This is a genomic window from Paeniglutamicibacter terrestris (assembly GCF_012271785.1).
Lineage (GTDB): Bacteria > Actinomycetota > Actinomycetes > Actinomycetales > Micrococcaceae > Paeniglutamicibacter > Paeniglutamicibacter terrestris.
In genome coordinates this window covers 1-57,339 of record NZ_JAAWVT010000011.1, presented here as the reverse complement: position 1 = coordinate 57,339, position 57,339 = coordinate 1, and the positions used below count along the sequence as shown (strand labels likewise).

General features: G+C 62.5%; 51 protein-coding genes (1 of these 51 only partly in view). 27 read left to right on the top strand and 24 right to left on the bottom strand.

The window, feature by feature from the left end:
• Together cydB and cydC are read left to right on the top strand one after the other, a co-directional pair.
• On the top strand, positions 1-778 hold the 3' portion of the coding sequence (gene cydB, locus HED64_RS17280; protein WP_168153226.1) for a cytochrome d ubiquinol oxidase subunit II. It extends 245 nt beyond the left edge of the window; the window shows 778 of its 1,023 coding nt (coding positions 246-1,023); the start codon falls outside the window, past its left edge; the stop codon is at positions 776-778.
• Between the two features lie 24 nt (positions 779-802).
• Positions 803-4,180 carry a thiol reductant ABC exporter subunit CydC gene (cydC, locus tag HED64_RS17275; protein ID WP_168153225.1) on the top strand — a complete coding sequence of 1,126 codons (3,378 nt, stop codon included), beginning with the start codon at positions 803-805 and terminating at the stop codon, positions 4,178-4,180.
• Positions 4,181-4,249: 69 nt separating this feature from the next.
• Here the strand turns inward: cydC and HED64_RS17270 are convergent, their stop codons facing one another.
• Both HED64_RS17270 and HED64_RS17265 read right to left on the bottom strand, forming a co-directional pair.
• Positions 4,250-4,768, bottom strand: coding sequence for a hypothetical protein (locus HED64_RS17270; RefSeq protein ID WP_168153224.1), 519 nt, complete (start codon positions 4,766-4,768; stop codon positions 4,250-4,252).
• 142 nt (positions 4,769-4,910) lie between these two features.
• Complete coding sequence (locus HED64_RS17265; protein ID WP_168153223.1) at positions 4,911-7,571, bottom strand: DNA gyrase/topoisomerase IV subunit A; 2,661 nt, start codon at positions 7,569-7,571, stop codon at positions 4,911-4,913.
• A gap of 125 nt (positions 7,572-7,696) precedes the next feature.
• On the opposite strand from HED64_RS17265, the gene HED64_RS17260 reads away from it, so the two are divergent.
• Genes HED64_RS17260 through HED64_RS17250 form a run of 3 tightly spaced genes read left to right on the top strand, consistent with a single transcriptional unit; the run spans position 7,697 to position 12,319 of the window.
• Positions 7,697-10,399, top strand: coding sequence for a bifunctional acetate--CoA ligase family protein/GNAT family N-acetyltransferase (locus tag HED64_RS17260; RefSeq protein WP_168153222.1), 2,703 nt, complete (start codon positions 7,697-7,699; stop codon positions 10,397-10,399).
• A 29-nt stretch (positions 10,400-10,428) separates the two neighbouring features.
• Positions 10,429-11,106 (top strand): DUF5998 family protein, encoded by a 678-nt coding sequence (locus tag HED64_RS17255; RefSeq protein WP_168153221.1) that lies wholly within the window; start codon positions 10,429-10,431, stop codon positions 11,104-11,106.
• 22 nt (positions 11,107-11,128) lie between these two features.
• Positions 11,129-12,319: an alkaline phosphatase family protein gene (locus HED64_RS17250; protein ID WP_168153220.1), complete on the top strand. Its 1,191-nt coding sequence runs from the start codon at positions 11,129-11,131 to the stop codon at positions 12,317-12,319.
• 100 nt (positions 12,320-12,419) lie between these two features.
• Here the strand turns inward: HED64_RS17250 and sepH are convergent, their stop codons facing one another.
• Entirely contained in the window at positions 12,420-13,502 is a 1,083-nt protein-coding gene (gene sepH / locus HED64_RS17245; RefSeq protein WP_168153219.1) for a septation protein SepH, read from the bottom strand.
• Positions 13,503-13,838: 336 nt separating this feature from the next.
• Here sepH and HED64_RS17240 point away from each other — a divergent pair, with 336 nt between their 5' ends.
• Positions 13,839-14,147 (top strand): DUF4193 domain-containing protein, encoded by a 309-nt coding sequence (locus HED64_RS17240; protein WP_168153218.1) that lies wholly within the window; start codon positions 13,839-13,841, stop codon positions 14,145-14,147.
• Between the two features lie 118 nt (positions 14,148-14,265).
• Here HED64_RS17240 and HED64_RS17235 read toward each other — a convergent pair whose 3' ends face one another.
• A complete protein-coding gene (locus HED64_RS17235) occupies positions 14,266-14,829 on the bottom strand; it encodes a DUF3093 domain-containing protein (RefSeq protein ID WP_168153217.1) in 564 nt (187 codons plus the stop codon).
• A gap of 133 nt (positions 14,830-14,962) precedes the next feature.
• Here HED64_RS17235 and dut point away from each other — a divergent pair, with 133 nt between their 5' ends.
• The 4 genes from dut to HED64_RS17215 are packed head-to-tail and all read left to right on the top strand — an operon-like array spanning position 14,963 to position 17,452.
• The gene (dut, locus tag HED64_RS17230; RefSeq protein WP_168153216.1) at positions 14,963-15,433 is read left to right on the top strand and encodes a dUTP diphosphatase; all 471 of its coding nucleotides are present in this window, start codon (positions 14,963-14,965) and stop codon (positions 15,431-15,433) included.
• A 49-nt stretch (positions 15,434-15,482) separates the two neighbouring features.
• Positions 15,483-16,298 (top strand): DUF3710 domain-containing protein, encoded by an 816-nt coding sequence (locus HED64_RS17225; RefSeq protein WP_168153215.1) that lies wholly within the window; start codon positions 15,483-15,485, stop codon positions 16,296-16,298.
• A gap of 3 nt (positions 16,299-16,301) precedes the next feature.
• A complete protein-coding gene (locus HED64_RS17220; RefSeq protein ID WP_342590765.1) occupies positions 16,302-16,703 on the top strand; it encodes a hypothetical protein in 402 nt (133 codons plus the stop codon).
• A gap of 47 nt (positions 16,704-16,750) precedes the next feature.
• Positions 16,751-17,452, top strand: a complete 702-nt coding sequence (locus HED64_RS17215) for a DUF3159 domain-containing protein (protein ID WP_168153214.1) — start codon at positions 16,751-16,753, stop codon at positions 17,450-17,452.
• On the opposite strand, the gene HED64_RS17210 is transcribed toward HED64_RS17215, so the two are convergent.
• Together HED64_RS17210 and HED64_RS17205 are read right to left on the bottom strand one after the other, a co-directional pair.
• Complete coding sequence (locus HED64_RS17210) at positions 17,449-18,120, bottom strand: potassium channel family protein (RefSeq protein ID WP_132364905.1); 672 nt, start codon at positions 18,118-18,120, stop codon at positions 17,449-17,451. The two genes, HED64_RS17215 and HED64_RS17210, sit on opposite strands and share 4 nt — an antisense overlap.
• On the bottom strand, positions 18,120-18,803 hold the full coding sequence (locus HED64_RS17205) for a potassium channel family protein (RefSeq protein ID WP_168153213.1): 684 nt from the start codon (positions 18,801-18,803) through the stop codon (positions 18,120-18,122). The genes HED64_RS17210 and HED64_RS17205 overlap by 1 nt, the downstream gene beginning before the upstream one ends.
• Positions 18,804-18,962: 159 nt before the next feature.
• Here HED64_RS17205 and HED64_RS17200 point away from each other — a divergent pair, with 159 nt between their 5' ends.
• The 4 genes from HED64_RS17200 to HED64_RS17185 all read left to right on the top strand — a co-directional run bounded on the left by HED64_RS17200 (position 18,963) and on the right by HED64_RS17185 (position 26,247).
• Positions 18,963-20,972, top strand: coding sequence for an APC family permease (locus HED64_RS17200; RefSeq protein ID WP_168153212.1), 2,010 nt, complete (start codon positions 18,963-18,965; stop codon positions 20,970-20,972).
• The gene (locus HED64_RS17195; RefSeq protein ID WP_168153211.1) at positions 20,969-22,321 is read left to right on the top strand and encodes a class I SAM-dependent RNA methyltransferase; all 1,353 of its coding nucleotides are present in this window, start codon (positions 20,969-20,971) and stop codon (positions 22,319-22,321) included. Before HED64_RS17200 ends, HED64_RS17195 begins: the two co-directional genes overlap by 4 nt.
• A 179-nt stretch (positions 22,322-22,500) precedes the next feature.
• A complete protein-coding gene (gene acnA, locus HED64_RS17190; RefSeq protein ID WP_168153210.1) occupies positions 22,501-25,206 on the top strand; it encodes an aconitate hydratase AcnA in 2,706 nt (901 codons plus the stop codon).
• A gap of 135 nt (positions 25,207-25,341) precedes the next feature.
• Positions 25,342-26,247, top strand: coding sequence for a hypothetical protein (locus HED64_RS17185; protein WP_168153209.1), 906 nt, complete (start codon positions 25,342-25,344; stop codon positions 26,245-26,247).
• Here the strand turns inward: HED64_RS17185 and HED64_RS17180 are convergent.
• Positions 26,244-26,672, bottom strand: a complete 429-nt coding sequence (locus HED64_RS17180; RefSeq protein ID WP_168153208.1) for an arsenate-mycothiol transferase ArsC — start codon at positions 26,670-26,672, stop codon at positions 26,244-26,246. The two genes, HED64_RS17185 and HED64_RS17180, sit on opposite strands and share 4 nt — an antisense overlap.
• 210 nt (positions 26,673-26,882) lie before the next feature.
• Here HED64_RS17180 and dxs point away from each other — a divergent pair, with 210 nt between their 5' ends.
• The 4 genes from dxs to HED64_RS17160 all read left to right on the top strand — a co-directional run bounded on the left by dxs (position 26,883) and on the right by HED64_RS17160 (position 30,915).
• The gene (gene dxs / locus HED64_RS17175) at positions 26,883-28,850 is read left to right on the top strand and encodes a 1-deoxy-D-xylulose-5-phosphate synthase (RefSeq protein ID WP_168153207.1); all 1,968 of its coding nucleotides are present in this window, start codon (positions 26,883-26,885) and stop codon (positions 28,848-28,850) included.
• Positions 28,847-29,446, top strand: a complete 600-nt coding sequence (locus HED64_RS17170) for a DUF402 domain-containing protein (RefSeq protein WP_168153206.1) — start codon at positions 28,847-28,849, stop codon at positions 29,444-29,446. The genes dxs and HED64_RS17170 overlap by 4 nt, the downstream gene beginning before the upstream one ends.
• A gap of 13 nt (positions 29,447-29,459) precedes the next feature.
• Positions 29,460-30,032, top strand: coding sequence for a hypothetical protein (locus tag HED64_RS17165; protein ID WP_168153205.1), 573 nt, complete (start codon positions 29,460-29,462; stop codon positions 30,030-30,032).
• 205 nt (positions 30,033-30,237) lie between these two features.
• Positions 30,238-30,915, top strand: coding sequence for a lysoplasmalogenase (locus HED64_RS17160; RefSeq protein WP_168153204.1), 678 nt, complete (start codon positions 30,238-30,240; stop codon positions 30,913-30,915).
• A 113-nt stretch (positions 30,916-31,028) separates the two neighbouring features.
• On the opposite strand, the gene HED64_RS17155 is transcribed toward HED64_RS17160, so the two are convergent.
• Positions 31,029-31,694: a maleylpyruvate isomerase family mycothiol-dependent enzyme gene (locus HED64_RS17155; RefSeq protein WP_168153203.1), complete on the bottom strand. Its 666-nt coding sequence runs from the start codon at positions 31,692-31,694 to the stop codon at positions 31,029-31,031.
• 177 nt (positions 31,695-31,871) lie between these two features.
• Here HED64_RS17155 and HED64_RS17150 point away from each other — a divergent pair, with 177 nt between their 5' ends.
• Positions 31,872-32,621 (top strand): DinB family protein, encoded by a 750-nt coding sequence (locus HED64_RS17150; RefSeq protein ID WP_168153202.1) that lies wholly within the window; start codon positions 31,872-31,874, stop codon positions 32,619-32,621.
• A gap of 95 nt (positions 32,622-32,716) precedes the next feature.
• On the opposite strand, the gene argG is transcribed toward HED64_RS17150, so the two are convergent.
• Positions 32,717-34,144, bottom strand: a complete 1,428-nt coding sequence (gene argG, locus HED64_RS17145) for an argininosuccinate synthase (RefSeq protein ID WP_168153201.1) — start codon at positions 34,142-34,144, stop codon at positions 32,717-32,719.
• A gap of 182 nt (positions 34,145-34,326) precedes the next feature.
• Between argG and HED64_RS17140 the strand changes: the two genes are divergently transcribed.
• The 6 genes from HED64_RS17140 to HED64_RS17115 all read left to right on the top strand — a co-directional run bounded on the left by HED64_RS17140 (position 34,327) and on the right by HED64_RS17115 (position 40,214).
• A complete protein-coding gene (locus HED64_RS17140) occupies positions 34,327-35,310 on the top strand; it encodes an aldo/keto reductase (RefSeq protein WP_168153200.1) in 984 nt (327 codons plus the stop codon).
• 3 nt (positions 35,311-35,313) lie between these two features.
• Entirely contained in the window at positions 35,314-36,381 is a 1,068-nt protein-coding gene (locus tag HED64_RS17135) for a nucleoside hydrolase (protein ID WP_168153199.1), read from the top strand.
• A 117-nt stretch (positions 36,382-36,498) separates the two neighbouring features.
• Positions 36,499-37,305: an ECF transporter S component gene (locus tag HED64_RS17130; RefSeq protein WP_132364920.1), complete on the top strand. Its 807-nt coding sequence runs from the start codon at positions 36,499-36,501 to the stop codon at positions 37,303-37,305.
• A 10-nt stretch (positions 37,306-37,315) separates the two neighbouring features.
• Complete coding sequence (locus HED64_RS17125; RefSeq protein ID WP_168153198.1) at positions 37,316-38,074, top strand: energy-coupling factor transporter transmembrane component T family protein; 759 nt, start codon at positions 37,316-37,318, stop codon at positions 38,072-38,074.
• Positions 38,071-39,510, top strand: coding sequence for an ATP-binding cassette domain-containing protein (locus HED64_RS17120; protein WP_168153197.1), 1,440 nt, complete (start codon positions 38,071-38,073; stop codon positions 39,508-39,510). Before HED64_RS17125 ends, HED64_RS17120 begins: the two co-directional genes overlap by 4 nt.
• A gap of 47 nt (positions 39,511-39,557) precedes the next feature.
• Positions 39,558-40,214, top strand: a complete 657-nt coding sequence (locus HED64_RS17115; RefSeq protein WP_168153196.1) for a hypothetical protein — start codon at positions 39,558-39,560, stop codon at positions 40,212-40,214.
• A 2-nt stretch (positions 40,215-40,216) separates the two neighbouring features.
• On the opposite strand, the gene HED64_RS17110 is transcribed toward HED64_RS17115, so the two are convergent.
• From HED64_RS17110 to msrB, 10 genes are all read right to left on the bottom strand, one after another.
• Positions 40,217-40,696, bottom strand: coding sequence for a Rieske (2Fe-2S) protein (locus HED64_RS17110; protein ID WP_168153195.1), 480 nt, complete (start codon positions 40,694-40,696; stop codon positions 40,217-40,219).
• 51 nt (positions 40,697-40,747) lie between these two features.
• Positions 40,748-41,179: a Rieske (2Fe-2S) protein gene (locus HED64_RS17105; RefSeq protein ID WP_168153194.1), complete on the bottom strand. Its 432-nt coding sequence runs from the start codon at positions 41,177-41,179 to the stop codon at positions 40,748-40,750.
• A gap of 151 nt (positions 41,180-41,330) precedes the next feature.
• A complete protein-coding gene (locus HED64_RS17100) occupies positions 41,331-43,457 on the bottom strand; it encodes a 3-hydroxyacyl-CoA dehydrogenase NAD-binding domain-containing protein (RefSeq protein ID WP_168153193.1) in 2,127 nt (708 codons plus the stop codon).
• 4 nt (positions 43,458-43,461) lie between these two features.
• Positions 43,462-44,700, bottom strand: coding sequence for a thiolase family protein (locus HED64_RS17095; RefSeq protein WP_342590764.1), 1,239 nt, complete (start codon positions 44,698-44,700; stop codon positions 43,462-43,464).
• A 145-nt stretch (positions 44,701-44,845) separates the two neighbouring features.
• Complete coding sequence (locus tag HED64_RS17090) at positions 44,846-46,156, bottom strand: HRDC domain-containing protein (RefSeq protein WP_168153192.1); 1,311 nt, start codon at positions 46,154-46,156, stop codon at positions 44,846-44,848.
• A 53-nt stretch (positions 46,157-46,209) separates the two neighbouring features.
• Complete coding sequence (locus tag HED64_RS17085) at positions 46,210-46,824, bottom strand: DUF3000 domain-containing protein (RefSeq protein WP_342590763.1); 615 nt, start codon at positions 46,822-46,824, stop codon at positions 46,210-46,212.
• 62 nt (positions 46,825-46,886) lie between these two features.
• Entirely contained in the window at positions 46,887-47,948 is a 1,062-nt protein-coding gene (locus tag HED64_RS17080; RefSeq protein ID WP_168153191.1) for a threonine aldolase family protein, read from the bottom strand.
• A gap of 53 nt (positions 47,949-48,001) precedes the next feature.
• Positions 48,002-48,730, bottom strand: a complete 729-nt coding sequence (locus HED64_RS17075) for an SDR family NAD(P)-dependent oxidoreductase (RefSeq protein WP_168153190.1) — start codon at positions 48,728-48,730, stop codon at positions 48,002-48,004.
• Positions 48,731-48,772: 42 nt separating this feature from the next.
• Positions 48,773-50,146 (bottom strand): DUF6421 family protein, encoded by a 1,374-nt coding sequence (locus tag HED64_RS17070; RefSeq protein WP_168153189.1) that lies wholly within the window; start codon positions 50,144-50,146, stop codon positions 48,773-48,775.
• A 225-nt stretch (positions 50,147-50,371) separates the two neighbouring features.
• Positions 50,372-50,812, bottom strand: coding sequence for a peptide-methionine (R)-S-oxide reductase MsrB (gene msrB, locus HED64_RS17065; RefSeq protein WP_342590761.1), 441 nt, complete (start codon positions 50,810-50,812; stop codon positions 50,372-50,374).
• A gap of 121 nt (positions 50,813-50,933) precedes the next feature.
• Between msrB and HED64_RS17060 the strand changes: the two genes are divergently transcribed.
• On the top strand, positions 50,934-52,169 hold the full coding sequence (locus tag HED64_RS17060; RefSeq protein WP_168153187.1) for an alpha/beta hydrolase: 1,236 nt from the start codon (positions 50,934-50,936) through the stop codon (positions 52,167-52,169).
• Between the two features lie 19 nt (positions 52,170-52,188).
• Here HED64_RS17060 and ybaK read toward each other — a convergent pair whose 3' ends face one another.
• The 3 genes from ybaK to HED64_RS17045 form a co-directional block, all read right to left on the bottom strand.
• On the bottom strand, positions 52,189-52,695 hold the full coding sequence (gene ybaK, locus HED64_RS17055) for a Cys-tRNA(Pro) deacylase (RefSeq protein ID WP_168153186.1): 507 nt from the start codon (positions 52,693-52,695) through the stop codon (positions 52,189-52,191).
• A 78-nt stretch (positions 52,696-52,773) separates the two neighbouring features.
• A complete protein-coding gene (locus tag HED64_RS17050) occupies positions 52,774-53,223 on the bottom strand; it encodes a SufE family protein (protein ID WP_168153185.1) in 450 nt (149 codons plus the stop codon).
• A gap of 4 nt (positions 53,224-53,227) precedes the next feature.
• Positions 53,228-54,136: a sulfurtransferase gene (locus HED64_RS17045; protein ID WP_168153184.1), complete on the bottom strand. Its 909-nt coding sequence runs from the start codon at positions 54,134-54,136 to the stop codon at positions 53,228-53,230.
• A gap of 271 nt (positions 54,137-54,407) precedes the next feature.
• Between HED64_RS17045 and zapE the strand changes: the two genes are divergently transcribed.
• Positions 54,408-55,445, top strand: coding sequence for a cell division protein ZapE (gene zapE, locus HED64_RS17040; RefSeq protein WP_168153183.1), 1,038 nt, complete (start codon positions 54,408-54,410; stop codon positions 55,443-55,445).
• Positions 55,446-55,554: 109 nt separating this feature from the next.
• Here zapE and HED64_RS17035 read toward each other — a convergent pair whose 3' ends face one another.
• A complete protein-coding gene (locus tag HED64_RS17035; protein WP_342590760.1) occupies positions 55,555-56,694 on the bottom strand; it encodes a benzoate/H(+) symporter BenE family transporter in 1,140 nt (379 codons plus the stop codon).
• A 161-nt stretch (positions 56,695-56,855) separates the two neighbouring features.
• Positions 56,856-57,077, bottom strand: coding sequence for an antitoxin (locus HED64_RS17030; protein WP_168153181.1), 222 nt, complete (start codon positions 57,075-57,077; stop codon positions 56,856-56,858).
• Positions 57,078-57,339: the final 262 nt, after the last annotated feature.

The following is a 57,339-nucleotide window of genomic DNA, read 5'->3' as shown; positions in this document are numbered from 1 at the left end:
CCTGTACATCCCGCTGACGCTGGTGCTCATAGCGCTAATCTTCCGTGCCGTGGCATTCGAATATCGGGGCAAGGCACAAACCTCCGCAACACGAAACGCTTGGGACTGGGCTATTGCCCTGGGCTCCTTCACCGCCGCCTTCGGCGTCGGGGCGATGCTGGCACTGAGCACCACGGGACTCCCGTTGAACGCCAACGGAGACCGGGTGGGTGGGCCCTTCGCATGGTTTACCGGCTACGCGGTCCTCGGTGGGCTGGGGGTGGTGGCCTTCTGCCTCCTCCAAGCCCTGGCCTTCTTGGGTTTGAAGACCGACGGCGAGATCCGACACCGGGCCGGCAAACTGCTGGGTCGCTGGATCCCGGTAGGCCTCGCCCCACTGGCCGCCTGGGCGATTGCCGTGGCCCTGCTCAACCACAGCACCGCGGCCATCGCCCCGCTGGCCGTGGCCGTGGCAGCACTGCTCTTCGCCTGGATCCACGCCCGCAAAAACCATGAGGGCCGCGCCTTTATTGCGATGGGCATCTTCCTCCTGGCCGGAGTTGGCGCGATCTTCGTAGCCGCCTATCCCAACGTCCTACCCTCCACCATCGATCCGGCCTACAACCTGACGGTGTTCAACGCTTCCTCATCGCCCTACACGCTGCGGCTCATGAGCGTCGTGGCAGCGATCGGACTGCCGCTAGTGCTGGCCTACCAGAGCTGGACCTACTGGGTATTCCGCAAGCGCATCATTGAGGCGCACATCCCCGATGCCCACGCCGTGACCCCCATCGTCTGACCCAGGCCAGGAGAAAACCGCACCGTGAAACCCATACTTCCCGCAGGCACAGGTTCCCGCATAGTTCTGGCCCTGCTCTGCGGCCTCGCCGCACTCAAGGCAGTAGGCCTGGTGCTCATCGCCGATGCCCTAGCTACGGGCATCAGCCAACTCGCGGCCGGCGGGGAGCTGGATCTCCAGCGCCTGCTGGTGCTGGGCCTGATAGGCACCCTGCTGCGGGCCGGCGCGGTGTGGGGCACCGAATTTGCCGCGCACCGCGCCGGGCTCGGTGCCAAGGAGCAACTGCGCTCCAAACTTCTGGCCACGGGCCTGCGCGGCAGGGTTTCCGGGACGGACCCGGGCCAGGGGGCACTGGCCGCCCTGGCCAGCCGTGGGTTGGACGGGCTGGATAACTACTACACCAAGTACCTTCCGGCATTGGTCGCTACCCTCGTGATCCCGATTGTCATCGGGGTGCGGATCCTGCTGGCCGACTGGGTATCGGCGCTCATTGTGGTGCTCACGGTGCCGTTGATCCCGGTCTTCATGATCCTGATCGGACTGCACACTCAGGACCGCATCAAGGCGGCGGCCGCCGGGATGGATAGGATCTCGAACCACCTGCTGGAATTGGCGCAGGGACTGCCAGCCCTGATCGGTCTCCGCCGAGCCAAGGGAAAGGGCCGTGCCCTGGCCAAGGTCTCCGAGGACTACCGCGAATCCAGCATGAAAACGCTGCGCACCGCCTTCCTCTCTGGTCTGGCCCTGGAACTGATTGCCACGATCTCCGTGGCGGTGGTCGCGGTGTTTATCGGCGTGCGCCTGGTCTACGGGCATATGGGTCTGGAAGCAGGGCTGCTCGCGCTGATCCTCGCCCCGGAATGCTACCTGCCGCTGCGTGCCCTGGGTGCAGCATTCCATGCCTCCGAGGATGGAGTTGAGGCGCTGCAACGCACGGAGGGTTTCATCAACTCGGGCACTTTTGTGGCGCCCTGCACCACTGCTCTGGCACCGGCAGCTTCCCCCGCAGCCTTGGTTTTGGAGAATGTTTCGGTCCGGCATGCCGGACGTACCGACGCGGTTCTCAAGGACCTGAACCTAGAACTGTCAGTTGGCTCGGTGTTTGTGCTGGATGCCGCCAGCGGCAGCGGGAAAACCACCCTTTTGCATGCCGTGCTCGGGCTGCTTGAATCGGGGGCAGAAGTCGCCGGAAGTATCCAACTGGATCCGGCGCGCACCGTGTTCATCTCCCAACACCCGAGGTTCACCGAGGCCACCGTCGCAGCGGAAATCCGCCTGCATGCGGGTGCGGCACTGACCGAGGCCACCCTCCAGAAGGTGCTGAAGGATGCGAACATCACGCATCTGGCGGCCCGAAACCTGATGGACTGCAGCCCCGGGGAGCTGCGCCGCATCGCCGTGGCCCGGGCCCTGGCAGCGGTGGCCGCCAATCCACGGATCAACCTGGTGCTGGCCGATGAACCGACGGCACACCTCGATGCGAACTCCGCCCAGCGTATCCGCGTGGCCATGACAGGCCTGCGCCCACAGTGCGCGCTGCTGGTGGCCTCCCACGACCGCGACCTGGCCGCCATGCTGCGCCCAGAGCTCAGCGAGTCGCCTGCTGAGAACCTCTACCTCGCTGTTGCAGATGAGAAGAGCACGCTCCCTGATGCCGCTCACGCAGAAGCTGCGCCCGCACCACTTTCACCCGCTAAGACCCTTGCGGTGGCGGATAACCGGCGTGCTGCTCACTGGCGTTTGCTGGGTTCGATGCCGTGGTTCCGCCGCGGCATGCTGCCAGGACTACTGCTGGCGGCGGCCGCAGCGATCTTCGGCGCCGGGCTGACCGGGGTCTCCGGCTGGCTGATTGTCACCGCCAGCCACCAACCCCCGATGCTGCACCTGATGGTCGCCATAGTGGGGGTGCGCGCCTTCGGCATCGGACGCGCGGTCCTGCGTTACGCGGAGCAAGTGCGGGTGCATGACGCGGTGCTGGGCTTCGCTTCGAACCTGCGCCAGCGACTCTGGGACGCACTGGTCGCCCAACCCCACGGCTGGGGCCGGCTCACCCGCTCCGGTGCCGCTCTGGGCCACCTGATCGCCGAAGTTGATGAGGTGCGCGACGCCGTGCCCCGGGTCTTGGTTCCGCCGGTGGCAGGAATCGCCACCTGGCTGGCCGTCACCATAGGGATCGGCTTCTGGGCCCCCGATGCACTGCCGCTGGCGCTCGGGCTGGGTCTCACCGCCTTCCTGCTGTTGCCGCTGGCGGTACTTGCGGTGGAAAAGCAGAGCACCGTGGAAACCAGCAAGCACCGCATGTGGCTGGGAGCCCGGGTGCCCACGCTGCTGCGTGCGGCCGGGGACCTGCGTGCCAACGCGGCCACCGAACGCGCCTTGGCGGAGTTTTCCGCCGCCGATGCTCGGGCCACGGGATCGCTGCGGGCCGCGGCCCGCGGTGCCTCACTGGCCCAGGCATCGGCGGTGCTGCTCTCCTCGGCGGCGGCCGTGCTGGCCGTGGGGCTGGTGGGCAGCGGTGCAGAGGCAGCGGCGGTTGCCGGCCTGCTGTTGTTGGCCCTAGGCGAGCCCATCGCGAACACGGCCGCCTCGGTGCAGCAACTGCCGCAGCTAAACGACGTGCTCCGGCGCGTGTGGGGCAACCTCTCGGAACAGGCACCCGTAGCCTGCGACGATGATGCCGAAGCACCGCCCGAGGCCGCACCTGCCGGTGTCCCGGCTGCCCGGATGGGCATCCGCCTGCTCGATGCCAGTGCCGGTTGGGAACCGGGGGCGCCGGTCTTCGAGAACGCAAATGTGGAAGTAGCATCCGGAAGCTGGCTGGGACTGACCGGTCCCTCGGGTTCGGGGAAATCCACGATGCTCGCCACCTTCCTCGGGGCCCTGGCACCGTTGTCCGGCAGCCTGCAAGTCAGGCACGGCGCTGGCCAATGGGTCGATGCCACCGCGGCCGATATAGCGGCGGTGACCTGGTGCCCGCAGGAGGCCCACCTCTTTGACTCCTCGGTCCGTTCCAACCTCGGGTTGGGTCGTGAACTCGAGGACCAGCCCACCGACGGTGAACTGCAAAAGGTGCTGGAACAGATCGGTCTGGCACAGTGGCTCACGACCCTGCCCGGCGGGCTGGATGAACGCATCGGCTCGGGAGGTCACCATCTCTCGGGCGGACAGCGCCAACGCCTTGCCGTGGCTCGCGCCCTTCTCGCCCGGTCCAAGGTGCTCCTGCTCGATGAGCCGACCGCCCACCTCGGCGCCGACGAAGCCGTCGAATTGATGGCGGACCTGCGCGGGGCACTGCGCGACTGCGCGGTAGTGGTTGTCACCCACGATGCTGCCGTCGCGGCCCTGGCAGATCACGTCGTGGACCTAGACGAGCTGAAGACTCGGGTGCCGGTGGGGGTTTGATTCTCGACTCCCCTCGTGCACGGTGCCGATGACCCGGGTGAAGCCCGCGGCACCTGTCCTTTCACGCGACTACGTGCCGGCGGCGTTGCGGGCTTCGAGGGCGGCCACGATCGGAGTCACATCGAAGGTCCTGGGGTTCAGTTCGATCACCACACCGTGAATGCTCCACACCTTGAGCGAGGGCTGGATCCCTCGACGCACGTAGAGGTAGCGCTCGACGTCGTGATATCGGATCGTTCGGACATAGCGGAAGGCCGTGCGGAGTTCGACTTCATCTTCCCGAATGATGAGATACCAATTGGCGTAGATGAACACCAGGAACGATCCGACTAGGAACAAGACGAATCCGCAGATCTGCATCGGCAGGGCGTCGCCGGATTCCACCTCGCTTGACGAAGGGACGAGGACGAACAACAGTCCGAGCAACAGCACCACCCATCCGATGATCGCAACGATTTTCGGCTGTCGGATCGCCTCCTTGAGCTTCTTGTCCCTGTTCGGCCGGCGTGTTGACGACCATCCGATGAACGTGACCAGGGCCAGAACGGCTACGGCGATCCCGAGGGATAACCAGGTTCTTTCCGGCATGCCAAACCTCTTTCGTCGGGGAAGAATCATGCACTTCATGATGATATGAGCGGGACCCGGCACCCAGAACGTAAGCGCCGCCTCCGTCCCCTGAAGCAGGAACGGAGGCGGCGCTGGTGATGGCTGGTGCCCGTGGTTGGTGTTAGTCCTCCAGCAGCGAGTCCTGAATGACTACCCGGCGGGCAGGTTCAACCTCGACCACACCTGAATCGGCAAACGGTAGCGTATCGACCTCGGGGCGAACCAGCGGCGCACGAGTTGTACTGCTCGGTGCGGGCAGTTGCTCTGCCCCCGCCCCCGCCACTGCGGCCTCGGGTACGGCCCCGGTATCCGGGGAACCGCCCAAAAGGTCAATGCCCTGAGCCAACGGAACCCCCGAACCATCACGCTTGGCATACTCGGTGGGCAGCGCCCGCACCACACCGGCGGACGACGAGGCTCGCGCCGGCCCGGCACCGGCAAAGGCGAGCTCCAGGTGGTCCTCACCCTTGAGGAAGCGGTGCGCACGCACGCCTCCGGTGGCCCTACCCTTGGCAGGGTATTCCGCAAAATCTGTCACTTTGACCGAGTGTGAGGCGGTGCCCGGCAGGGTATTGGAACCCGTAGCGATCGAAACGAACACCGGTGCCTGAGCGGCCGCTTCAACCACACCGAAGAAGATGACCGAGTCATCGGCACCCAATTTGATGCCCGCCATGCCACCGGCGGTGCGTCCCTGCGGGCGGACGGCGGAGGCGGCAAATCGCAAGAGTTGTGCCCCGCGCGTGGCGAAGACCAAATCCGCATCATCCCCGGCCACCGCTGCGCCCACCACTTTGTCCTTGTCCTTGAGCGTGATGGCTTCCCACTCATCGCGGTTCAGCGGGTAGTCCGGGCTCAGCCGCTTCACCACGCCGTTGGCCGTTCCCAGGGCCACCACGGCATCCAGCGGGACGAGGGCAATCATCTTTTCGCCCTTGGCCAGTTGGGCGAATTCGTCTATTTTTACGCCGCCGGCCAGCAGCGGGAAGCCGTTGGCTGGCGGTAGGAGTGGTAGGTCAACTACCTGCAACCGCAGCATGCGTCCGCTGGAGGTAATGCCGCCAATTTCCGCGCGGGCGGTGGTGCGCAGTGTTGAGGCGAGCACGTCGTGCTTGACTCTGGCGCCGGCGGCCTCCAAAACGTCGGTGGAGGAGGAGCGGGCCACCTGCCCGGAGGCTGAGAGCAGCACGCGGCACGGCTCATCGGCGATTTCCAGACTCATCGGCGCTGCCTTACCGGTTCCCACCGCGGCGGGCATGGAAGTGCCCTTCAGGGGGGCGCCAGATTCGGATTCCAGCAAGATGGTGCGGCGCGGGGTGGCGAATTGTTCGCTCATCGCCCGCAGCTCGCCGGAGACCACTTCGCGTAGCAGGGTATCGGACTCGAGGATGGCGCGCAGCTCCTCGATCGCCCCCTGTAGTTCCGCGGCTTCCTTTTCCAATTCCAACCGGGAGAACTTAGTCAGCTGGCGCAGCCGCAGCTCAAGGATGTGGTTGGCCTGCAACTCGGAGAGGTCGTAGATGGCCATGAGTCGTTCGCGAGCCTGGGCCGTCTCCTCGGAGGAGCGGATGATGGCGATGACCTCGTCGATGTCGACGATGGCGATCAGCAGACCCTCCACCAGATGCAATCGGTCAAGCTTCTTCGCCAGCCGGTGTTCGGTCCGTCGTCGCACCACCAGCAGGCGGTGATCCACATAGACGGTGAGCAGTTCCAGCAATCCCATGGTGCGTGGTTGACCCTCGACCAAGGCCACGTTGTTGATGCCGAAGGAATCCTCCATCGGGGTGAACTTAAACAGCTGGGCCAGCACCGCGTTGGGGTTAAAGCCATTTTTCAGCTCGATCACCAGACGCAGGCCGTGGTTGCGGTCGGTTAAATCAACCACGTCGGCGATGCCGGTGAGTTTTTTGGCGTTAACCGCGTCCTTGATCTTCTCGATGACCTTTTCCGGGCCGACCATGTAGGGCAGCTCGGTGACCACCAGACCGGCGCGGCGTGCGGTGATCTGTTCCAGCTCCACCTTCGCGCGGGTCTTGAAGGTGCCGCGTCCGGTGCGGTAGGCATCGCGGATGCCGTCAAGGCCAACAATTTTGCCGCCGGTGGGCATATCGGGGCCGGGGATGAACTTCATGATGGACGCCAGATCGGCATCCGGGTCGGCAATCAGGTGCAGGGCCGCGGCAATGACCTCGCCAAGGTTGTGTGGTGCCATGTTGGTGGCCATACCCACGGCAATGCCGGTGGTGCCGTTGACCAACAGGTTCGGGAACGCCGCCGGGAGCACCGAGGGCTGCATGAATTGATTGTCGTAGTTCGGAACGAAGTCCACAACGTCTTCGTCAAGGTTCGCCGTCATGGCCACGGCGGATGCGCCAAGCCGCGCCTCGGTATAGCGCGGGGCGGCCGGTCCATCGTCCAGCGAGCCGAAGTTTCCGTGTCCATCGATCAGTGGCAGGCGCAGCGCGAAGCCCTGACTCATGCGCACCATCGCATCATAAATGGCGGTGTCGCCGTGCGGGTGCAATTTACCCATGACCTCGCCGACCACGCGCGCGCTTTTGACGTGTCCCTTCTCCGGGCGCAGACCCATCTCACTCATCATGTACAAGATGCGTCGCTGCACCGGCTTTAACCCGTCACGGGCATCGGGCAGGGCGCGGGAGTAAATCACCGAGTAGGCATACTCCAGGAAGGAGCCCTCCATTTCGGTGGTCACATCGATATCTACAATGTGCTCCACGAAATCCGCGGGTAGTGCTTCGGGCTTTTTGCGCGCCATATTGGGTGTAAATCCTCGATTTGATACTGATCTCGGTCCTTGGGTAAGAACCTTTTTCGGTAGTAGCGGCCGGTCCGGCGCGTCGATTCAAGTGCTCATGCGACGGCGACCGCTAGGCTAAGCCTATGGTGGATGGTCGTAAACCCGGTGAATATCCGTCCCATTGGGAAGCAGACGTTGTCCTGCGCAACGGTTCTACGGCACATCTACGTCCGATTCAACCCGGCGACGCCGACAATTTGCAAAAAATGCATCGAGGACAATCCGAGTCCTCGGTCTACATGCGCTATTTTACGTACAAATCCTCACTGACGGCTAAAGAGCTCAAACGCTTCACCGAGGTGAACCATGTGGACCGGGTCGCCTTTGTGGTCACCCGCGGGGATGACATCATCGGGGTAGGTCGTTATGACCGGCTTGATGACCCCACCGACGCGGAGGTTGCCTTCAACATTTCCGATGCCTACCAGGGCATGGGTGTTGGCTCAATCCTGCTCGAACATTTGGCGGCGGCGGCCCGTGAAAATGACATAGAACGCTTCTCCGCGGAAGTCCTGCCGGAGAACCGAAAGATGCTCACGGTTTTTGCCGAGGCCGGATACGCGGTTAAACGCCACTTCGACGAGGGCGTGGTGATGCTCGAATTCTCCATTGACCCGACCGAAAAGTCCCGCGCCGTGATGGAATCGCGCGAACACCGCGCCGAAGCCAAATCGTTGGCCAGTATGCTCGCTCCGGCCTCCATCGCCGTCATTGGCGCCAGCCGCGAATGGGGAGCCATCGGGCACACCCTGCTGCACAACATTATTGAGGGTGGATTTACCGGGCCGGTCTACGGCGTTAATCCGCAGGCCTTCGAATTGGGCGGGAACCCCAGTTACGCCTCGGTGAGCGAAATCCCCGGACCCATCGATTTAGCGGTGATCGCCGTGCCACAGGATCAGATCACGTCGATCATTAGCGAATGCGCGGCGGTGGGGGCCAAGGGGCTACTGATCGTCACCGGTGGTTTTGAGAAGGACGGCGAGGTTGGACTAGCGCGTCAGCGCGAACTGGTGCGACTGGCCCGGGCCAACGGCATGCGCGTGGTGGGACCGGCCTCGTTGGGCCTGGTAAATACCGATCCCAGCATCGGGCTTAACGCCTCGGTGGCACCGGGGATGCCCAAGCGCGGCACGCTGGGGATCTTCAGCCAATCGGCGGCCATCGGCGTGCTGCTGTACGCGGCATCGGTTCGCCGCGAGGTGGGTCTGTCCTCGATCGTCTCGGCGGGCAATCGCGCGGATGTCTCGGGCAATGACGCCATGCAGTTCTGGGAGGATGACCCGGCCACCAGCGCCGTCGGCCTCTACCTCGAATCCTTCGGCAACCCCCGCAAATTCTCCCGTATCGCCAGAAGACTTTCGCACTCCAAACCCGTCATTGTGGCTAAATCCGATGTCATGGGGCTGCGGCTGCCGCCGGGGCACGCGGTACGCACCACCCAGGCGCCAACAGCCGCAGTGGATGCGATGCTGCGTCAATCCGGGGTGATTCGGGTGCGCACCAATGAGGAACTCATGGAGATCGCCCAGCTGGTCACCGCCCAGCCTCTTCCGCGGGGCAACGGACTGGCGATCGTTTCCAACTCGGCCGCTCTGGCCTCGGTGCTGGCAGATGCTGCCGAGCAAAATCAGCTTGAGGTGGTGGCCGCCGAGAGCGAGCTTGAACTCGAGGGCGGCCAGATTCGGGCCCTGGAACTCTTATCCACCACGCTCTCCGGGGCACTATCTAGTGCCCTGGTGCACTGCGCCATCGTGTCCTTGATGCCCACACCCGGATTGAGCACCGGAGTGCTGGCCACATGTCTCCGCGATGTGGCAGCCGCTACGGGCAAAACCGTGGTGGCGGTCTTCCCCGGCATCATCGATCCAAGCAACCAAGTAGATGGCGTACTTGTTGCCGGCATGGATGAGATGGGCAAAGCCTATGGACTGCCCTGTTACTCCAGCCCCGGGGTGGCGGTAAATGCGCTGGCCGCCGTGGTGCGCTATGCCACCTGGCGTTCGCGGGAGCAGGGCGAGGTGATTGAACCGGGCGGCATTAACCCGGCGGCAGCCGCCGACTTCATCGAAGCCGAGCTCAGCACCCTGCGCGGTGTAGAGCTGTTGCGCCTTTCCAAGGCCAAGGCCGCTGTCTTACTGGGCCACTACGGAATTGATGTGCTTCAATCGGTGCGCTTTGATACCGCCGATGAGGCGGTGGCGGCCGCCAACCGGCTGGGATTCCCGGTTGCGCTCAAGGCCCGCGATGAACACCTGCGTCACCGCCTCGATTTAGGTGGGGTGCGGCTGAACATCACCGACGAAGCCTCGCTGCGCTCAAACATCACCCACATGCGCGAGGTCCTTGCCTCCTATGCCGCCGGTGACCTTGAGGTGCAGTCCATGGCAGCGGCCGGACAGGGCTGCGTAATCAGGGCAGTGGAGGATCCGCTGCTGGGCCCGGTGGTGTCCTTCGGGCTGGCCGGGGATGCGGTGAACTTGCTCGATGACTGGGCTCACGGGGTGCCGCCGCTGACCAACATCGACGTCGCCGACCTGGTGGCAGCCCCGCGTGCGGCGGCTAGATTACGTGGTTATCAGGGACTGCCGGGAGTGGATCTTCATGCGCTGGAAGACCTGCTCAATCGGGTAGCAACGCTGAAGGATAATCATCCGGAGCTGTCGCTACTGGAAATCAATCCGGTCATGGCCACGGCCTCGGGAACCACGGTGCTCTCGGCCGAACTTTGGCTGGGTAATCCGGAGCAACGTACCGATTCGGCTAGACGGGCAATGCGCCACTGAGCTAGGCGCCCTTGGGTAGACTAGGAGGCATGACCCCCCTATCTTCGGCCCCGGGCCGCGACCTCCAAGCCGACCTTAACCGTGCCGGGTTCTATCCAAAAATGGTGACAGACATCCTTGTTGAGGCGCTTGATGGCAGGGAACCGTCCGAGCACCTGGTCCACCTGGAAACCCACTTTGACCAGCATGAGGTCCACCGACACATCACGGTGTTGGTCCTGGCCGAGGACATCTTGGTGGTGGCCCACGTTGATGACCAGCAGCTGGATGAAAAGGGCAAGGAAGTCATGGCCCAGATCTCCACCGAACTGGTTCAGCTCTCCAAGGTCACCACGGTTGCCACCAGCTACGTGTACCACCAGCCGCAGAACTACCGCACCGGCGATGCCGTGAAGGAACTGACGGTTGGCATCGCCTGGGCTGGGGCACAACGCATCGACCTGGCTCCGGCCGGCTGCGCGGATCCGGCGTGCGACGCCGACCACGGCTATACCGGTACCTCTCAGCAGGAGGATTTGGTCCTGCGCGTCAGCGCCGAGGCAGATGGGGTCGCAGCAGTCACCGCCGCACGCAACTTTGCCAAGGCCATCCGCCGTGCCTCGGCACCACGCAGCACCGAAACTCGGCCCGCCGCACTTCCGGCACCCGCAACGGAGGTCCGCGGACGCGTCGGATCCCGCTTCGGCCGCAACACCCACCAAGGCTAAGGCCGCAGGAGAGTAGAGCCTCGTGGCTACAAACACCCGCAAGACCCCCTCGGCTCCGCTGCCAGCGGCCCCCGCCTACGGCACCAAGACCATCGCGGAGCTGTTACCCAGCGCGGCGGCGGCACTGGGAGTGCAGGGATTTGAAAACATCCTCGGGCTGCCAGTGGCCAACCGCATCTGCGTAGTGATGGTTGATGGGCTGGGCAAGGCACTGCTCAAGGCCCGCGGCGGACACGCCCCGTTCCTGCGCAAATTGATGGAAAACGCGGCAACGCTACAGTCGCCCTTCCCCTCCACCACCGCCGCGTCACTCTCATCATTGGGCACCGGGCTGGCTCCCGGGCTACACGGGGTCGTGGGCTATGACGTGGTGGATCCGGAAAAACGCCGTGTGGTCAACCAGCTCGGGGGCTGGCCCAAGGACCTCAACGCCCACACCTGGCAACCGAACCAGACGGTATTCGAACGGGTAGCCGCGGCCGGCGTACATACGGCCACGGTGTCGCTGAACAAGTTCAAGGACTCCGCGCTGACCCAGGCAGCACTGCGTGGAACGCAATTTACCGCGGCAGAATCCCCCCACGCCAGGGTGCGAACCACGTGCGAGGTGCTGGCGGCCAACCCACGATCGCTGGTCTACGCGTACTGGAATGAGCTCGATCGAGCCGGCCACCGCTTCGGGAAGGGCTCCTCGCAGTGGGGAAATGCGCTCGAAGATCTGGACCTGATGATGCGCACGCTCGCCGCGCGGGTTCCTGCCGGAACACTGTTGCTGCTCACCGCCGACCACGGGATGGTTGACGTGGAGGAGAACTGGCGGATCGATTACTCGCAATTCCCGGAACTGGTGGCCGGGGTCGAGTTGACGGCGGGGGAGCCGCGCGGGGTGCAATTGCACTTCCATGCGCAGACCTCGGATCGGGAGCGTGAGGGTGTTGCCGAGGCCTGGCGAGAACGCTTTGGGTCCAAGGCCTGGGTGCTGAGCCGGGAGGAAGCGATTACTCACGGTCTCTTTGGCGAGGTGGCAACCGCGGTGCGTGAGCGCATCGGTGATCTGCTCATCCTTGCCGCGGAGGATATCGCGTTCCTCGATGGGCGCCGAGTTAATCCTTCGGCCTTCACGATGGTGGGGCAACATGGCTCCATGACGCGGGCCGAATGCGAAATTCCCCTCTTGACCCTGGCCCGTCCAGTCACCAAGAAAAAGTCTTAGCCCTCTGAAGGGCAAAACGATGGCCCGGTGGGCTGCGGAGAATCTCCGCAGCCCACCGGGCCACCGTTGTATCGTGAGGCTACAGCGTCAGGATAGCTGCTTAGTCGTTGTTGTTATTGCGCCGGCCAAAGACGATGTCGTCCCAGCTGGGTACCGAGGAACGCTTAACCTTCTTCTTGCCGCCGGCTTCGTCCTCACCGTTTTCCTCTGATTCTTCGTCCTCGGCCGCAGGCTTGCTCGGGGTGGGGACCAGGGAGATCGAGGTGGTGCGGGAGCTGACGCCGTCATAGAGTCGCGGCAGACCATCATCGCTCGGCTCGGGGCCCGCCAACCGGGGGTCATCATCCGGGTGCGGGTTACGTGAGAGCATCGCCGCCAGGGCGTCGTCACCCTCCTCGTCCAAGCCCAAGCGCTGCCCACGGCGGGCGCTGAGGACATCTAAAAGCTGTTCGGATTCCGCGACGGTTGCCTGGGAATCGGCGTCGTCGCCGTCGGCTTCAATATCAAAGGGGGCATCTGCCACGGCCGTGAGGCGGCGGGCACCGACGGGGGCGTCAAGTGGTTCAAGTTCGCTGAGCACCTGAGCCCAGCGGTTGGCGTTCTGCAGCGACTTGCGGCTGGGGTGGAAGGTCCATTTGGCAATGGTCTCCTCGTTACCCTGATCCAGGCGAATGCTGTCATCAACACTCGGCAGCTCAAAGCGAACCACCACGTCCCAGGTGCCGTCGGCGGTGCGCCAGGCATCCCAGTTCAGTGACTCGCTGGTGATCCCCAACGAGTGGACACGGTACGCGACCATTTCGCCCAGATTCGCCGGTTCTTCACCGAAGATGCTGCGGTAGCCCTCGTGCGTCTGCGGGGCGGAAACCTCCACATTGCGGGCCTGGGAGGCGATGTACTCGCGCTCGGCCAACACCGGTCCCTCGTAGCGCATGATGCGATCGAGGTCCATGCCAGATTCCGCGGCAACTTCTTCTGCCGTGGCGCCGGAACGGATCCGAGATTGAATATCACGGGGGGAGAGCGGGGATGCCGCGGCTACCGAGCGGTCGGCCCGGGCAGCTCGAGACAGGGCACTGCGCAGCGCTTCGTCGATGGGCAACACAAAACTGTTGCCGTCCTCGCTGCTTAAGTGCAGGCTCTCACCGTTCTCGTGGATTCCCACTAGTCGGAGTTGACGCATGACTATCCTCCACAAACCGTCGTGTTGTGACTAAAACTCTGCCACCTGCTGGGGCAAATACCTAAGAAGCGCCTTGGTGTGGCGCGGACCGGCTTGATGATTATTCCCACCAAGGTGGAAGAATCGGCGAAAAGTCCGTTGGAATTTCCTTGTCTTGCGCCCGGAGATGCGATGATGAACAGTCGGAGATGACCGGGCACAAAATTCAGTGTTTCTGCGTTGAAGCATAAGCGCAAACAAACGCGCCGGTTTCACGCCCCTAGGATGCGAAGGCATCACAGCGGGCCGACCCGAGACGAACTACAGCTTGAATCAGCGGAGTGTGAAGCAGCAAAAATGGCCACCGATTACGATGCACCTCGCAGGCATGCCAACGAGGACGAGACGCCCGAGGTTCTTCCGGAGCTCAAGGCGCAACGCAACACCAACACCAATGCGTCAAATCTCATTGATGAGGACGAGGCCGCACTGGCCGACAGCTATGAGCTGCCCGGTGCTGATCTCTCCGGCGAGGAGATTCAGGTCTTCGCGATGCCTGCCCAGGCCGACGAATTTACCTGTTCCTCATGTTTCCTCGTGCGGCACCGCTCGCAGATTGCCGCAGAACGCGGCGGCCTGCTCTTCTGCGCCGACTGCGAAGGCTAAGGGCCCCACGCGTAGCGCGTATAAGACAAAAGGCGCCCGTCTCCACGCTGCCACTGACAAAAAGTGAGTGGTGGTGGAAGGCGGGCGCCTTTGTTGAATCGTGGGGGGTGGGGTGAAGCTAAGCCGACTCGGTGCCGGTAGCTTCACTATCGCCCGCGGTTGGCGCCGTATCCGTGGTGTCGTCGCCCGCTTCGGTTGCATTGCGGTATTCCACCATCAGGCCGCCGAGTGCCGCCGTCAGCTCTTCGGGGCGCCGGGTTGAGGTGAGCCAGTACGGGGTGGAATCTCGCTCGTCGGTAATTTCGATGCGCACCACCGGATCTATCCAGCCGCGGATGCACATGAAGGCGATCCCGTTCAGGCCAGGGCCACGCTGGTGGTAGGCATCGGCACCGCGGTAGCCGGTAGCGTCGCCGATGAATTTCCGCTCGATGGTGGCGCGTCCAACGCGCACACTCTCGTCGGTGACCTCAATGGTGGGTGTGCTGTTCAACAGTGCAAAGGCGATCAGGGCCAGGGCCACCAATCCGGCGATCACTCCCCACTTCAGGCCGATGGGCAGGAATGCTACGGCGGCGGTGACGCCCAGGCCCAGCGATGCAAGCCAGACCCACCACGAAGGCCACAGCTTTTCGCGGAAATGGACGGTTGTGGGAATTGCGGGGGAAATGTTCTCGGCCATACCTCCCAGCATAGGCGCTGGGGCGGGCCAGCCCTGCCATGGATCAACGAAGGAGGGACTAGAGTTAAGCGCGTACGCGAGCGGCCATAACCTGGCCCGCACACGCCCCTGAACCCCCTGGAGTGGAAAATACATGTCCGAGTCGCGAGTCGATATTGCCCTGAAAATGCTCGATCCGGAATTGCCGGTTCCGAGCTATGCACACGAGGGTGATGCGGGAGCCGATCTGTGTGCCCGCGAGGATGTGACCCTGGCCCCCGGAGAGCGCGTCTTGGTTCCCACCGGTGTGTCTCTGGCCCTTCCGCTGGGTTATGTGGGTCTTGTCCACCCACGCTCGGGCCTGGCCACCAAGCACGGATTGACCGTGGTCAATGCGCCGGGAACCATCGATGCCGGGTACCGTGGTGAGGTGAAGGTCACGTTGTTAAACACGGATACAACCACCCCGATCGTGCTCAAGCGTGGGGACCGCATTGCCCAGCTGGTCATCCAGAAGGTCGAGCGAGCCCACTTCATCGAAGTCAGTGACCTCGATGACTCGGCACGTGGTGCCGGCGGATTCGGTTCCACCGGTGGCTTTGAAGCAGCAAATACCGGCCGCTAACATCTGGCCCACGAAATCTCACGGTCGAAATAGCAAGAGAGCAACTTCCATGATTTTCAAGCGCAGCAAGAAGGCCGCCGACGTAGCGCAGCCCGAACAGACCATTGCCGAGCTCAACGCAGCAGCGGCAGATTCCACGGAAACGCCCGCGCCAGCGGTCAGCGAACCGGAGCAATCGCCCGAGGGGGCTCAAAGCTCGGCACCGGCCAAAACAGCGGTGGTGCGCGATACCAACGAGGGTCCGTTTGATGGGGACGACTTTGAAGACAGCGAGGGCTACCTGGACTTGGGCGCCTTGCTGATCAAGCCGGTTCCCGGGCTCCAGCTTCGCCTCGAGGTGGAGGAGTCCACGCAGCGCGTGATCGCCGTGGCCATGGAAATTGGTGGCTCACGCATGCAGCTGCAGGTCTTCGCTGCCCCCAAATCCGATGAGCTCTGGCCGGGGATCTCCGCGCAGATCGCCAGCGGAATTGCCGATCAGGGTGGGGAAACGGAAAATGTCGAGGGACGCTTCGGCAACGAATTGTTGGCCCGCGTACCGCAGCAGGCTCCGGACGGGACCCACGGCCATGTGGTACTACGCTTCCTGGGCATCGATGGTCCGCGCTGGTTCCTGCGCGCCGTCATCGGTGGCACCGCGCTGACGGACATGGCCGAATCCAAAACCATGGAAGACGCGCTGGCGCAGGTGGTGGTGGTGCGTGGCTCGACCCCGATGCCGCCGACCGAGCTACTTCCCCTCTCGGTACCCGCGGGCGCCTCTGCCTCGCCGCATACGCATCCGGTCGCCGTGGAGGAACCCGAAACCGCGGTACCGGACACCAAACGTCCCGAACGTGGTCCGGAAGCCACTCAAATCGGCTGATTCGTGCCCAAAGACAAGGTCGTCAAGGCCAAAACGCTCAAGACAAAGCCGCCGGCACCGGCAGTTGTTACTGCGACGCCCACGGCCATGACACGGATTGATACGCTGGCCGAATTGCCCGTTCGTGGACGGGTGATTCACAGCGGCTACGTGGAATCCATTACGATCCAGCCGCAACAGCAGGCACCGAGTTTTTCGGTGACCATTGTTGACCGCCCGGCGCCCCCCGGCGGCCGCCGCAGCGCGGTGGTGCACCTGCGGTTGATCTTTGTGGGTCAGCGCCGGGTCCCGGGGCTGGTGGCGGGTTCTCGGCTCAGCTATGAGGGCATGGTTGCTCCGCTGGATTCGGTGCCCACCATCTTTAATCCGCGATATGAGATCTTGCCCGCGCACGAGAAGCACTAGCCCGCCTAGCGCCCCCATTTCCCTGACCCCACAAGGAATTCACTTTCATGAGCAGCAATAGCGAGAACATCCCGGAACCCGGGGAAAGCGGTCCCGACGCCGCAGAGGTGGCCCGACGGATTGGTGCCAACGCCGGCATTGAACGGCGTGAGGACGGACAGATCGACGTGCTCAAGACCATTGGTGGGGTGCGTGGGCTGGCCGAGTCACTGCTGCCAGGCATGGTTTTCCTCATCATTTTCACCATCGGGCAACAGCTGAACACTGCACTGATCGCATCGGTGGCCGTGGCGCTGATCTTCACCATTATTCGCCTGGTACGCCGCGGAAACTTGACGCAGGCGCTCTCGGGGCTCGCCGGTGTGGCGATCTGTGCGATCTTCTCGCGGGCTACCGGTGAAGCCAAGGACTATTACGTCCCCGGTTTCTACACGAATCTGGCCTATGGCGCTGCACTGATCATTTCGGTCTTGGTGAAGTGGCCGTTGATGGGCGTAATTTTCGGATTTATCCGTTCGGAGAACACCTCATGGCGTGCGCAGAAATTGCGCGCACGCCAATACGCCTGGGCCACCTGGATTGTGGTTGCGGTCTTTGCCGCGCGTCTCGCGGTTCAGGTGCCGCTCTACTTTGCAGATAATGTTCCGGCACTGGGAGCCGCGCGGCTGGCCATGGGTGTGCCGCTCTACGCCGCCGGTTTATGGGTGGCCTGGATGATTTCTCGTCCGACCACACAGCTAGCTGACTAAGATTCTTCGGGGGAGTTGCGCAGCACCGTGCGCAATTCGTCCTCGGCCAGGATCGTGGTGACGAAGAAGAGTTCGTCTCCACCTTCGATCACGTCATCCGGGCTCGGGGCCAGCGGAATGTCATCGCGCAGGATCGCCACCACCGTGGCGTCACTGGGCCACGGCACCGAACCGATGGTGCGTCCGATCATCGGTGAATCGTGGGGAACGGTGAATTCCACCATCGAGACGACCCCGGACTGCAGGGTCATCAGCCGCACCAGATCCCCGATCTCCACGGCTTCCTCAACCAACGCCGTCATCAGCCTCGGGGTGCTCACGGCAACATCCACGCCCCAGGCGTCGTCAAACATCCAGTCGTTTTTGGGGTTGTTAACGCGGCCCACGGTGCGTCCAACACCAAATTCGCTCTTGGCCAGCAGGGAAACCACCAAGTTGACCTTGTCGTCGCCGGTGGCGGATACCACCACGTCGACCTCGTCGAGCTTGGCTTCCTTGAGCACCGAAAGCTCGCAGGCATCGCCAAAGAGCCAACGAGCTCCCTGGACTCCTGCTCGCGAGACGACCTCGGGCTTTTCATCAATCAAAAGCACCTCGTGCCCGTGGGAAATCAATTCCTTGGCAATGGAGGAACCCACTGATCCTGCGCCGGCAATCATGACCTTCATTACGTGTTCTGCTCCGTGCTTGTGATGGGTGCCTTGGACAGGACCTTTTCAATGTCCTTGCCGGCGTTGATGGGCATCATGGCGTGGACGATGTCGCCTTGTTGCAGCCGCATCCCGGGCACCGGCAAGACACCCTCGCCGAAACGCGAGAGGTAGGCGATGCGGATGGGGGCAACTGCCTCAAGATCCTCCAGGGCGTATCCTGCCCAGTCGTCGTGGACGTTGATCTCACCTAAAATCAGTCGGCCGGAGGCCTCCCGGTAATCTCCGCTGAGCGAGTGTTCAGGAAGGATTCGGCGCAGGACCTGATCCGAACTCCAGCGCACAGCCGCCACCGTGGGGATGCCCAGACGCTGGTAGATTTCCGCGCGTCCCGGGTCATAGATTCGGGCCACCACATGCGGAACGTGATACGTCTCGCGGGCCACCCGAGTGGCAAGAATATTGGAGTTATCGCCACTGGAAACCGCGGCGAAGGCGTAGGCCTCGGAGATCTTGGCCCGTTCCAGGGTGTCGCGGTCAAAGCCGACGCCGGAGACCTTGAGCCCGGTAAAGCCGCGGCGCAGTCGTCTAAAGGCCCGGTCGTCCTGATCAATGATCGCTACCGAGTGTCCGGCATCGTCTAATGTGTGGGCGAGGGTCACCCCGACGCGGCCGCAACCCATGATGACGAAGTGCGCCATGATCCATCCTTTAATCCCACACAAGGTGTCGCAGCGGTGGTGCGCGGCACTCTTCGGCCACCAGTGTTTCACGTTTTGGGGCCCCGATGCGGGATTGTTCACGTCCGTGCGAACGGTGTGGTGTATGACAGGGGGAGCAAAGGAGACTAGCTTTGGATCGTGCTTTCATTCCTAGACGCGCTGAAACGAATTCTGGTGGGTCGCCCCTTCAGAACCGAACGGCTGAAACAGGCTCCGCTGCGTAAACGCCTTGCGCTGCCTATTTTCTCCGCCTCCGCGCTCTCTTCCATCGCCTACGCCCCCGACGAGGTGATGCTGACCCTGGCGCTGGCCGGTTCCGCTGCCATGTCCTTCTCACCCTCGGTGGGCCTGGCCATCATGGTCGTCCTGCTGGTCATCATTGCCTCCTACCGGCAATCGGTGAAGGCCTACCCCTCCGGTGGTGGCGACTACCAGATCGCCTCGGTGAACCTTGGCCCGCGGGCCGGTACCACCGTTGCTGCCGCGTTGCTGGTGGACTTTGTGCTCACGGTGGCCGTATCAATCTCCTCGGCCTCGCACTACGTCATCGCCGCTTTCCCCGCGCTGGCCGGTCACCAAGCGTGGGTTGCTACCGCCGGCGTGGTGATCCTCACCGTGCTGAACTTACGTGGCAGCGGCCGCTCCAAGCTGGGCGCTGCGGCACCGGTCTACCTGTTCATCGGCGTGGTGCTAGTGATGCTGGCTCTCGGTGGGCTCTATGCGGCCACCGGAACGCTGGGCACCTCGCCCAGTGCCGGATTCACCGTGGTGCCCGATCCGGATTACCCACATGGCCTGACCGGGCTGGCCGGGGTATTGCTGGTACTGCGCGCGTTCTCCACCGGATCTGCCGCGCTGACCGGTGTTGAGGTGCCGATCTCCAACGTCCACATCCTCGCTGCCCCCAAGGCCCGCAACGCTGCCAAGGTCTTGGCTCTGCTGGGCCTCTTTGCCGCCATCCTGACTCTGGGCACCATGTACCTGGCCCGTGCGGTCAAGGTGAACGTGGTGGAAGACCCGACGCAAGACCTGATGTTCAACGGCGGCCCGATACCCGCCGACTACATCCAAAACCCGGTCTTGGGGCAGCTGGCCGAGGCGATTTTTGGTGGCGCGTCGTTGGGCTTCTACCTGGTACTGGCGTTGACCGTTGCGGTGCTGCTGATGGCCGCGCACACCTCGTTTAATTCCTTCCCCAACCTGGCCTCGCATCTGGCCACCGATGGATATCTGCCGCGCCAATTGCGCACGCGTGGGGACCGCCTCGGTTTCTCCAATGGCATCCTCTCGCTGTCCATCGCCGCGATCGTGCTGATCTGGCTCTTTAACGCAGATGTTCCCACCCTGATCCAGCTGTACGTGGTGGGTGTTTTCGTGTCCTTTACGCTCAGCCAATTGGGCATGATCAAACACTGGGGCAGGGAATTGGCCCAGACCCCGGACAAGCGGGTTCGCGCTCGCATTCACCGCTCCCGGATGTTGAATATCGCCGGTTTCCTCATGACGGCAGCAGTTCTGGTGATTGTGCTGGGAACCCGATTGATCCACGGAGCCTGGCTAGCGGTATTGGGCATCGCGGTGCTCTTCATTCTGATGGACGCCCTGCACCGCCACTACGTGGACGTTGATGGGGAACTGGCCATCGACGAACGCGACTCCGCCACGGCACTCCCGGCCCGGGTCCACGCCTTGGTCTTGGTTTCCAGCGTTCGTAAGCCGGTGCTACGCGCACTGTCCTTCGCCCGCGCCTCGCGTCCCTCAAAGATCGATGCGATAGTGGTGGATGCGGACTCCGAGCAGACCGAGGCCACGCTGGCCAAATGGGCGGAACTGGGAATTCCGGTGCCGATCACTGTGCTCGCTTCCCCTTACCGGGAGATTTCCGCGCCGCTGATTGAGCACATTCGCTCCATCAAACGTGATTCACCGCGCGACCTGGTGGTCGTTTATATTCCCGAATATGTGGTGGGCCGCTGGTGGGAACAACTGGTCCACAACCAAACCGCCATGCGCATCAAAAACCGCCTGCATTACGAGCCCGGAGTCGTGGTGGCCTCCGTGCCATGGCGACTTGCTTCGTCGGATTCCTCGATGAGCTTGGGCTCCCTGAACTCCACTCCGATTTCCAATCCGAAAGACAAGCCATGAGCACGCAAGAAAATATCCTGAAGGTGCGCCTTGAAGCACCAGCCCACGGCGGACACACCGTCGCCCGCCACGAGGGCCGGGTGATCTTCGTCCGTCACGGAATTCCCGGTGAGCTGGTTTCCATTGCCGTGCACGATGATGGTGAGAAGGCCCGCTTCTGGCGTGGCGACGTTGTTGAGGTCCATGAGGCATCCGAGCACCGGGTCACACATTTCTGGCCGCAGGCAGATTCCCTGCTGGCAGCTTCCCGCGGTGTACTCCCGGTGGGTGGAGCCGAATTTGGGCACATCAGCCTCGAGGCTCAGCGCGAGATCAAGGGTCAGATCTTCCTGGAACAGATGACGCGACTGGGGAAGATTGACGCGACCAAGCACGGCTTCACCGGCGTGGTGGCACCGGAGGGTGAATCCGCCGACGCCCTGGGCTGGCGCACCCGAACCGCATTTGTGGTCGACGAGAAGGGCCGCCTGGCCATGAGCGCCTTCCGCTCCAATGACCTGGTGCCGATCAAGGAGATGCCGCTGGCGCACCCGAAGATCAACGAGCTGGAGCTGTGGGACCTACCGTTGGCTGGCATCAGCCGCATCGAGGTGGCAGTGGGATCCGGTGATGACGCCGGGGTACTGGTGCTCTTCATCGAGGACGGTACCGTGGCCGGAGCCGCCGGCCGCGCCGCCAAGCGCCTTCCCGAGGGCACCAGTGCCGCGGCGCTGACTCAGGTCGCAGGATCGGCCTCCGATGGACGTGGCGCGCTGCAGCGGCTGCGCGGTCGGACCTGGCTCTCGGAATCCGTAGCCGGGCATGATTACCGCATCACCGGTGAGGGCTTTTGGCAGATCCACCGCTTGGCTCCCGCCACGCTCATCGAACGCGTGATGAGCCAGTTGGCTCCAAGCTATGGCACGCGCATCGCCGACCTGTACGCCGGTGCAGGTCTCTTTAGCGCCCCGTTGGCCAAGGCCGTGGGCGATGACGGCATGCTGCTCTCCATTGAGGGGGCACCGGGCACCAGCAAGGATGCGCTGAAGAACTTGCGCGAATTCCCGCAGGCCATCATTTCGCAGGGGCGTGTTGAAAAGACGCTGTCGCGTGAATTGAATACGCGCAAGGCCAAGCTGGATTCGATCGTGCTTGATCCGCCGCGCACCGGTGCCGGCAAGGCAGCGGTCTCGGCGATGGTTCGTTCGGGTGCCAAGAAGATCTCCTACGTTTCCTGCGATCCTGCATCATTTGCCCGTGACACGGCAGATCTGATGTCCGCCGGATTCCGTCTGGAAGCGGTTGATGTCATCGACCTGTATCCGCACACACACCACATGGAAACCGTGGGACTGTTTGTCCGCCACTAAGCGATGATGTGACTCCTTTCAGCCAGAAAATGTCGGGTTGGCGGGGTTTTGCGGGCGGCGGGGGATAGACTGTCTATAGCTCTGCCGCAGTAAAACACAGGTGAACTCAGTTAGGATCGCCTAACTGGATTTCCGTGTGGGCGTGCAACGAAGATGTAATTCCGGCGAGAGGAGTCCCCGTGAGCAATGTGGACAGTTTTGGTGCCAAGGGCGTATTGGACGTCAAGGGTAACGAATATGAAATTTACCGGCTGAACGCCGTCGAAGGCGCGCAAAGCCTTCCGTACAGCCTCAAGGTTCTTTTGGAGAACCTGCTTCGCACCGAAGATGGCGCGAACATCACCGCAGAACACGTCAAGGCCATTGGCCAGTGGGATGCAAACGCAGAACCGAACACCGAAATCCAGTTCACCCCTGCACGCGTTTTGATGCAGGACTTCACCGGTGTTCCTTGCATCGTTGACCTCGCCACCATGCGCGAGGCAGTCAAGGAACTTGGCGGAGACCCGACTCGGGTGAACCCGTTGGCTCCTGCCGAAATGGTCATTGACCACTCCGTGCAGATCGACGTCGCCGGCAACGCCGGTGCGCTCGAGCGCAACATGGAAATTGAGTACCAGCGCAACGGGGAGCGTTACCAGTTCCTGCGTTGGGGCCAGACCGCATTTGATGACTTCAAGGTAGTTCCCCCGGGAACCGGCATCGTGCACCAGGTCAACATCGAGTTCCTGGCTCGCACCGTGATGACCCGCGAAGTCAATGGCGTACTTCGCGCTTACCCTGACACCTGCGTCGGCACCGACTCCCACACCACCATGGTTAACGGCATGGGTGTGCTGGGCTGGGGTGTTGGCGGCATTGAGGCCGAGGCAGCAATGCTCGGCCAGCCCGTCTCCATGCTGATCCCGCGCGTTGTAGGCTTCAAGCTCAACGGCTCGATCCCCGCTGGTGCCACCGCAACCGACGTGGTGCTCACCATCACCGAGATGCTGCGTAAGCACGGTGTTGTTGGCAAGTTCGTCGAGTTCTACGGCCAGGGCGTTGCTCAGGTTCCGTTGGCAAACCGCGCCACCATCGGCAACATGTCCCCGGAGTTCGGTTCCACCGCGGCCATGTTCCCGATCGATGACGTCACCCTTGACTACCTGCGCCTGACCGGCCGTTCCAAGGAAAACGTGGACCTCGTTGAGGCCTACGCCAAGGAACAGGGCATGTGGCACGACGCCGACCGCGAGATCCGCTTCTCCGAGTTCCTCGAACTCGATCTCTCGACGGTGGTTCCCTCCATCGCCGGACCGAAGCGTCCGCAGGACCGCATCGAGCTTTCCAGCGCGAAGGAACAGTTCCGCAAGGACATCCACAACTACGCCGCTGGTGCAGCCGACGAACTGAACATCGGTCGTCCCTCGACCGCCGTAGAGGTCACCAAGGCCGATGGAACAAGCTTCTCCATCGACCACGGTCTGGTCTCGATCGCTTCGATCACCTCCTGCACCAACACCTCCAACCCCTCGGTCATGCTTGCCGCAGCTCTGCTGGCACGCAAGGCAGTGGAAAAGGGCCTGGTGTCCAAGCCGTGGGTCAAGACTTCGGTCGCCCCGGGTTCCAAGGTCGTCACCGAGTACTACGAAAAGTCCGGCCTCATGCCGTACTTGGAGAAGCTTGGCTTCTTCGTCGTGGGCTACGGCTGCGCAACCTGCATCGGTAACTCCGGCCCGCTGGACGCAGAGATCTCCGAGGCCATTCAGGCTCACGACCTCTCCGCAACCGCGGTGCTCTCGGGTAACCGTAACTTCGAAGGCCGCATCAACCCGGACGTCAAGATGAACTACTTGGCTTCCCCGCCATTGGTCATCGCTTACGCCCTGGCCGGCACCATGGACTTCGATTTCGAAACCGATTCCCTGGGCACCGACACCGACGGCAACGAGGTGTTCCTCAAGGACATCTGGCCGACCCCGACCGAGGTTCAGGCCACGATGGATTCCTCCATCGATGAGGGCATGTTCGCCAAGGGTTACGAAGGTGTCTTCGACGGTGACGATCGCTGGAAGGCGCTCGACACCCCGGCAGGCAACACCTTCGAGTGGGCCGAGGATTCGACCTACGTTCGTAAGCCCCCATACTTCGAGGGCATGAAGGCAACTCCGGATCCGGTGCAGAACATTGCCGGCGCCCGCGTCTTGCTGAAGCTGGGCGATTCGGTCACCACCGACCACATCTCCCCGGCCGGTTCGTTCAAGTCTGATTCCCCGGCTGGACAGTACCTGCTGGCCAACGGCGTGGATCGCAAGGACTTCAACTCCTACGGCTCCCGTCGTGGTAACCACGAGGTCATGATTCGCGGTACCTTCGCGAACATCCGTATCCGCAACCAGATCCTTGACAACGTTGAGGGTGGCTTCACCCGCGACTTCACCGTCGAGGGTGCACCGCAGGCCTACGTCTACGACGCTGCGCAGAACTACGCTGCAGCTGGCACCCCGTTGGTCGTTTTGGGCGGCAAGGAATACGGTTCGGGCTCCTCGCGTGACTGGGCAGCCAAGGGCACCGCATTGTTGGGCGTTAAGGCAGTCATCACCGAGTCCTTCGAGCGTATTCACCGCTCCAACCTGATCGGCATGGGCGTTCTGCCCCTGCAGTTCCCGGTTGGCGAAAACGCCGAGACCCTGGGCCTGACCGGCACCGAGACCTTCGCAGTCGAGGGAGTGACCGAACTCAACAACGGCACCACCCCCAAGACCCTGAAGGTCACCGCCGTGGCAGAAGACGGCAAGACCGTCTCCTTCGACGCCGTTTTGCGCATCGATACCCCGGGCGAAGCAGATTACTACCGCAACGGTGGCATCCTGCAGTACGTTCTGCGTCAGATCTCCGCCAGCTAATGAGCTAGCGTTCGATCCACGCTCGCGAGGGCGGGTTCACTGAGGAGTATTCCTCAGTGAACCCGCCCTCGCGGCTTTTAATGCCGTCTGCTTGATAGTCTCGAGCACAAGACCATGCAGACGGAGGGAACGAAGATGGATGTGCATAACAACACCCCGGGAACCTTCACTGCACTGGGCGGTAACGAGCAAGGGCGCTGGCTCCACGCGCGACTGGCAACCAGCTTTGGTGATCCAAATACGGTCGTGCCTCGAGGCTTCGAGGCCTACGCACGCATCTTGCACCCCATCCTTCGAGACCGGCCGAAGGCGCCCGAAACCTGGGAGACGGTATTCACCTCAGAAACTCTCTCCATGGAAGAGGAGCTGGTCTCCTGGGCCACCGTCGCGGCAGTGCAGGGACAACAGGTCGAGAGATATTCTCAAGGATCCGATCTGGTGGCGCCCGTTGGCATCGATCCGTCCACGCCCTGGGTGGACGCGCAAGGATGGCGCTACGGCGAAACCGTGGAAGGCTTCCTCGACGCGACTACCCTGTCACGTGTGGCAGTCATTCTGTCCCGCTACACCAGCACCCCGGCAAATGGGGTTGCCGCGTTGTGGGAGGGCTGGGGATCGGGAACCTCAGCGCGCTACGCCTCGTCCAAAGCCCGGAATCTGGTGAACACGATCCGATGGCTCACCGGGGGAGTCCGCGCCAAGGCGCACCCAGCACGATCGCGGGCAACCGCTGCGCGGCTTCAACTCCCGGGCCGCAACCACCGGCTATATTCGGCGGGAATCACCGAATTCACAGATCCCGAGTGGCAGAGCGGTGCCCCCTGGGCCGACGCAGAGGGAGATGCGCACTCGCCAAATATTCTGTGGCCAGCCGACCACGCCTGGGTACTGGTGACCGAGGTTGACTACGACTCAACGGTTGTCGCCGGCAGTAGGGCGCTGATGGGCGCACTGCTGGCGTCCCCGGGGATCGAAGCACTGGAGGTTGGGGAAGACATCGAAGAGCATTTGCGGATGGTGCCCGGGGACACCGGAAACTAGTGTCCTTCGGGTTCCAACGCAGTTATAAGCGTTCGTACGCGCTCGGCAATATCATCACGCAAAAACTCCATACGCTCGCGCTCGGTGCCCAGCGCGGCCGGTGCTTCGGCGGGCACCCAGCGTTCCATCGTGACCCCCTCAAGCTCCGGGACCTGAGCCTGGCCAACAATGATCACTCGGTCAGCGGCACGCAGTGCTTCCTCGGTCAACGCGGTCGGGACCTCTGCGCGCATATCTGCACCTACGTCCGCAACAACATCCGCGGCCAGCTCATTGATGTGCTGGGCGGGAATCAGCCCTGCCGATTGAACCGTGACGCCCGCACCGAGGGAGCTGCGCAAAAGAGCCGCAGCAATTTGCGATTTACCACCATTGGTATTGCAAACAAAAAGAACGGTGGAGGAGCTGCTATTCGGCTGGGTCATGGTGAGAGGAGATCCTTTGCTGGATTTGATCGGGGTACACCGGTGCGGCCATTGCCGGTTCCCTCGATCTTATGCAAGGCTGGCTAAACTGGCTCAACTTAGTGACCATGGTGGGGTTCAACACTGTGCCTTACACCGCCTTGGTGCCCGAAGGCAAGCACCGAGCGGTAAGATTAAACGGGTATTTGCCATCTCGAAAGGACAGCATCCGTGCCATTGCTTAAGACCATCAAGGAACCGCGGGACCTTCGTGGCTTGGACGCGGCCCAAATGCAGCAGATCGCCAAGGAAATTCGCTCATTCCTGATCAGCAATGTGGCCAGGACCGGAGGACACCTCGGCCCCAACTTGGGCGTGGTTGAACTGACGCTTGGCATCCACCGAGTTTTTGACTCACCAAATGACTCCATCGTCTTTGACACCGGCCACCAGTCATATGTCCATAAGCTGTTGACCGGCCGCCAAGACTTCGCCACGCTACGCCAGCAGGGCGGGCTGTCGGGCTACCCCGATCGCGGTGAATCCGAACACGACATTGTTGAGTCTTCGCATGCCTCCTCGTCACTGTCGTGGGCGGACGGGATTTCACGAGCCCGCAAACTCACCGGTGAAACCGACCGCTACGTCGTAGCGCTGGTGGGAGACGGTGCCCTGACCGGTGGCATGGCCTGGGAAGCCGTGAACAACATCGCTGCCGACAAGGACCGTCGAGTGGTCATCGTGGTCAACGACAACGGCCGTTCCTACGCACCAACCATCGGTGGGCTAGCTGATCAGCTGGCAGGACTGCGTCAGCGTCTGGATATGTTCCGCACCCATCCGGCCTACGAAAACACCATGGACAAGCTTAAAAGCCGCCTGAAGGATTCCGGCGTGGTTGGCCAGTTCACCTACAAGTCGCTACACGCGACCAAAAAGGGCATCAAGGATTGGTGGGCACCCCAGGGTCTTTTTGAAGACTTGGGAATGAAATACATCGGCCCCATCGACGGGCACAACCAAGCCGCGGTTGAACAGGCTTTGCAACAGGCACGTAACTACGGGGGCCCGGTGATCGTGCATGCACTGACCGAAAAGGGCCGCGGCTACGCACCAGCCCGCGCCGATGAAGCCGACCAATTCCATGCCGTTGGAGTCATCGACCCGCAGACCGGAGAACCAGTCTCCAAGGCCTCGGCCCGCTCATGGACCTCAGTCTTTGGCGAGGAGATCGCCAACATCGCCGATGAGCGCAAGGACATCGTGGCTATCACCGGCGCCATGCTGCAGCCGGTGGGCCTGAAAACCATGTCCGAACGGCACCCCGAGCGCGTCCTGGACGTGGGCATCGCCGAACAGCATGCCATGACCTCCGCCGCAGGCTTGGCCTTCGGCGGCCTGCACCCGGTGGTCTGCGTCTACGCGACCTTCCTAAACCGCGCCTTTGACCAGCTGCTCATGGACGTGGCCCTGCACAAGGCCGGTGTCACGGTGGTTCTAGACCGTGCCGGCGTCACCGGACCGGACGGGCCCAGCCACCACGGCATGTGGGATATGGCGCTCATGCAGATCGTGCCCAACCTGCATCTGGCCGCTCCGCGCGACGCGGTACGGCTCCGTGAAGAATTGCGCGAGGCAGTGGCCATTTCCGATGCCCCCTCGGTCGTCCGCTTCTCCAAGGGCAACGTGGGCCCAGAAATCGTGGCCATCCAACGCTTGCACGACGGCGTGGATATCCTGGCCAAATTGGGAGCCGGCGAAGAACGTGATGTCTTGATCGTTTCGGTCGGCGCCATGAGTGAACTGTGCATGGACGTTGCTGCCCGCCTGCATGCTCAGGGCATCACCGTCACGGTGGTTGACCCACGCTGGGTGCTTCCGGTGCCACGCTCCATCATCGGTCTTGCTGCCCGGCACCGCATCGTGGTGTGCGTCGAAGACGGTGTGCGCGCCGGTGGCGTGGGTTCGCGTATCCGCCAGGAAATGCGTGCCGCGGGAGTCGACACCGCGCTGAACGAGGTCGGCCTGCCCACCGAGTTCTTGGCTCACGGTTCTCGCGGCCAGGTCATGGAGCGGGTGGGTCTCACCGCCGATCGCATCGCCAATGACACGCTGGCTCAGGTGCTGGGCACCAAGGTTCCCTTCGCCCGGCCGCTGCCCGGAGCCGAAATGCCTACCGGACAGATTCCACAGCTGTGAGCGCCGCAGCGCCGGTGCCCGCGAACCTGCCGCGGGAGATCACCGGAGCTCAGCCGGGGGACATCGTGGTGGCTCGCGCCTGGAAGTACAACGGGGCGCCGCACTGGGTGGTCCCCGGGTACTACCTCGGCCACGACGCCCACGGTCACTGGATTTACCAACCGGCGGGGTCCTTGGTTTCGCGTCCCGGACATGGCCACTGGGCCGAAAGCGACGCGGTCTGCCTGATTCCACATAGCGGTTCCTGGCTGGGCACCTTCTATGACGACACAGATGAAGACTTCCGCACCTACCTTGACCTCTCCACGCAAATCGGCTGGCGAAAGTTGGCCCGTGGTGGTTGGGAAGTCAACTCCGTGGACATGGACTTGGACGTCGTGGATTCTCGATCCCGCGGCATTTACCTCGATGACGAGGACGAGTTCACCGAACACGCGGTGCAGATGAGCTACCCTCACGAGCTTGTACTAGTCATTCGCACCGAGGCCGAAGCACTGCTTCAGTCCGTCAGCGGGCTACAACCGCCCTTCGAAGGCACAGCTACCACCTGGCTAGCGAATGGCCGCACCGAATTTTCAGACGCATCATCCCGCTAAGGAGCACCACCGCATGTCAATACTCCGCACCTACCGCCGTGACGAAGACGGAACCCTGAAGTTCCGCGAGGCTTGGTTCTCCACCTACGAGGGCGAAGAACTGGGACAGTTTGTGATTAACCACGGCACCGTCGGTCACGTATCCAGCACCGAAACCGCTAAGGACGTCACCGACGCCACTGCGGAGAGCCTGCTGGCCGCGTTCGCCGAACAGTGCCAAGAAGACGGCTTCGTGGCGATCACCGATGAGCAGCAGGGCTGGGTCTTTGTGCAGTACGCACTGAAGACCGCCACCGGAACCGATCGTGACAAGTACTTGCAGACCACGGCGAAGGAGGCCCTGACCGGGCATCTGGCATGGCGCGGACTGGGCACGGTGGAGTCCACTGACTTCGCCACCCGCAAGCTAAACATCCGCATTCTGTCCCCGGAGCCCAAGAAAGCCGTCGGAGCGATCAAGACCTGCCTGCGTGAAGCCAAGCTTGACTTCACCAAGCTCTCGATTGCCACGGCTCCCTACGAAGCTCCGGAATCTGCCAAGCAGGCCTTCCCGCTTCCGGCCAAGGGCACCTTCAGCCTCGTCTAGTCGTGGCTAAGCCTCACTCCTTTGATGATGGTCCTCCGGATTTTTCCGGCGGGCCATCATTTCTTTTGGCGCACCTGTTGGTCCGGCAGGTGATATCTGTGGGCATTGCCCGCAGCCGATCCGCAGGGATACGCTCTGTTGGACGTGCCGACAATCGGCGGAGCTTGGGGGAGAGACATTGGATCGGGACCTTGTCAGTGCTCCAATGCCCATTACGACAGGTAGCAAGCTGGCACTCTACTTTTACGCCGTGGCCCTAGCCCTAGTCGCTGCGCTCCACCTTCTGGCGCAGCTCGTTGCGGCGGATGAGATCCTCGCATATGTCACACAGATCCTGTTGATGCCACTGCTCTTTGGGGCCTTGTACAGCGGAACCACTGCCAAACGCCCGCGCCTGGTCAGACTCGTGCTCATTGCCGTGGTCTTTTCTTGGCTGGGGGACACTGTGCCGCGCTTCATGGGCGGAGATCGCGGGTTCCTGGTGATGGTGGGGTTCTTCCTAGTGGCCCAGCTGTTCTACATCGCCGCCCTCTGGCCGTTTCGTTGCGGCTCCGTGGCAGGCAGAACGCTGCCTGCTCTGCCTTATTTCGCCGTGTTTGCCGCGTTGGTCCTCGCCTGTGCCCCGGGTGCCGGAGTGCTACTGGTTCCGGTGGTGATCTATGGGCTGGCGCTGGTGCTCATGGCCATGCTGTCTACCGGACTCGGGAGCCTTGCCGGGGTGGGTGGGGCGATCTTCTTGATCTCGGACGGGCTCATTGCGCTGCGCTCTTTCACCGCATGGGAACTGCCCGCTCTTTCGTTCTGGATCATGCTCAGCTATGTGATGGGTCAGGGCCTAATCACCGTGGCGGTGGTACGGCACACGCGTCGTCCACACCCGTAGCCGCGCGGAGGGCTGTCGTCAGCTAGCATGCCGGTGCTCCCCACCGTGATCATCGACGGTGGCGGTGGCGAGCTTGTCGGTTCGGTGGCAAAGAGCCACGACCTTCTTAGCTGCTATGCCTCATCGTGGCGACTGCCAGAGCAAGCACGGGCTTGCAAGATTTTTACTCCGTCGCCGGTGAGTTGCTCGCAATAACTTCTACGACCAGCCATAGCCATCACCAACGCGATCGTGGGGCCGCTGACCAATGGACCTTCACCCACGGCAAATGGCCCGTCGGTGGCCTCGAGCCGTAATCCAGCACTGGCCGTTTTGCTAGGAACCGTGAAGTCGCCCTTGACCAGAAAATGGGCGACAGCCGTAGCAGCATCGACGTTGCTCTGATGCTTGATCCCCAGCGGATGGCGGATGTCTTGAGCATGGATGAGTACTTCGCCCACCCAGGCCTCGATCGGGCCAAACGTCGAGGTGGTGCTGGTTTGGATCGTACGAAACCGCGCCAAGGTCTCGCTCGGTGTTGCACCACGGTGTTCGGCCAGCCGTCGATCGTTGTGCAGGTCGAAATCGAATTTGGCACCCACGACGCTGGCGACCCAGCGTGCCGGACCGATGCTTGCCGCTGCGGTTAGGTGCGCCACGACTTCTTCCACGCTCCAGCGCCCGCAGAGCGAGCCCGTTGCCCACTGTTCAACCTCGAGCTCGGCAAGATCCCGGGCTAGAGCGGCGCGCTCGGCGTGAGCCCAGGACCAGAGCAGGTTCCGTGAGATCTTCTGGGTCATGGTTTCTCCGAATATGGTTAACAGGTGTGGTCAAGGAGTCTAGCAAGCCGGTGCTGCCCGAGGCATTCAGGTACCGCATCCACGGTGGTAGCGTGGGCTCGCGGCCACACGTGGTGACCACCGAATTTCGTCGCGCCGCGAGGCCATCACCGTGGCGAGACCCAGGGGAGGAGCACCATGACAGTCTTTAATGCATCGCCGGATCTACAAGGAGCGCGGTTCAACGACGTGGACCTGCGCGGGTCCAGATTCACCGACTGTGTCCTGAGCGATGTGGTGATGCGCGGGGTCGACGCGCAGGGAATCGACATCGATGACCCATGGTTGCTTCGGGAGGGCGCACTTTTGGTCAACGGCATCGACGTCGTGCCGTTTGTGCGTGCCGAGCTGCTACGCCGCTTTCCGGGGCGGGCGGGCATGCGTGCCACGGACCCCGAGTCACTGCGCGGTGCCTGGGCAGCCGTCGAGCAGGCCTGGGAATCCACGCTGGCCAGGGTGGCAGCGATGCCGGTCGAAACCGTTGAGGTCTCGGTGGACGGGGAATGGTCCTTCTCCCAGACACTGCGCCACCTGGTGCTGGCCACCGACATCTGGCTGCGCCGGGCCATTCTGGGCATTGAAGCGCCGTTCCACCCGCTGGGTCTGCCCAACGACGGCTTCGCGGAGGCAGGTTACGATACGTCCGTCCTGGCTCTAGGCGTTCCCGAATACCCCGAGGTGCTCAAGGCCAGGGCCGGGCGTGTGGTGATGGTGCGCGAATTTCTGGCCGGCCTCGAACCCGACAAGTTGGGGGAGGTGACGCGGAACCCGTGGAACCCGGACCGCAGCGAGAGCACGCTGTCCTGCCTGCACGTGATCCTGTCCGAGGAGTGGGAACATCTCCGTTTTGCCGTGCGCGACCTTGACGCCCTCGAAAAACGTGTTTGAGACGTGATACAAAAACGGGCGGAGCCCCTGACCGATAACTCGGTAAAAGGCCCCGCCCGTCCCGGTAGGCCTATGGGGCCACCGGCATGATGCTTCTAGTCCGTGCCCGAATCGAAGGCAGCGCGCTCAAGGGCGCGGTCGGAAGCCAGATCATCGGCGTCAACAGCCTCGGCATCTACGATCGCTGACGCGCCGCCGTTTTCGAGTTCGCCGACGAGCTTCACGGTCTTCTCGCCGAGCAGGCCCTGAGCAGCGTACTGCTCCAGGCGTGAGCGGGAATCGGCGATGTCCAGGTTGCGCATGGTCAGCTGACCAATGCGATCCAACGGGCCGAAGGCGGAGTCGCCAACGCGCTCCATGGACAGCTTGTCAGGGTGGTAGCTGAGGTTCGGTCCCACGGTGTCCAGCACGGTGTAGTCGTCGCCGCGGCGCAAGCGCACGGTCACGGTACCGGTGACGGCTGAGCCAACCCAGCGCTGCAGAGACTCGCGCAGCATCAGTGCCTGCGGGTCCAACCAGCGGCCCTCGTACATCAGGCGACCCAGACGGCGGCCTTCTGCATGGTAGTTGGCCACCGTGTCTTCGTTGTGGATGGCGTTGAGCAAACGCTCGTAGGTGATGTGCAACAGGGCCATGGCCGGGGCTTCATAGATGCCGCGAGACTTCGCCTCGATGATGCGGTTCTCAATCTGGTCGCTCATGCCCAGACCGTGACGGCCGCCAATCTTGTTGGCTTCGTCAACCAGGGCCACGGCGTCGGTGAAGACAACACCATTGATAGCGACCGGACGGCCGGCTTCAAAGGTGACCGAAACGTCTTCGGTCTTAACCTCAACCGAATCATCCCAGTAGCGAACGCCCATGATCGGTTCAACCGATTCCAAGGAGGTGTTCAGCAGCTCGAGGGTCTTGGCCTCGTGGGTGGCGCCCCAGATGTTGGCGTCGGTGGAGTAAGCCTTTTCGGCCGAGTCGCGGTACGGGAAGTCGCGTGCGGTCAGCCATTCGCTCATCTCCGAGCGTCCGCCCAATTCCTGGACGAAGGCCGGGTCAAGCCATGGCTTGTAGATGCGCAGCTTCGGGTTCGAGAGCAGACCGTAGCGGTAGAACCGCTCGATGTCATTGCCCTTGTACGTCGAACCGTCGCCCCACACGTCCACGCCGTCTTCACGCATGGCACGCACCAGCAGGGTGCCGGTGACGGCGCGACCCAATGGTGTGGTGTTGAAGTAGGTCTTGCCGCCGGAGCGGATGTGGAAGGCGCCGCAGGCCAGAGCAACGAGGCCCTCTTCGACCAGTGCAGGCTTGCAATCGACCAAGCGAGCGGCTTCGGCTCCATATTCCAGGGCGCGGCCCGGGACTGCATCAATATTCGGTTCATCGTACTGGCCAAGGTCGCCGGTGTACGTGTAAGGGATGGCACCCTTTTCGCGCATCCAGGCAACAGCAACGGACGTATCAAGGCCACCGGAGAACGCGATACCTACGCGTTCGCCAACGGGCAGGGAGGTGAGGACTTTAGACATGTTCCCTATCCTATAGCGTGTTTAGGAGTTTCCGAGGAATAATGACAAGACTGCCGGACGACATACAACGTCCCGAAAGGCAGGTCATACTTGGTTTTTTCGAACACGTGGTTGCTGATCCGTGTAAGCGAAGCCTCCGCGGGTAGTACCGGATGCATAATTATTTGAAGGGATGAATCCTTATGAGCACTGTGGAGTATCGCCGTTTGGGCAATTCGGGGCTAGTGGTTTCGGCCGTTGGGCTTGGCTGCAATAACCTGGGCCGTGCCGGCACCGCAACCGAGGACCAAGCCGGAACCGACGCCGTCATCAACGCCGCACTTGAGTCGGGAATCACATTCTTCGACGTGGCCGACACCTACGGCAAGACACCCGGTCTCTCGGAATCCATGCTCGGCAAGGCGTTGGGAAACCGCCGAGATGAGGTAGTGATTGGCACAAAGTTCGGGATGGATATGTGCGGGGTCAACGGCAACGACTTCGGTGCCCGCGGCTCGCGCCGCTACATCGTCCGTGCCGTGGAGGCCTCGCTGCGCCGGCTGGGCACCGAATACATCGATCTGTACCAATTCCACACACCTGATCCGCTGACCCCGATCTCCGAGACCCTCGCGGCACTTGATGATCTGGTCACCGCCGGCAAGGTCCGCTACCTGGGGCACTCGAACCGCGCCGGATGGCAGATCGCCGAGGCCGAATTTACCGCCCGCATTTCCGGTGGCGCGCGCTTTGTCTCCACACAGAATCACTACAACCTGCTGGACCGCCGTGCCGAGCTCGAGGTAGCGCCGGCCGCCGAAGCCTATGAGCTGGGCTTGCTGCCCTACTTCCCACTGGCCAATGGCCTGCTGACCGGCAAGTACTCTTCTGGCCAGGCACCGGAAGGATCCCGACTGACCCACGCCCGGACCCACCTGATGAACACCGCCGACTTCGAGCAACTGCGCACCTTCTCCGACTTCGCCCGTGAACGCGGCTTCACCGAACTACAGGTCGCCTTCTCCTGGCTCGCCGCCCAACCGGCCGTAGCCAGTGTCATCGCCGGGGCCACCAAGGCGGAACAAATCCGCCAGAACGCCGCCGCGGCAAGTTGGAAGCCCTCCGTCGAGGACCTGACCGAACTCGACTCGATCTTCCCTCGCGTGCCGAAGATCGCTCTTTTCTAGCCCATGAATCTGCCACGCACCAGAATCTTGCTGGATAACGACACCGGAATCGACGACGCGCTGGCCCTGGCCTATCTCAGCGCCTGCGAGCACGTGGAGATTGTCGCTGTCACCTCCACCGCGGGCAATGTAGATGCGGATCAAGTCGCAGCGAACAACCGGGCACTATTGGAGTTGTGCGGGCAACCCCAGGTGCCGGTGCTCATCGGTGCGCGCGCCCCACTGCGCATCAAGCTGGTCACCACCGAGGAAACTCACGGACCCCAGGGAGTTGGCTACGCCACGCTGCCGAACCCCGCACCGGCGGAAGAGCCTGAATCGGGGCAGGACGCCGTCGATTTCTGGATTCGGGAGGCCCGAGCCAACCCGGGGGAGCTGACGGCGTTGCTCAGCGCCCCGCTGACCAACTTCGCCCTGGCACTGCGCCGCGAACCGCAACTACCGTGGCTGTTGGGCAAGGTGGTGATCATGGGTGGGGCCTTTTATCATCAGGGCAACACCACACCCACGGCGGAGTGGAACACGCACGTGGATCCGCACGCCGCAGCCGAGGTGTATGCCGCTTACAGTGCTGCGGCGGCGGCCGGTCTGGATCCAAACAAACTCCCGATCGTTTGTTCACTTGATACCACCGAACGCTTCGAAATGGATCCTTCGCTACTCACCGATCTGGCCGCGGCCGCAGGCTGCACAGAACCGGAGATCGTCGACGCGAAAGACCCGGAGGGCACCCGCAGCGCGGCCTCGAACCCACTGGTGCGCTACCTCTCCGACGCGCTGCGTTTCTACTTCGAATTTCATCGCGCCTACGATCAGGGCTATATCGCCCACGTGCATGACTATTTTGCCGCGGGAATCGCCGCAGGCACCCTGGAATACCGCAGCCGCCCGGCCACCATCGATGTTGAAACCGAGTCTCCGCTGTTATTCGGCACCACCGTCGCAGACTTCCGCTCTCTGTGGGGCAAGGCCGCAAACGCTTCGGTCGTTTCCTGGAATGATCCGCAGGCAGGGTTCCGCGAGCTGGTTCAGCGCATCGGGGCGCTCGCTGCACGGCTAGATACGGAGTAAGGGCACCGTCGGCTAGAATCGATGACCGGACCGAGGTGACATTAGGTCCTGTTCGTATCATCTGGCTCCACCGGCATCCCCGGCGGTGCCCCCGCTCGCCTGCGAGGAATTTCTCTCATGTCACCGAATCTGACCCTGCCCGACATCGCACCCGGCCACCTGCTGCGCCGCCGACTCATGGCCGCTGCGGCCGTGGTCTTGTTGGCCGGCACCTACATCACCCTGGTGCTCACACAGCCAACTGGCCTCACCGATGGGCTGGGGGCAAGCGTCGCGCTGGCCACGTTCGCCGCCTACCTGATTTCCGCCCTCCTGCTGCTGGCAGCGGTGCTGCCGGAGCTTCCCGTCTCCACGCTCACCCTGATCCCGGTGGCGTTGGCACTGAACATTGTGCTGGGCCAATTTGTCGGCTCGGTGATGATCCCGCTCTACCTGGACTCGCTGGGCACCGTGTTGGTTGGTTTCCTGGCCGGACGCCGAGCGGGAGCCGCCACCGGTGTGCTCGGCACGCTCATCTGGTCGCTGTTTAACCCCACGGTGCTGCCCTTTGCTGCCGGCGCCGCGCTCATCGGATTCCTAGCCGGTTCCGCCGCCCGCTTCGGCGCGCTGCGCCGTCCCTACCTGGCACCCGTGGCGGGTCTCGTCACGGGCGTCTTGGTCGGCGTGCTCTCCGCACCGGTGGCCGCCTTCGTTTTTGGTGGCACCTCGGGTGTGGGTACCGGTGCGGTGGTCGCGGCCTTTAGGTCGATGGGTGACTCGCTGCTGGGGGCAGTGACCAAGCAGGCGCTGATTTCCGATCCGGGAGACAAAGCGATCGTCTTCTTACTGGCCGCACTGCTGGTCTACGCCCTGCCCGGTCGCCTGAGTGCCAGCTTCGCTTTTGTGCGTCGTTACAACGTGCTCGGCCGCCGCACCTCGCGCTAGCGTTCCTCCGATGCCCCGAACCCTAGCAGTCCACCCCTTTACCGTGCTTGCCCTTGTCGCAGCGGTCGTGGCCATCACCACGGCGGCTTCCCGATGGTGGCTGAGCAGCGCGGTGCTACTGCTGTGCCTGGGCACAGCGGTATGGGCTAGGCGCGCCCGGCGCCTGGTGGGACTAGGTGCCGCCATCTTGGTTCCAGCGTGGGGATCCCAATTATTGATCCACGGGCTCACCGATGCCACTGGCGCCCACGTACTACTGGCGGCCGGTCCCATACGCATCACCGAGCAGGGTCTGGTCACCGCCGGGGAGCTGGGGCTGCGCACCGCCGTTCTGGTGATCGCCGGGCTACTGTGCACGGTACTGATCCAACGGCACGATCTGGTGGCCGCGGTGGATCTCTCCGGAGCACCACCACAGCTGGGGTATCTGCTGGCCGCCACCTTGTTTTTACTGCCACGACTGGAGCAGCGTCAACGAGTCATCGGTGAGGCTCAAGCCCTGCGTGGGGCACGGGTGGGACGCGGGCCGCGCGGCTGGTTCAAGCGCCTGGCCCTGCGTTCGGTGCCACTGGTGCTCAGTGCCCTGCAGGATGCCACCGACCGCTCCGCCCATTTAGCCGCACGCGGTTTTCCAGCAACCGGTCAGCACACTCGGCTACGCTCCGTTCCGGATTCGGCCAACCAGCGACGTCTGCGCATACTGTGTTTATGTGCCGTTGTTCTGGGCCCGCTGGCGGTGCTGGCACCGAGCTGGGGGTGGTTTTCATGATCACCAACAAGCCAACCGTACTCACCCTGCAGCTAGAGCGATTCCGCTACTCGGGATCCACTAACAACACCCTGAACGCAATGAATCTCGCGCTGAGCGAAGGGTCACTCACGGTGATTGTGGGGGACTCCGGGTCCGGCAAGTCCACCCTCGGGGCCATCCTGGCCGGGATGTTGCCGCGCCATGAGGGAGACCAACTTGAGGCGACGCTGCAGCTGGCCGGGCAAGAAATTTGTCATGGTGGTGGCAGCACGGTCCGCATTGATCCGGTGGGCTGGGCCCGAGCCGTAGGGATGCTGCCGCAAGACGCGCGCCACTACCTCTCCGGGGTACGCGAAACCGTGGCAGAGGAACTGGCCCTGGGGATGGAAAACGCCGGGGTACCGCGTCAGCAGATGCACGAGCGGATCGCCGAGCTGGCCGATCGACTGGAGCTGGGCTACCTGCTGGCGCGTGATCCGGGCACACTTTCCGGCGGTCAGGAACGTCTGGTGGCACTGGCAGCGCTGGCACTTGATGCCCCACCGGTGTTAGTTCTTGACGAGCCACTGGCCGGACTTGATACCCAGGCAGCTCGCACAGTGGTGGAATTGCTGGGGCGCCTACGTGCCTCCGGAACCGCTCTGGTGCTGTTGACTCGTGCCCTGGATTCCCTGGCGGCGGAGGCGCAACAGATACGTTTCCTGCGTGGGGGCGCTCTGCACATCTCCGCCATGTTAGCCCCAGCGAGTCTGGAACCTGTCGCACCGGCACAGCGTCCCCTAACGCGGCAATCGCCGGAGCTACTTCTGGATTTTGCCGATGTGGCGCTGGCCTACCCGGGTTGCCCCGACGTCGTGGTCAGTGGGCTTGAGCTGCAGATTCGAGCAGGGGAGTGTGTGGCGCTGACCGGCCCCAACGGATCCGGGAAGACCACGGTGCTCAAGGCGGCCGCCGGCCTGCTGGCACCGAGTTCGGGACGGATCGGTGGCGCCGCGGTGCGTTCACAGGGCGTGGGACTGCTCCTGCAAAATCCCGCCGACCAGCTCTTTGAACGCACAGTGGGTCGTGAGGTCGGTTTTGGTTTGCGTCGGCGTGGGGCAGAAATTTCCCGGATCCCGAGTGTGTTGGCGACCCTGGGGCTGAGCGAATACCTCGACACTCACCCCTATGAGTTGCCAGCCTCGGTGCGCCGATTGGTGGCCCTGGCCACGGTGTTGGTGCACGAACCGGCCGTACTACTGCTGGATGAACCGAGTGAAGCCCTTGACGCTCACGGGTTGGCTCGATTGCTCACGGTCATCACCGCGGTGGTAGATCGCGGCGGGGCGGTACTTCTGACCACCCACGACGAGGCCTTTTTGGCAGCGTGTGCCCACCGTGTGCACCGGATGAGACCGGCCCTCAGAGCCTCGCAGCCCACCATCGCGCACGCAGGCCATCGGGGCCACCGGTAGAGTGTGATCATTTGGGGGAAGGATCACCCCCCACGACGGAGAGTACTGTGCACACGGATTTTGAACGCTGGGAAGTACTGGTCAAGGACCAACAGCGCATCGGCGTGCGATACCAGCGATTGAGCGCCCATGTGCTCTTGACCAGGCTGCTCATCGATGCAGACCCCGAGCCATACCGCGCAGAGTCGCGCATCCGCATGGAACCGGACACCGGTATCTGGGAGGTCAACTCGTTCCGGAATCAGTTGATGGAGCACACCAGCATCTCGCACCGCGAGTCCGGGCGCTTCCCCACAAAATCAATGCCGAGTTTCGGCGAGATCCTGATGCTGAAGTTGGCCCTGGAGACACCCGATGAGCCCCTGACCTATTGGCACCTGGATGAGCTGTTGATGGACACACCGAAAACCGCAGCCACGGCGCATTCCGAACCCAATGCCATGGTGCGCAGGGTGGGTGAAGTCCAGGACTTGCCCATTCCGCAGAGTCATGCACTGCGAGCCCAGCGCTTCGAGGCCTGGGTGGATGGAGAACTGAAGGTAACCCACTGGGTGGATGCGGCAAACGATGTGGTGTGTGCCAGCTGGGGTGAGGACGTCACCGCGTACCGGGTACCTGGAACGGCCACCGAGGCCGGCTGGTTATCACTGGCGGGACTCGATGAAGGCACCGTTGAATTTATGGCCCGCGGCTTTGACGCCTGAACCTAAATGAAGATCAGGACGTTCTTGCCCTGAATCTCCGCGGCGAAGCGTTCGAGGGCACCCTTCGCCGGTCCCGCTGTGACCTTGCCATCGGTGGCGTCGAAAGCCGAGCCATGGCAGGCACAATAAAAGCCCTCGCCACTGGGGGCCTTGGTCCCCACAGCGCATCCCTGATGCGTGCAAATGGCGGTGTACGCCAGCACGGATTTTTCGCTGGGTCGGAAGAGTAAGTAGCCGGATTCCTTTCCGGCGGTATCGCCCTGGGTGGCAATGGCCGAAACAGCCAAGCGGGTACCCACAGGCAACTCAGCGGCGGTGGCAACAACAACTCCCTCGCCGACTGGGACCGGGGGTGCCGAAGGAGTATTGTTCGGCGCGGCGGAAGAACCGTCACCGCAGGCCGCTAGGGCCAGGGTGGCGCCTGCCGCCACGGTTCCGCCGACAAAGGCGCGACGGGTGCTGGGGGAAGAAAACGAGCTCATGACCACTATCTTCCCACGTTAGGCCGGAGCTACGGTGAAAGCGCGTGGTGCTTAGAGGTAGATCTTGACCTGATCGCCCTGGATCACGGCAGCAAAGCGAGTCAGTGCCTTGGGAGCTGGTCCCTGGGTTACCGAGCCGTCGAGCTTTGAATATTCCGAGCCGTGGCAGGGACATTTGAAGGTGGTGCCACTACCTGTGCCCACCTTGCAGCCCTGATGGGTGCAGACCGAGGTGTAGGCCAGCACCGTGGTCTGATCTGGGCGATACAGTAGGTAGCCGGCACCCCCGATGGTGACCGAGGCGGTACCCGACACGGGCAACTTCGCCACGGCGATCGCATCGGTAGCATTTCCCGTGGCTTCGGGAGATTTTGCTGCCTCATCTGCGGAACCGCAAGACACCAATGTTACGGCCGCGCCAGCCACGAGGGAGGCCCCTAAAATTCCTCTGCGGGTGGGCAACAGAGTGATGGATTGTTTCATATCCACAGTGTCACTCAGAATGAGCGATGCGTCGGTGGAGTACAAGACTTTTTTCGCGCGGTTTCGCACGCTTCACATAGCTGGCCGCGGCCCACGGGCGCAGCCCGTTGACCGAGGCCAGCTATGTGTTTATAGAGCGGAGAACTTAGCCCTAGTGGAACGTTTTTCCGTTGGCCCGTACCGAAGCACCGACCTGATCAAGGTACGGAGTGATGCCGCCCAGATGCATGGGCCACCCTGCCCCCATGATCATGCACAAATCGATGTCCTCGGGACCGGCAACCACGCCCTCGTTGAGCATCAATCCAATTTCCTGTGCCAAGGCATCCTGCGTACGAACCAATAGTTCCTCCGCCGTACTCGGAGTGTTGCCGAACTCCAGCAGCTCCAGTGTCGAGGCGGGGATTTCTAGCGTGCCGTCGGAGGCCGGGACCCAGAGGGAGGTGATGGAGTTCTTGATCAGCGTCTGCTGGTTTGAAGAGACGTGGAAGCGCTCGCCGAAAGCAGCATGCAGCGACTCCGAAACGTGGTTGGCCACCGGGATTCCGACCATGGCCAACAACGTGAACGGACTCATCGGCAGACCCATGGGACGCAGGGCTCCATCGGCGGTCGCGGCGTCGGTGCCATCATCAAAGGCCTTGGCAATCTCACCCATCAATCGCAGCAGGATGCGGTTGACCACAAATGCCGCATTGTCCTTGACCAGCACGCTGGTTTTGCGCAGCGTCTTGCCCAGGGCGAAGGCTGTTGCCAGGGCCACATCATTGGTTTTTTCGGCACGGACAATCTCCAACAGTGGCATCTGGGCCACCGGGTTGAAGAAGTGGAAGCCCACCAACCGCTCGGGGTGGGCCAAATCGCGACCCATCTCGGTGACCGAGAGTGAGGAGGTATTGGTTGCCAGGATGCACTCGGCGGAGACAACCGCTTCGACCTCGGCAAATACCTGCTTCTTGACCGACAATTCCTCAAAAACTGCTTCGATGACAAAATCGGCATCGGCAAAGGCTGCCTTGGAGACCGAACCTGTCACCAGGGCCTTGGTGCGGTTGGCGGCGTCCGGGGAAATTCTTCCCTTGGCCAACTGCTTGTCAATCTCGCCATGGATGTAGGCAAGGCCCTTCTCTACACGGGCCGCGTCAATGTCGGTGATGACCACCGGAACCTTCAGGCTCTTGGCGAAAAGCAGCGCCAGCTGCCCGGCCATCAGGCCGGCACCAACAACACCCACCTTGCTCACGGGACGAGCCAACTTCTTATCCGGCGCCCCGGCTGGGCGCTTGGAGCGCTTCTGGACTAAGTCCAGGAAGGCGTAGACGGTGTTATGGAACGCGTGGGTCTGCATCAGTTCGGTCAGAGCGGCGATTTCCAGTGCCGCAGATTCCGTCTGAGTGATGGATGCCCCGGCCTCGAAGACATCTAACACCTTGGCTGGCGCTGGTGCGGCATTGGAGGTCTTGGACTCCACGAAGGCTCGCGCCTTGGCCGCGGCGGCGGCCCAACGCGCGGTGATCTCCGGGTTGCCGTTTGGTTCCACGGCGTTGGGGCGCTGCACCGTAATCTCGCCGGTGAGTACAGCATCTGCCCAGAGCAGTGACTGCTCCAGGAAATCTGCGGGTTCAAACAAGGTGTCGGCGACGCCCAGCTTGGCGGCAGTTACACCATTAAGCGAGCGGTTATTGTTCAGCGGGTTTTCGATCATGACCGTCATGGCGGCCTCGGGTCCGATGAGGCGCGGCAGTCGGTAGACCCCGCCCCAGCCCGGGACCAAACCGATGAAGGCTTCGGGCAAGCCGATGCCGTTGGCTCCACTAGAGACGGTGCGGTAGGTGCAGGCCAGAGCAATTTCCAGGCCCCCGCCGAGGGCCACACCGTTGATGAGGGCGAAGGTGGGGACCCCGAGATCTGCCAACAGATCGTAGGCGCTGTGACCAAGAGAAGCCATAGCTGCACCGTTTTGCGGTGAGGCCAGGGATTTGACGCCGTTCAAGTCTGCGCCGGCGACCAGGTAGTGGGGTTTACCGGTGAGCGCCAGTGCCTGGATTTCCCCTGCTGCCGCGCGCTTTTTTTGCTCGGTAAGTGTCGCGTGCAGTTCCAACAGGGTATTCGGGCCCAGCGTGGTGGGCTTGGAATGGTCAAAACCGTTATCGAGGGTCAGCAGCGCGATCGTGGCACCGCTGGGTAGCCGCACATCCTCGATCAAAGAGTGCGTGATGATCTCGTCCGGGACCATCGCGGCCAGGGAAGCGAAATTTTCTATGGTGCTGGAGCTCATGGCCTTAGGCATCCTTTCCGAAGTCTGCGTGGTGCGGGTTTTCCCACACCACGGTGCCGCCCATGCCCAAGCCGATGCACATGGTGGTTAGTCCATAGCGGACGGTGGGGTCCTGCTCAAATTGGCGAGCCAGCTGGTTCATCAGGCGGACGCCCGAGGAAGCCAAGGGGTGGCCCACGGCGATGGCGCCGCCGTAGCGGTTCACTCTCTCATCGGTGTCCTTGATCCCGTAGTGGTCAAGGAAGGAGAGTACTTGGACGGCGAAGGCCTCGTTGATTTCAAAGAGTCCGATGTCCTCGATGCTCAGTCCGGCCTGGGCCAGTGCCTTTTCGGTGGCGGGGACCGGGCCGATACCCATGACCGAGGGCTCAACCCCGGCAAAGGCGTAGGAGACGAGGCGCATTTTGACCTTGAGTCCCAGTTCTTCGGCAGCCTGCGCGCTGGCCAGTACCGCCGCGGTGGCACCGTCATTTAGGCCGGCCGCGTTGCCGGCGGTGACTCGACCGTGAGCACGGAAGGGAGTGCGCAATTCGGCGAGTGAGTCGAGTGTGGTGCCTGGCCGTGGTGGCTCATCGGTGGTGTGCAGCTTGAATCCCTCGCCGGGACGTTGGGCTGCCACCGGGACCATGTCCGGTTGGATATTCCCCGCCGCATAGGCGGCTGCCAGCTTGGTTTGTGAGGCCACCGCGTAGGCGTCGGCGCGTTGTTTGGTGATGGCGGGGAAGCGATCGTGCAAATTTTCCGCGGTGTTGCCCATGTTCAGGGCCGCCGGATCAACGATGCGTTCGGAAAGGAAACGCGGATTGGGGTCGGCGCCGGCGCCCATCGGGTGGTTGCCCATATGCTCAACACCGCCGGCGATGACCACGTCGTAGGCGCCAAAGGCAATGGAACCGGCGGTGGAGGTCACGGCCGTCATGGCGCCGGCGCACATCCTATCGATGGCGAATCCCGGGACGGATTGCGGCAGGCCGGCGAGCAGTGCTGCCGTGCGTCCGATGGTCAGACCCTGGTCACCGGTCTGTGTGGTGGCGGCGATCGCCACCTCATCGATCCGCTCCGCGGGGAGCGAGGGGTTGCGGCGCATCAGTTCACGGATGCATTTGACCACGAGGTCATCGGCGCGGGTGCCATGGTAAATACCCTTGTCGCCGGCCTTGCCGAAGGGGGTGCGGACGCCGTCGACGAAGACGACGTCGCGGACGGGCCGCGGATTGCGAGTGTTCACTGACTGGGGGCTCACCGGTACTCCTTGAATGGATGATGGAATGTGATCCACCCCATACGCTACTGGTGAGTAACTTAGAGTGCAAGCCCGGCACCCGCGAGCCAGAAAAAATGCCGGGCGGGATTCGCCCCTAAAGGGGAAAATCCCGCCCGGCAGAGAACTAGCGCTTGGCTAATTCGTCGGGGTCCAACAAGGCCACGGTAATCACCGGGCAGAGCAGTTCAATCTGCCACGACCGGGCACCGAGTTCGGCCAACGCGGCGGCCACGGAGTCCGGATCAATCTGTGCCGGCGGGCTCCAGCAGAGTCGACGCAGCGTATCGGGGGTGAGCATGTTCTCGGTCGGGATATTCAGGGCCTCGGCGGTGCGCGTGATCCGCTCCTTGGCGGTCTGCAAGCGCGCCGCGGCTACCGGGTCCTTATCCGCCCATACCCGCGGTGGTGGCGGTGCGTTGGTCGGGACCTGATTCGGCGGCAGATCCTCGGTGACTTGGGCTTCCTGCAGGGCGTGGAGCCACTTGGGCGCATCCCGCCCGGCGGAACGACCGTGGAAGCCGGGGGTCTTTAATAGTGCCGGGACGCTCTTGGGCTTGGCCTTGGCGGCAGCCACCAGGGCGGAGTCGGGAATCAAGCGGCCCGGAGCCACATCGCGGGTCTTGGCCAAGGCCTCACGGGTCTCCCAGAGCGAACGAACCGCCGCCAACGTGCGACGATCACGAATCTGGTGCAGTCCGGAGGTGCGACGCCACGGGTCAATGCGCGCCGGTGCCGGCGGGGCGGTACGCACCGCCTCAAATTCCTCTTCGGCATAGGCCAGCTTGCCGTCGGATTCCAGGATCTTGATCAGTTCCAGACGCAATTGATCCAGCACCTCAACGTCCAGCGCCGCGTAGCGCAGCCACGGTTCGGGCAGCGGACGAGTTGACCAGTCGGCTGCCGAATGCTCCTTGGCCAGGCGTAGGCCCAGCAGGGATTCCACGGCCGGGCCCAGGCCCACGCGTGGCAATCCGGCAATGCGGCCGGCCAGCTCGGTATCAAAGAGCCGGGTGGGACTCATGCCCAGTTCGCGCAGGCACGGCAGGTCCTGCGAAGCGGCGTGCAGAATCCAGATTTCCTCACCGATGGCTTCCTGGATCGGGGCCAGATCCTCAAAGGGAACGGGGTCGATCAGCCAGGAGCCCGATCCCTCGCGGCGTAACTGCACCAAAAAGGCGCGCTGTCCGTAGCGGAAGCCGGAGGCGCGCTCGGCGTCGATGGATACCGGACCGGTGCCAGCGGCGATGGCTCGAGCCGCCCGGGCCAGTCCCGGAGCGGTGGTGATGACCTCGGGGACTCCGTCGCGCGGGGTATCGAGCAGGATGGGCTCGGGGGCCGGAGGCTGCGGTTCTTCCTCCGTTTGCGGGCTCAACAAGGGCTCGGACTCGAGGTCTTCGATGCGGCTGGTGTTCGTGGCGTGGGGGGTACGGGTCATGGTGTCACCAATTCTAGTACCGATTGTGGTGCGCCCGGTGGTGCCGTGCCGTGCTAGGAGAGGCGACGGTGGGGAAGTGCCGTAACACCGCTGGGTAGCGGGGGTAACCCAGCGAAGGTGCAGACCATGTCCGCCCACGCCTGCAGGTGAGCGGAGATGTCTTGGTCCCCAGGGGTCCAGGAGGCGCGCAATTCAATGTCGATGGTCTCCGCCCGGTTGGCCAGGATGCCGTAGCTTTCCGAGAGCACGCGGGTGGTGGTGCCACCGGCCTGCCGGTAGTCGGCACCGGACTCGTTCAGCGCATCAAGCAACCAGGTCCAGGCGACCGAGCCGAGCATCGCATCGTTGCCCATTTCGGCATCCATGCGCGCTCGAATGTAGGTCACGATGCGGAAGGTGCCGTCCCAGAGGGCCGAGCCAGCGGGGTCGTGGAGCAAGACAAAGCGGCCGGTGGCCAGTTCCTCACCATGCGATTCCTCGGCGCCGTGGCCCCGGCGCGGGGTGCGCTCGTAGACATCTGCCGAGAGCGCCAAGGCGTAGGGTGCCAAGCGTGCCGGGGCGGGGATTTCCCGCAGGGAGATCTCCTTGCGGCAGCTGGCACGGCGAACCGCTGCTAGCGCGTCAAGGAAGGCCGGTGGCACTGCTTGAATGGGTCCATGGGTTGTCACATGGCGAGTCTAAAGTGTGCCGCAGGCCGTGAGGCCTGCGGCACGCCGCAAAGTCTTAGCGGCTAGTTTCTGCCCAGTTCTTCACGCAGTGCGGCGAGGAATGCATCAACGTCGGCCTCGGTGGTATCAAAGGAGCACATCCAGCGGACCTGCTGTGCCGCCCGGTCCCAGTCGTAGAAGCGGAAGCGCTCACGCAGGGCATCTGCCACGTTGTTGGGCAGCGTGGCGAAGACGCCGTTGGATTGCGTGGGGTAGAGCAACTCAACACCATCGGTGGCCTGCACCCCGGCCGAGAGCCGGGCCGCCATGGCATTGGCGTGCGCCGCCGAATCCAGCCACAGGTCGGTGCCGTAGAGCGCGAGTAACTGGGCGGAGATGAAGCGCATCTTGGAGGCCAGCTGCATGTTCATTTTGCGCAGGTACTTGATGGACTCGGCCGGGCCCGGCGAGAGCGTGACGATTCCTTCACCAAACATTATGCCGTTTTTGGTGCCCCCCAGGGACAGGATGTCGATGCCGGTGCCGGTGGTCATCTCGCCCAGCCCCACACCCAGGGCGGCTGCGGCATTGGAGATCCGGGCCCCGTCCATGTGTACCCGCATGCCCAAGGAATGGGCGTGCTCGGTGATCGCGCGCAGCTCTTCCAGGGTGTACAGGGTGCCCAGCTCGGTGGACTGCGTCAGGGAGACGGCCAACGGCTGAGCGCGGTGCTCGTCCCCCCAGCCCCAGGCTTCCTTGTTGATGGCCTCCACCGTGAGCTTGCCATCGGTGGTGGGAACCGAGAGCAGCTTCATGCCACCAATGCGCTCCGGTGCACCGTTCTCATCGACGTTGATATGCGCGCTTTGCGCGCAGATGACCGCGCCCCAGCGGGGCAGGAGCGACTGCAGGGCGGTGACGTTGGCGCCGGTGCCGTTAAAGACGGGGAAGATGGCGGCGGTTTCGCCGAAATGTCCGGCGATCACGCGGCCGAGCTCGGCGGTGTACTCATCCTCGCCGTAGGCGACCTGGTGTCCACCGTTGGCACTGGTGATGGCGGCCAACACTTCCGGGTGGATTCCGGAGTAGTTATCGGAGGCGAATCCGCGCACGGAGGTGTCGTGGTTGATGGAAGTCACTGTCATGGGGTCCTAACTCAGGTGGTGCACGTGATGTGGAGGTGTTGGGGGTGTCGGTCTCAGAGCACCGGCAGGTGGATCCGCGCGCCGTTGAGCTGCGCGGCGTCGTGCGTGAACAGCTCAAGCGCCGCGGTGCCCAGCGCCGAAACATCGGTGAATCCGGTGGTGGAACGATCCGGGTGTGCGGCGCGGGTGGCGGGGTCGGTGAATGCCTTGATGACCCAGCGCACCGCGGCCGCTCGCTGGGGTACCGGTGTCAGCTTGTTTCCGGACTGGGCCACACGCAGCTCCGCAGCCACCGACTTCATCCAGGCCTCGGCCGCCGCCTTGGCCGTGGAGTAGTTGGCGTTTGAACCGCTGGGTGCATCAACCGCCGTGGCCGAGACGATGGCAATGCGTCCGCACGCCGAGGCGACCAGGTCGTCGCGGAAGACCCGGGAGGTGTTGCGCAGCGTGCCAAGAATCTGGGTGTGCAGGTACGCATAATCATCGTCGATTTGCCCGGGCAGTCCCTTGCCGCCGCGCCAACCGCCCACCAGGTGCAAAAGCCCGTCAATGGGCCCGCGTTCGGTGTCGATCAGTGCGTGGAGTTCGGAAACTGCGCCATGGTTGGTCAGATCCACCTCGTAGCGCCCGTGCACAAAGGGCAGGGCCGATGCCAGACGATCGGCGTTGGACCCTGCGGCCAGCACCGTTGCTCCGGCATCGCAGAGCGCTCGCGCCACCGCGACACCTGCGGCGGAGGTTGCCCCGGCAATCAGTATCGTCACATCGTGAAGTTCGCCCATGGAAGTTATTCTATCGCTCGTTTCAGGGATTGAGATGGGTATTTAGATGCTGGAGGTGCCGGTAATACCCACGGTGGACTCGATGATCGGGCGCATCTTCTTGCTCAGGGCCTCGTAGAACATCGAGAGGGGGAATTCGTCGTCCATCACCTGATCGGTCATTTCACGCAGGGGCGCGTTCAGCGGCAGGGCGTCCGGGCCCTTGGCCCAGGTAGAGGCGGGGTGCGGGGTCAGGGTGGTGGAGACCAGCTCGTAGGCTGCCAACCAGTGAGAGATCTTCGGGCGGTCGATGGAGCGCCAGTAGAGCTCGTCGATGGAATCACCCAGGGCGCACACGACCTCCGGGACCAGATCCCAGTCGATGCTCAACTTGGTGTCCGTCCAGTGGAGCACGTGGTGCTGGTGCATCCAGGCAAAGAGTAACTGTCCACCCACGGCGTCGTAGTTGCGGGTGCGCGTTCCGGTAATGGCGAAGCGGAAAATCCTGTCGAAGATGACCGCATACTGGACGAGCTTGGCGTGCTGACGGGTGATGGGATCGTGCGCCTCGTCGCGGGAGATTTTGACCGATTCGCGGAAGGCCGTCAGATCGCAGCGCAGTTCCTCGAGCGAGTACAGGAAGAAGGGCATACGCTGCTTGATCATGAAGGGGTCAAAGGGCAGATCGCCACGCATGTGCGTCCGGTCGTGGATCAGGTCCCACATCACGAAGGTCTCTTCGGTCAGTGACTGATCGGTGAGCATGGCAGCCGCGTCGGCGGGGAGTTCGAGGTTGGTGATGTTCGAAGCTTCCTTCAGCACGCGGCGGAAGCGCGCGGCCTCGCGATCCTGGAAGATGGCGCCCCAGGTGAAGGACGGGGTTTCACGGATGGCCACGGACTCGGGGAAGAGTACCGCGGAATTGGTGTCATAGCCGGGGGTGAAGTCCAGGAATCGCAGCGGAACAAAAAGCTTGTTGCTGTAGTCCCCGGCTTCCAAGGTGCCGATGAAATCGGGCCAGATGACCTCGATGAGTACCGCTTCGAGCAGTCGGTCGGTGGAACCGTTCTGCGTGTACATCGGGAAAAGTACCAGGTGACGCAGGCCGTCAATGCGTGCGAGCTGAGGGGTGAAGGCCAGCAGCGAGTCTAGGAAGTCAGGGACACCGAATCCGGAAGCCGACCAGGCCTCAAGATCGCTCACCAGGGCGGTGAGGTAGGCGGCGTCGTGCTCAAAGTGCGGAGCTAGATTTCGGATCGAATCGGCAATGACGTTCAGCAGTTCCGTGGCGTGAGATTTGTCAGCTTCTTCGGGTACCGAGCCGTCCTGTCCCTGGAGTCCCTGGAACGTGGTTGCTGCCGCCTTCAGTGTCAGCCAAGATTCGGTGACGATGAGCTCTGAATTCGAGAGTGGCTTGGGAAGAGTTGCGTGTGACATTTCGGTATACCCCATTTCGGTACTGCTGGAAGCGCCGCCTGTTACTGCGGGCTGTTGTTGTTTCCAGCGTAGCTATGGGCAATGATTGCTGATCGATTATCACCGCAAGCATTAGCAACCCTGTTGCATGGGCCGTGGCTGAGGCATCAAGGTACGAGTAGAAGGAATGCTCGGTTCCGGGGCACCACGCGCATCCCCGGCACCGAGCCACGAACACCGAACGGATCAGAGGTTCTTGAGCCTCAGCGAGACCGAATTCATGCAGAAACGCTGGTCGGTTGGAGTATTAAATCCTTCACCTTCGAAGACGTGACCAAGATGTGAATCGCAGGAAGCGCAACGCACCTCGACACGAACCATCCCCATCGACGAATCGCGGATGTACCTCACCCGTTCCTCTGCCAACGGTGCGAAGAACGAGGGCCAACCGCAGCCAGCGTCAAACTTGGCGTTGGACGTGAAGAGTTCTTCGCCGCAGGCTCGGCACTCGTAGACACCCGCTGTGGTGGTGTCCCAATACTCGCCACTGAAGGGAGCCTCGGTGCCGGCCTGGCGCATCACCCGAAACTCGTCGGCGGTCATTTCGCTGCGCCACTGCTCATTGGTCTTGGTCACGTTCGAGGAACGTGAGGTGGGTACTGACTCGGGGGTCTGGTTTTCGCTCACACAACGCACAACACCGGCCGCGGCGCGCTCATTCCCGAAAATCCCATTGGATGACGGAAAGTAGAAAGTCCTCCGAGTCAAAGCCCACGATGGATGGGGTTTCTTTGCGATGATGGTTGGCATGAAGCAAAAACTTTCTCCGAATTCCCCACGCGCCCGCTCAGCGGGCAAGCACCTGAGTTGGGTGCTTCTTGGAGTTGGAGCCGGGGCCGCGGCCGGATCGGTCTTTGCTGGCAGCGTTTCTGCCCTCGGAGCGTATTTCGCCCGCAGGGTGGTCACGCCCGATGCCGTCCCGCACCAGGACATAGAAATCCTGGCCCTGGTACCCACAGAAGCCGGACACGACGTGATCGTATCGGCGGACAAGGAATCCTCGGCACCGGGCCGCTATTCACTGCTCTTTTCCGCCGATACCGGACACGCGCGACTGGGAGAACCCAAGGGATATCGACCGGGTGACGGCACCGTCACTCGATCGGTAGAAAAGGTGTACTTCGGGGACCTGTCGACCGCGGTGCGGGGCAGGCTATCTGGCATCGTCTACGATTCTCCGGCTGATTTGGGTGCGGAATACGACGAGGTCAACATCCCCATCCTCGGTGGCATGGCTCCGGCCTGGTTTGTTCCGGGGGAGCACAACGCAGATACCTGGGCCATTTGTGTGCACGGCCGCGGAGCCAATCGCAAGGAGGGGCTTCGGGCCCTACCACTCTTGCGCCGGCTGGGGCTGAGTGCTCTGCTCGTCTCCTACCGTAATGATGGGGTGGCACCGGCAGCGGTGGACGGCCGGTATGGGCTCGGCGCCACGGAATGGCCAGACATCGAGGCGGCCATCGACTACGCGATTAATGCCGGAGCTAAGGAGATTGTGCTTATCGGCTGGTCCATGGGTGGCGCCATCGCGCTGCAGGTGGCCGACAAATCAACACACGCGCTCAAGATCGGCGCACTGGTACTTGATGGACCGGTGATCAACTGGATCGATGTGCTCTCCCACCAAGCGAAACTCAACCGCATCCCGGAGGCTGTGGGCAGGTTGGGGCAGTGGCTCCTGGCCCATAAGGCCGGACGCTGGATGACGGGGCTGGCAGCACCACTGGACCTGAAGATCCTGAACTGGGTGGAGCGCCATGACCAGTTGCGGATGCCCACCCTGATTCTGCACAGCGAGGACGATGACTTCGTCCCGATCGGCCCCTCCGAACAACTTGCCGAACTCAACCCCCAGCTGGTGGGGCTCTCACGCTTCACCCGTGCGGGACACACCCGCGAATGGAATGTTGACCCGCAGCGCTGGGAATCAGAAGTGGAGTCATTCCTGCATGGGGTGCTGAATGCACCGCGCCCCGGGGACTGAGCGCGCCGGGGCCAACAACTCAGTGGCCGATGGGGGCGATGAGCGCCTCGGTGAGCCGCTGTAAATCGGACGGCGACAGTTCGATGTCCAGCCCCCGGTGTCCACCGGAGACAAAAACCGTGGCAAAGTCCAGGGCGCTGGCATCCATTACCGTGCGTGAGGGATTGCGCTGCCCCAGCGGTGAAATGCCACCGAGAACATATCCGGTGCGCCGTTCGGCCGCTGCGGGATCGGCCATTTCCACCTTCTTCGCACCCAGTGCACTGGCCATGGCCTTGAGATCGAGGTGTCGGTTCACCGGAACGATGCCAACGGCCAGGGCCCCGGCTCCCGAAGCCCCGGTGGCTACCAGCAGGGTCTTGAACACCCGCTGCGGGGCAACCCCGAGAGCTTCGGCGGCTTCGAGTCCGAAGCTCTCCGCCGCCTTGTCATGGGTATAGGGGTGTAGTGAGTAGTTCACCGCCGCCCGATCCAATACCGTGGTCGCCGGGGTACTGGCCGCAGAGGCGCTCTTCTTCTTAGACATTTCGGGGTTCAGATTCCTTGCTTAACGCGGATGGGCGCCGGAGTGACCCGACGCCCGATACCGCTGTGCCGGAGGTAACTAGCTGGCCGGGGCTTCGACGCGCTCCGAAACTTGACGCTTAATGCGTCCAAGCATCGCGCTCATGCCGCGCAAACGCAATGGCGTCAGCGCACGGGTGAGTCCAAGCTGATTGGGCATGTCATCGGGGACGGCCAATACCGCCGCGGCCGGAAGCCCATCAAGACCCTGATGAAGCACCGAGGCAAAACCGCGCGTGGTCGGTGCCTGCGGGGGAGCGGAGAAGAACAGTGAGACACGACGATCTCCGGCAGGTTCGACCTCGATGGTCAGGAACAGCGGCGTCTGGCATTCAACGACCTGTTCGAGCAGATCGGGGTGATCGGCCAAACGCGCCGGAAGTTCGGGCAACTCCTCGGAGAACTCCAGCAATAGCTGCAATCGATCCGGTTCGGTGACAGCCTGAAAGTCCTCAACGATCTCCGCAAGGGCTGCTGGCAGCTCGCTCATGATCCTAGGCTCCGTATCCTGTGGGTACGGCTCCGGGTTCGATACCCTTCACGATCGGGACACGAACGGCATTGCCCCACTCGGTCCAGGAACCGTCGTAGTTGCGTACGTTTTCGAAACCGAGCAGGAACTGCAGGGCAAACCAGGTGTGACTGGAGCGCTCGCCGATCCGGCAATAAGCGATCACATCATCACCGGGGGTCAGGCCAGCTTCGCCTAGGTAGATCGCTTCGAGCTCGGCGCGGGACTTGAAGGTCCCGTCCTCCGCAGCGGCCTTGGCCCAGGGCACGGACGCAGCGGAGGGAATGTGTCCGCCGCGCAAGGTGCCTTCTTCCGGGTAGGCAGGCATGTGTGTGCGCTCGCCGGTGTATTCCTCCGATGAGCGCACGTCGATCATGGGCTTGCCGAAGTGCTCGAACACCTGGGGCAGGAATGCGCGGATGAGAGTGTCATCACGCTCGATGACCGGGTAGCTGCTCGCGGTGGTGGTGGGCTTGTCGCGAGTGATCTCGCGTCCCTCGGCAATCCACTTGTCGCGGCCACCGTCGAGCAGGCGCACATCTTCGTGGCCGAACAAGGTGAAGACCCAGAGCGCATAGGCTGCCCACCAGTTGGATTTGTCGCCGTAAATAACCACGGTGGACTCACGGGTGATGCCCTTGGCTGCCATCAATGCGGCGAAGCCTGCACCGTCAACATAGTCGCGGGTGTCTTCGTCGTTGAGCTCGGTGTGCCAGTCAACCTTTACGGCACCGGGGATATGACCCATGTCGTATAACAGGATGTCTTCATTGGATTCGAGGATCACCAGATTCGCCGTGGACAGATTCTCCGCCAGCCAATCGGTGGAGACCAGCCGTTCTGGATGGGCATAGTCGGAGAAGGACGGATTGGAGTCGATGGGCAGGCTCATGATGATTTGACCTCACAACAAGAAAGTTTGGGGGATAGTGCTGCTTCAAGCCTAGCCATCCGGGTGGCCCGGCACAGCGCTCGGAGGTTATGCAACGCCATATTTCGCTCCCAGCGTCCAGAGCGGGGTGGAAGTAAGCAGCTCGCCCGCGTGCACTCCGACGCTCATTTAGGGGATGGTTGAGGTCTGGGCATAAAATGACCGAGGCGTGTCTTTGCGCCGCCAACGCACCACCGCCACCTTTTCGAAGACCTAAGGACCGTTTCGCCGTATGGCCACGATTACGCATCTTTCCCAACGAACACCAACGGTCTCCCTTGACGATCTTCTGGCCGGCTTCCATCCGTCCTACCGGTTCGGCGAGGTTTCCTTCAACACCTACCGTCCGGATCCGGCTTGGCCGACGCAGGCGGAAGCAGTCACTAAGCTTCAGCACTTTGCCTCGACGATCGGCAAATCCAAGGGCGGATTCCTGTCGAGCCTCTTCGGTAAGAAGAAGGTCGAAAAGTCGGGCATGTACCTTGATGGCGGTTTCGGTGTTGGCAAGACTCACCTCTTGGCATCGCTGTGGCACCTGGCACCGGGCCGTAAGGCCTTTGGCACCTTTGTGGAGTACACCAACCTCGTTGGCGCACTGTCTTTCCGCCAGACCGTTGAGGTCCTGAGCACCTACTCGCTGGTCTGCATCGATGAGTTCGAACTCGATGATCCGGGAGACACCGTTCTGATGTCTCGCCTCATGCGCGAGCTTTCCGACGCCGGTGTGAAAATCGCCGCAACGTCCAACACCCTTCCCGGTGCCTTGGGTGAGGGCCGCTTTGCGGCCATGGACTTCCAACGCGAGATCAAGGTGCTTTCCGAACAATTCGACGTTCACCGCGTGGACGGCGTTGACTTCCGCCACCGCGGACTTCCTGACGCGCCGGTTCCCGTGGCCGATGAGGCCATTGAGGAATTCGCCATGGAACGCTACGGAGATAAAACCTTCGCGATTGATGACTTCTCGGATCTGGTGGCCCACATCTCCAAGGTCCACCCCAGCCGCTACCGCGCCTTGCTGTCCGAGACCGACGTCTTGGTCCTGCACAACGTTGAAACCATCACCGAGCAGGCAGTAGCACTGCGCTTTGTTGTTTTGGCTGACCGACTTTACGACAAGGATGTACCGATCGTTGCCTCAGGAAAGCCGTTCAGCGAGCTTTTCACCGCGGAAATGATGGCGGGCGGATATCAAAAGAAGTACTTCCGTGCGGTTTCCCGCCTCACCGCACTGGCCCGTGAAGGCCAGACCGGGGACCCTGCTCTCTAAAGAACACATATTCAAGGCCGCGCCGACAGCTCCATCCCCGCTTTCACCCGTAGTTAGGTGGGGAAGGAGAGTCGACGCGGCCTCGTTGTTTTTTGAGATGAACAGAAATCTAGGGCATTTTGCGTTCCAGCAGCAGACGTAGGCCGAGACCTGTAAGCAACGCCCAGAACGCGCCGCCGATCCCCGCAAAGCTCAACCCGGAACCGGCAATCAGGAATGCCACCAGCGAGCTCATTCTGCTGCGTGGGTCAGATAGCGCCGAAGAAGCCGAGGCTCCTAACGTGGCAAACAGGGCCAATCCTGCGGCTGCCTCCAATAAGCCCTCCGGGCTGGCAGTGGCAAGGGCGGTGATAGATGCCGAAGCTAGTCCTAGAAGGATGTAGAAAACTGCTGACGAAGCTGCTGCAATCCAGCGGCGTGAACGGTCAGCTCCGGCCTCCTCACCCGCGGCAAGGGCTGCAGATATTGCCGCTAGATTGATGGCGTGACCACCAAAAAGTGCCGCCACCGATGAACCAAGTCCGGTGGCCAACATGGAGGAACGCCACGGTGTTTCGTAGTTAAAGCTGGCCAGGACCGCCACACCGGGAACATTTTGTGAGGCCATTGTGACCACAAATAGTGGCAGAGTTATGCCGCTGAAGGCCGCCACCGTAAATGTTGGAACAGTGAATTCGAGAGTCGGCAACAGCTCATGGGCGCTCACCACGTTGCCGCTTTGCGCCATGGTGAATCCTGCGATCCCCAATGCCGCTCCCATGGCTGCTGGAACTGCCCATCGAGGGCTTAGACGTAGAAACACGAGCCATATGACGATGATGGGAGCGACGTACAGCGGGATTGTAGACAACGCCACGAAGGGTGCCAGGCAGAGCTTGAGCAAAACGCCGGCGAGCATGGCTTGGGCCAGCGGGACGGGGATAGAGGCGAGGATCTTCCCCAACCAAGGGATGGCACCGGTGGCAGCGATCAGCAGGCCGGTCATGATGAAGGCGCCAACCGCTTCGTTCCACCCGAAATTCAGGGCCGCGGATCCGGCTAGTAAGGCAGCCCCGGGAGTTGACCAAGCCGTGGTGATGGGTCGGCGGGTAAACCAGGCCAGAGCGAAAGCGCAGATGGCAAGTGCGATGGTTAATGCGAAGAGTCCCGAGGCTGCTTGGGAGTCGGTCGCTCCAACCGCTTTGAGTCCGGTGAGAACCACGGCAAATGATGCGGTGTAACCGACCAGTGCGGTGATGAGACCCGCCACGATCGGCTGCACAAGAGGCGGCCGTTGTGGCGACAGTGATACAGGGGGGAGAGTCACGGTGGCTAGCTTTCTTTAAACGACAGGTGCTGGTCCTGCCTCGCGGCAGTACCAGCACCCGTATTGTCGTACCTAGGGCAGGAGTCCTAGTGAATCGTTAGAGGTTAGACGGTTGGATTTCCGTCTTTGCCCTTGTCAACGAAACCCTTGGCGCCGTCCTGAACCTTATCGACGTGCTCGGCGAACTTGCCACCGGTCTTTTCGTCGATGAAGTCGCCAGCGTTGTCAATGGCCTCACCAATCTTGCCCGAGTTCTCCTGGATCAGCTCTGCAGCCTTCTCCTTGAGTCCTTCGGCCTTGCCCTTTAGGTCGTCAAAAATAGACAAAAGGCACCTCCTCTTCACTAATGGGGGCAATAACCGCCCCGCCTAGACATCATTTTAGGCACTGTAGGTAGCGATACAAGGACATTTGCGTGAATTTCTCGAAGAAAGCGGCCGCGACTGGTAATTTTCGTAAATAATCTGGGCCTAAGCGAGAGTGTGAGGTAGCGAGAAAGTGCCGTCTCGGGATCGCCATATGCGCTCGAGGAACCTAAACCTCGAGGAATCTAAACCAAGGTGAGGGCTATCTAGCTGGGTGGGTAGA

What these genes read in the sequence shown, in the direction of transcription:
- HED64_RS17195 (WP_168153211.1), top strand. Translation starts at nt 20,969, where the DNA reads ATGAGCACGCAAGAAAATATCCTGAAGGTGCGCCTTGAAGCACCAGCC.
- HED64_RS17265 (WP_168153223.1), bottom strand. Translation starts at nt 7,571, where the DNA reads ATGGCGCGCAAAAAGCCCGAAGCACTACCCGCGGATTTCGTGGAGCAC.
- HED64_RS17090 (WP_168153192.1), bottom strand. Translation starts at nt 46,156, where the DNA reads ATGACCCGTACCCCCCACGCCACGAACACCAGCCGCATCGAAGACCTC.
- sepH (WP_168153219.1), bottom strand. Translation starts at nt 13,502, where the DNA reads ATGCGTCAACTCCGACTAGTGGGAATCCACGAGAACGGTGAGAGCCTG.
- HED64_RS17215 (WP_168153214.1), top strand. Translation starts at nt 16,751, where the DNA reads ATGAGCAGCAATAGCGAGAACATCCCGGAACCCGGGGAAAGCGGTCCC.
- argG (WP_168153201.1), bottom strand. Translation starts at nt 34,144, where the DNA reads ATGTCTAAAGTCCTCACCTCCCTGCCCGTTGGCGAACGCGTAGGTATC.
- HED64_RS17160 (WP_168153204.1), top strand. Translation starts at nt 30,238, where the DNA reads ATGCCCATTACGACAGGTAGCAAGCTGGCACTCTACTTTTACGCCGTG.
- HED64_RS17210 (WP_132364905.1), bottom strand. Translation starts at nt 18,120, where the DNA reads ATGAAGGTCATGATTGCCGGCGCAGGATCAGTGGGTTCCTCCATTGCC.
- HED64_RS17070 (WP_168153189.1), bottom strand. Translation starts at nt 50,146, where the DNA reads ATGTCACACGCAACTCTTCCCAAGCCACTCTCGAATTCAGAGCTCATC.
- HED64_RS17045 (WP_168153184.1), bottom strand. Translation starts at nt 54,136, where the DNA reads ATGAGCCTGCCCATCGACTCCAATCCGTCCTTCTCCGACTATGCCCAT.
- HED64_RS17165 (WP_168153205.1), top strand. Translation starts at nt 29,460, where the DNA reads ATGTCAATACTCCGCACCTACCGCCGTGACGAAGACGGAACCCTGAAG.
- HED64_RS17075 (WP_168153190.1), bottom strand. Translation starts at nt 48,730, where the DNA reads ATGGGCGAACTTCACGATGTGACGATACTGATTGCCGGGGCAACCTCC.
- HED64_RS17185 (WP_168153209.1), top strand. Translation starts at nt 25,342, where the DNA reads ATGGATGTGCATAACAACACCCCGGGAACCTTCACTGCACTGGGCGGT.
- HED64_RS17225 (WP_168153215.1), top strand. Translation starts at nt 15,483, where the DNA reads ATGATTTTCAAGCGCAGCAAGAAGGCCGCCGACGTAGCGCAGCCCGAA.
- HED64_RS17260 (WP_168153222.1), top strand. Translation starts at nt 7,697, where the DNA reads ATGGTGGATGGTCGTAAACCCGGTGAATATCCGTCCCATTGGGAAGCA.
- HED64_RS17180 (WP_168153208.1), bottom strand. Translation starts at nt 26,672, where the DNA reads ATGACCCAGCCGAATAGCAGCTCCTCCACCGTTCTTTTTGTTTGCAAT.
- HED64_RS17270 (WP_168153224.1), bottom strand. Translation starts at nt 4,768, where the DNA reads ATGCCGGAAAGAACCTGGTTATCCCTCGGGATCGCCGTAGCCGTTCTG.
- HED64_RS17110 (WP_168153195.1), bottom strand. Translation starts at nt 40,696, where the DNA reads ATGAGCTCGTTTTCTTCCCCCAGCACCCGTCGCGCCTTTGTCGGCGGA.
- HED64_RS17235 (WP_168153217.1), bottom strand. Translation starts at nt 14,829, where the DNA reads ATGGCCGAGAACATTTCCCCCGCAATTCCCACAACCGTCCATTTCCGC.
- HED64_RS17080 (WP_168153191.1), bottom strand. Translation starts at nt 47,948, where the DNA reads ATGACAGTGACTTCCATCAACCACGACACCTCCGTGCGCGGATTCGCC.
- dut (WP_168153216.1), top strand. Translation starts at nt 14,963, where the DNA reads ATGTCCGAGTCGCGAGTCGATATTGCCCTGAAAATGCTCGATCCGGAA.
- HED64_RS17155 (WP_168153203.1), bottom strand. Translation starts at nt 31,694, where the DNA reads ATGACCCAGAAGATCTCACGGAACCTGCTCTGGTCCTGGGCTCACGCC.
- HED64_RS17100 (WP_168153193.1), bottom strand. Translation starts at nt 43,457, where the DNA reads ATGAGCTCCAGCACCATAGAAAATTTCGCTTCCCTGGCCGCGATGGTC.
- HED64_RS17205 (WP_168153213.1), bottom strand. Translation starts at nt 18,803, where the DNA reads ATGGCGCACTTCGTCATCATGGGTTGCGGCCGCGTCGGGGTGACCCTC.
- HED64_RS17125 (WP_168153198.1), top strand. Translation starts at nt 37,316, where the DNA reads ATGCCCCGAACCCTAGCAGTCCACCCCTTTACCGTGCTTGCCCTTGTC.
- HED64_RS17140 (WP_168153200.1), top strand. Translation starts at nt 34,327, where the DNA reads ATGAGCACTGTGGAGTATCGCCGTTTGGGCAATTCGGGGCTAGTGGTT.
- HED64_RS17120 (WP_168153197.1), top strand. Translation starts at nt 38,071, where the DNA reads ATGATCACCAACAAGCCAACCGTACTCACCCTGCAGCTAGAGCGATTC.
- HED64_RS17240 (WP_168153218.1), top strand. Translation starts at nt 13,839, where the DNA reads ATGGCCACCGATTACGATGCACCTCGCAGGCATGCCAACGAGGACGAG.
- HED64_RS17130 (WP_132364920.1), top strand. Translation starts at nt 36,499, where the DNA reads ATGTCACCGAATCTGACCCTGCCCGACATCGCACCCGGCCACCTGCTG.
- HED64_RS17105 (WP_168153194.1), bottom strand. Translation starts at nt 41,179, where the DNA reads ATGAAACAATCCATCACTCTGTTGCCCACCCGCAGAGGAATTTTAGGG.
- HED64_RS17255 (WP_168153221.1), top strand. Translation starts at nt 10,429, where the DNA reads ATGACCCCCCTATCTTCGGCCCCGGGCCGCGACCTCCAAGCCGACCTT.
- HED64_RS17060 (WP_168153187.1), top strand. Translation starts at nt 50,934, where the DNA reads ATGAAGCAAAAACTTTCTCCGAATTCCCCACGCGCCCGCTCAGCGGGC.
- HED64_RS17050 (WP_168153185.1), bottom strand. Translation starts at nt 53,223, where the DNA reads ATGAGCGAGCTGCCAGCAGCCCTTGCGGAGATCGTTGAGGACTTTCAG.
- zapE (WP_168153183.1), top strand. Translation starts at nt 54,408, where the DNA reads ATGGCCACGATTACGCATCTTTCCCAACGAACACCAACGGTCTCCCTT.
- ybaK (WP_168153186.1), bottom strand. Translation starts at nt 52,695, where the DNA reads ATGTCTAAGAAGAAGAGCGCCTCTGCGGCCAGTACCCCGGCGACCACG.
- HED64_RS17150 (WP_168153202.1), top strand. Translation starts at nt 31,872, where the DNA reads ATGACAGTCTTTAATGCATCGCCGGATCTACAAGGAGCGCGGTTCAAC.
- HED64_RS17135 (WP_168153199.1), top strand. Translation starts at nt 35,314, where the DNA reads ATGAATCTGCCACGCACCAGAATCTTGCTGGATAACGACACCGGAATC.